The sequence below is a fragment of the Hyphomicrobium sulfonivorans genome, assembly GCF_013306565.1.
Taxonomy (GTDB): Bacteria; Pseudomonadota; Alphaproteobacteria; order Rhizobiales; family Hyphomicrobiaceae; genus Hyphomicrobium_A; species Hyphomicrobium_A sulfonivorans.
On sequence record NZ_PZPO01000002.1, the window covers coordinates 68934 to 125477 of the forward strand.

56 protein-coding genes (2 of these 56 running past the window's edge) are annotated in these 56544 nt (G+C 60.8%); 23 read left to right on the plus strand and 33 right to left on the minus strand.

The window, feature by feature from the left end; translation table 11 throughout:
* The 3 genes from ileS to C6Y62_RS05475 all read right to left on the minus strand — a co-directional run.
* Positions 1-1991, minus strand: the 5' portion of a protein-coding gene (ileS, locus tag C6Y62_RS05465; RefSeq protein ID WP_173953126.1) for an isoleucine--tRNA ligase. It extends 1099 nt beyond the left edge of the window; the window shows 1991 of its 3090 coding nt (coding positions 1-1991); its start codon is at positions 1989-1991; the stop codon falls past the left edge of the window.
* Between the two features lie 110 nt (positions 1992-2101).
* Positions 2102-3034: a bifunctional riboflavin kinase/FAD synthetase gene (locus tag C6Y62_RS05470; RefSeq protein ID WP_173953127.1), complete on the minus strand. Its 933-nt coding sequence runs from the start codon at positions 3032-3034 to the stop codon at positions 2102-2104.
* A 70-nt stretch (positions 3035-3104) separates the two neighbouring features.
* Complete coding sequence (locus C6Y62_RS05475; RefSeq protein WP_068459440.1) at positions 3105-3539, minus strand: MaoC family dehydratase; 435 nt, start codon at positions 3537-3539, stop codon at positions 3105-3107.
* A gap of 272 nt (positions 3540-3811) precedes the next feature.
* Here C6Y62_RS05475 and C6Y62_RS05480 point away from each other — a divergent pair, with 272 nt between their 5' ends.
* Positions 3812-4558, plus strand: a complete 747-nt coding sequence (locus C6Y62_RS05480; protein WP_068459442.1) for a DUF1013 domain-containing protein — start codon at positions 3812-3814, stop codon at positions 4556-4558.
* Between the two features lie 396 nt (positions 4559-4954).
* Here the strand turns inward: C6Y62_RS05480 and C6Y62_RS05485 are convergent, their stop codons facing one another.
* Positions 4955-5233, minus strand: a complete 279-nt coding sequence (locus tag C6Y62_RS05485; RefSeq protein WP_173953128.1) for a hypothetical protein — start codon at positions 5231-5233, stop codon at positions 4955-4957.
* A gap of 16 nt (positions 5234-5249) precedes the next feature.
* Here C6Y62_RS05485 and C6Y62_RS05490 point away from each other — a divergent pair, with 16 nt between their 5' ends.
* Together C6Y62_RS05490 and C6Y62_RS16605 are read left to right on the plus strand one after the other, a co-directional pair.
* Complete coding sequence (locus C6Y62_RS05490; protein ID WP_173953129.1) at positions 5250-6878, plus strand: acyl-CoA synthetase; 1629 nt, start codon at positions 5250-5252, stop codon at positions 6876-6878.
* Between the two features lie 240 nt (positions 6879-7118).
* Positions 7119-7250 carry a hypothetical protein gene (locus C6Y62_RS16605; protein ID WP_276509961.1) on the plus strand — a complete coding sequence of 44 codons (132 nt, stop codon included), beginning with the start codon at positions 7119-7121 and terminating at the stop codon, positions 7248-7250.
* A 26-nt stretch (positions 7251-7276) separates the two neighbouring features.
* On the opposite strand, the gene C6Y62_RS05495 is transcribed toward C6Y62_RS16605, so the two are convergent.
* The gene (locus C6Y62_RS05495; RefSeq protein ID WP_338074326.1) at positions 7277-7462 is read right to left on the minus strand and encodes a YdcH family protein; all 186 of its coding nucleotides are present in this window, start codon (positions 7460-7462) and stop codon (positions 7277-7279) included.
* Positions 7463-7720: 258 nt separating this feature from the next.
* Between C6Y62_RS05495 and C6Y62_RS05500 the strand changes: the two genes are divergently transcribed.
* Complete coding sequence (locus tag C6Y62_RS05500) at positions 7721-7927, plus strand: YdcH family protein (RefSeq protein WP_068461912.1); 207 nt, start codon at positions 7721-7723, stop codon at positions 7925-7927.
* Between the two features lie 47 nt (positions 7928-7974).
* Here the strand turns inward: C6Y62_RS05500 and C6Y62_RS05505 are convergent, their stop codons facing one another.
* A complete protein-coding gene (locus C6Y62_RS05505; protein ID WP_173953131.1) occupies positions 7975-9378 on the minus strand; it encodes an MFS transporter in 1404 nt (467 codons plus the stop codon).
* A 186-nt stretch (positions 9379-9564) separates the two neighbouring features.
* Here C6Y62_RS05505 and purE point away from each other — a divergent pair, with 186 nt between their 5' ends.
* The 3 genes from purE to rpsU all read left to right on the plus strand — a co-directional run bounded on the left by purE (position 9565) and on the right by rpsU (position 11550).
* A complete protein-coding gene (gene purE, locus C6Y62_RS05510) occupies positions 9565-10059 on the plus strand; it encodes a 5-(carboxyamino)imidazole ribonucleotide mutase (RefSeq protein WP_173953132.1) in 495 nt (164 codons plus the stop codon).
* Between the two features lie 11 nt (positions 10060-10070).
* Entirely contained in the window at positions 10071-11171 is a 1101-nt protein-coding gene (locus C6Y62_RS05515) for a 5-(carboxyamino)imidazole ribonucleotide synthase (protein ID WP_173953133.1), read from the plus strand.
* Positions 11172-11307: 136 nt separating this feature from the next.
* Positions 11308-11550, plus strand: a complete 243-nt coding sequence (rpsU, locus tag C6Y62_RS05520; protein ID WP_068461905.1) for a 30S ribosomal protein S21 — start codon at positions 11308-11310, stop codon at positions 11548-11550.
* Positions 11551-11603: 53 nt separating this feature from the next.
* Here the strand turns inward: rpsU and C6Y62_RS05525 are convergent, their stop codons facing one another.
* The 3 genes from C6Y62_RS05525 to C6Y62_RS05535 form a co-directional block, all read right to left on the minus strand.
* Entirely contained in the window at positions 11604-12470 is an 867-nt protein-coding gene (locus C6Y62_RS05525; RefSeq protein ID WP_173953134.1) for an alpha/beta hydrolase, read from the minus strand.
* Positions 12471-12742: 272 nt separating this feature from the next.
* Complete coding sequence (gene ald, locus C6Y62_RS05530) at positions 12743-13861, minus strand: alanine dehydrogenase (protein ID WP_068461901.1); 1119 nt, start codon at positions 13859-13861, stop codon at positions 12743-12745.
* 111 nt (positions 13862-13972) lie between these two features.
* Positions 13973-14770 carry an SLATT domain-containing protein gene (locus C6Y62_RS05535; RefSeq protein WP_173953135.1) on the minus strand — a complete coding sequence of 266 codons (798 nt, stop codon included), beginning with the start codon at positions 14768-14770 and terminating at the stop codon, positions 13973-13975.
* A 327-nt stretch (positions 14771-15097) separates the two neighbouring features.
* Here C6Y62_RS05535 and C6Y62_RS05540 point away from each other — a divergent pair, with 327 nt between their 5' ends.
* The gene (locus tag C6Y62_RS05540; RefSeq protein ID WP_173953136.1) at positions 15098-15838 is read left to right on the plus strand and encodes an HAD family hydrolase; all 741 of its coding nucleotides are present in this window, start codon (positions 15098-15100) and stop codon (positions 15836-15838) included.
* Between the two features lie 64 nt (positions 15839-15902).
* Here C6Y62_RS05540 and C6Y62_RS05545 read toward each other — a convergent pair whose 3' ends face one another.
* The 11 genes from C6Y62_RS05545 to C6Y62_RS05595 form a co-directional block, all read right to left on the minus strand.
* Positions 15903-16241 (minus strand): hypothetical protein, encoded by a 339-nt coding sequence (locus C6Y62_RS05545; RefSeq protein WP_173953137.1) that lies wholly within the window; start codon positions 16239-16241, stop codon positions 15903-15905.
* Positions 16242-16447: 206 nt separating this feature from the next.
* The gene (locus C6Y62_RS05550; RefSeq protein ID WP_173953138.1) at positions 16448-16981 is read right to left on the minus strand and encodes a bactofilin family protein; all 534 of its coding nucleotides are present in this window, start codon (positions 16979-16981) and stop codon (positions 16448-16450) included.
* Positions 16982-17187: 206 nt separating this feature from the next.
* A complete protein-coding gene (locus C6Y62_RS05555; protein WP_173953139.1) occupies positions 17188-18078 on the minus strand; it encodes a S1 family peptidase in 891 nt (296 codons plus the stop codon).
* Positions 18079-18294: 216 nt separating this feature from the next.
* The gene (locus C6Y62_RS05560) at positions 18295-19698 is read right to left on the minus strand and encodes an NAD(P)(+) transhydrogenase (Re/Si-specific) subunit beta (protein ID WP_068461890.1); all 1404 of its coding nucleotides are present in this window, start codon (positions 19696-19698) and stop codon (positions 18295-18297) included.
* Positions 19699-19771: 73 nt separating this feature from the next.
* Entirely contained in the window at positions 19772-20212 is a 441-nt protein-coding gene (locus C6Y62_RS05565) for a proton-translocating transhydrogenase family protein (protein WP_173953140.1), read from the minus strand.
* On the minus strand, positions 20209-21345 hold the full coding sequence (locus C6Y62_RS05570; RefSeq protein WP_173953141.1) for a Re/Si-specific NAD(P)(+) transhydrogenase subunit alpha: 1137 nt from the start codon (positions 21343-21345) through the stop codon (positions 20209-20211). The genes C6Y62_RS05565 and C6Y62_RS05570 overlap by 4 nt, the downstream gene beginning before the upstream one ends.
* A gap of 84 nt (positions 21346-21429) precedes the next feature.
* Positions 21430-21573, minus strand: a complete 144-nt coding sequence (locus tag C6Y62_RS05575) for an aa3-type cytochrome c oxidase subunit IV (protein ID WP_083509657.1) — start codon at positions 21571-21573, stop codon at positions 21430-21432.
* A gap of 364 nt (positions 21574-21937) precedes the next feature.
* The gene (locus C6Y62_RS05580) at positions 21938-22306 is read right to left on the minus strand and encodes a c-type cytochrome (RefSeq protein ID WP_173953142.1); all 369 of its coding nucleotides are present in this window, start codon (positions 22304-22306) and stop codon (positions 21938-21940) included.
* A gap of 96 nt (positions 22307-22402) precedes the next feature.
* The gene (locus C6Y62_RS05585; RefSeq protein WP_246274398.1) at positions 22403-23812 is read right to left on the minus strand and encodes an ABC1 kinase family protein; all 1410 of its coding nucleotides are present in this window, start codon (positions 23810-23812) and stop codon (positions 22403-22405) included.
* A 75-nt stretch (positions 23813-23887) separates the two neighbouring features.
* A complete protein-coding gene (locus tag C6Y62_RS05590) occupies positions 23888-25747 on the minus strand; it encodes a potassium transporter Kup (RefSeq protein WP_173953144.1) in 1860 nt (619 codons plus the stop codon).
* A gap of 331 nt (positions 25748-26078) precedes the next feature.
* On the minus strand, positions 26079-27929 hold the full coding sequence (locus tag C6Y62_RS05595; RefSeq protein WP_420844148.1) for a M3 family oligoendopeptidase: 1851 nt from the start codon (positions 27927-27929) through the stop codon (positions 26079-26081).
* A gap of 277 nt (positions 27930-28206) precedes the next feature.
* Between C6Y62_RS05595 and C6Y62_RS05600 the strand changes: the two genes are divergently transcribed.
* Positions 28207-29721, plus strand: coding sequence for a sigma-54-dependent transcriptional regulator (locus C6Y62_RS05600; RefSeq protein ID WP_173953145.1), 1515 nt, complete (start codon positions 28207-28209; stop codon positions 29719-29721).
* A gap of 113 nt (positions 29722-29834) precedes the next feature.
* Here C6Y62_RS05600 and C6Y62_RS05605 read toward each other — a convergent pair whose 3' ends face one another.
* The 3 genes from C6Y62_RS05605 to C6Y62_RS05615 form a co-directional block, all read right to left on the minus strand.
* A complete protein-coding gene (locus tag C6Y62_RS05605; protein WP_246274399.1) occupies positions 29835-30350 on the minus strand; it encodes an HPP family protein in 516 nt (171 codons plus the stop codon).
* Positions 30351-30406: 56 nt separating this feature from the next.
* Entirely contained in the window at positions 30407-31612 is a 1206-nt protein-coding gene (locus C6Y62_RS05610; protein ID WP_068461873.1) for an NAD-dependent formate dehydrogenase, read from the minus strand.
* Between the two features lie 250 nt (positions 31613-31862).
* On the minus strand, positions 31863-32786 hold the full coding sequence (locus C6Y62_RS05615) for a LysR family transcriptional regulator (protein ID WP_173953147.1): 924 nt from the start codon (positions 32784-32786) through the stop codon (positions 31863-31865).
* 386 nt (positions 32787-33172) lie between these two features.
* Here C6Y62_RS05615 and C6Y62_RS05620 point away from each other — a divergent pair, with 386 nt between their 5' ends.
* Positions 33173-34867: a peptidoglycan L,D-endopeptidase MepK gene (locus tag C6Y62_RS05620; protein WP_173953148.1), complete on the plus strand. Its 1695-nt coding sequence runs from the start codon at positions 33173-33175 to the stop codon at positions 34865-34867.
* Here the strand turns inward: C6Y62_RS05620 and C6Y62_RS05625 are convergent.
* On the minus strand, positions 34848-35831 hold the full coding sequence (locus C6Y62_RS05625) for a hydrogen peroxide-inducible genes activator (protein WP_173953149.1): 984 nt from the start codon (positions 35829-35831) through the stop codon (positions 34848-34850). The genes C6Y62_RS05620 and C6Y62_RS05625 overlap by 20 nt on opposite strands.
* A gap of 411 nt (positions 35832-36242) precedes the next feature.
* Here C6Y62_RS05625 and C6Y62_RS05630 point away from each other — a divergent pair, with 411 nt between their 5' ends.
* Together C6Y62_RS05630 and C6Y62_RS05635 are read left to right on the plus strand one after the other, a co-directional pair.
* Positions 36243-36728 carry a hypothetical protein gene (locus C6Y62_RS05630; RefSeq protein WP_173953150.1) on the plus strand — a complete coding sequence of 162 codons (486 nt, stop codon included), beginning with the start codon at positions 36243-36245 and terminating at the stop codon, positions 36726-36728.
* A 141-nt stretch (positions 36729-36869) separates the two neighbouring features.
* A complete protein-coding gene (locus tag C6Y62_RS05635) occupies positions 36870-37562 on the plus strand; it encodes a ParB-like protein (RefSeq protein ID WP_173953151.1) in 693 nt (230 codons plus the stop codon).
* Between the two features lie 85 nt (positions 37563-37647).
* Here the strand turns inward: C6Y62_RS05635 and C6Y62_RS05640 are convergent, their stop codons facing one another.
* Positions 37648-38292: a Crp/Fnr family transcriptional regulator gene (locus C6Y62_RS05640; protein ID WP_068461862.1), complete on the minus strand. Its 645-nt coding sequence runs from the start codon at positions 38290-38292 to the stop codon at positions 37648-37650.
* 145 nt (positions 38293-38437) lie between these two features.
* The gene (locus tag C6Y62_RS05645; RefSeq protein ID WP_068461860.1) at positions 38438-38842 is read right to left on the minus strand and encodes a hypothetical protein; all 405 of its coding nucleotides are present in this window, start codon (positions 38840-38842) and stop codon (positions 38438-38440) included.
* A 724-nt stretch (positions 38843-39566) separates the two neighbouring features.
* Between C6Y62_RS05645 and ccoN the strand changes: the two genes are divergently transcribed.
* The 9 genes from ccoN to C6Y62_RS05690 all read left to right on the plus strand — a co-directional run bounded on the left by ccoN (position 39567) and on the right by C6Y62_RS05690 (position 46277).
* A complete protein-coding gene (gene ccoN, locus C6Y62_RS05650) occupies positions 39567-41054 on the plus strand; it encodes a cytochrome-c oxidase, cbb3-type subunit I (protein WP_173953152.1) in 1488 nt (495 codons plus the stop codon).
* A gap of 7 nt (positions 41055-41061) precedes the next feature.
* Positions 41062-41787: a cytochrome-c oxidase, cbb3-type subunit II gene (ccoO, locus tag C6Y62_RS05655; RefSeq protein WP_068461856.1), complete on the plus strand. Its 726-nt coding sequence runs from the start codon at positions 41062-41064 to the stop codon at positions 41785-41787.
* A gap of 8 nt (positions 41788-41795) precedes the next feature.
* Positions 41796-41969 carry a cbb3-type cytochrome oxidase subunit 3 gene (locus C6Y62_RS05660; protein ID WP_173953153.1) on the plus strand — a complete coding sequence of 58 codons (174 nt, stop codon included), beginning with the start codon at positions 41796-41798 and terminating at the stop codon, positions 41967-41969.
* Complete coding sequence (gene ccoP, locus C6Y62_RS05665; protein ID WP_173953154.1) at positions 41959-42834, plus strand: cytochrome-c oxidase, cbb3-type subunit III; 876 nt, start codon at positions 41959-41961, stop codon at positions 42832-42834. Before C6Y62_RS05660 ends, ccoP begins: the two co-directional genes overlap by 11 nt.
* A gap of 185 nt (positions 42835-43019) precedes the next feature.
* Positions 43020-44309, plus strand: coding sequence for a 4Fe-4S dicluster domain-containing protein (locus C6Y62_RS05670; RefSeq protein ID WP_173953155.1), 1290 nt, complete (start codon positions 43020-43022; stop codon positions 44307-44309).
* Complete coding sequence (locus C6Y62_RS05675) at positions 44306-44836, plus strand: FixH family protein (RefSeq protein ID WP_068461849.1); 531 nt, start codon at positions 44306-44308, stop codon at positions 44834-44836. Before C6Y62_RS05670 ends, C6Y62_RS05675 begins: the two co-directional genes overlap by 4 nt.
* Positions 44833-45003 (plus strand): cbb3-type cytochrome oxidase assembly protein CcoS, encoded by a 171-nt coding sequence (gene ccoS, locus C6Y62_RS05680; protein ID WP_068461848.1) that lies wholly within the window; start codon positions 44833-44835, stop codon positions 45001-45003. The genes C6Y62_RS05675 and ccoS overlap by 4 nt, the downstream gene beginning before the upstream one ends.
* Positions 44990-45370 (plus strand): hypothetical protein, encoded by a 381-nt coding sequence (locus C6Y62_RS05685; protein WP_173953156.1) that lies wholly within the window; start codon positions 44990-44992, stop codon positions 45368-45370. The genes ccoS and C6Y62_RS05685 overlap by 14 nt, the downstream gene beginning before the upstream one ends.
* A 202-nt stretch (positions 45371-45572) precedes the next feature.
* Positions 45573-46277, plus strand: coding sequence for a superoxide dismutase (locus C6Y62_RS05690; protein WP_173953157.1), 705 nt, complete (start codon positions 45573-45575; stop codon positions 46275-46277).
* Between the two features lie 83 nt (positions 46278-46360).
* Here C6Y62_RS05690 and C6Y62_RS05695 read toward each other — a convergent pair whose 3' ends face one another.
* The 7 genes from C6Y62_RS05695 to C6Y62_RS05725 all read right to left on the minus strand — a co-directional run bounded on the left by C6Y62_RS05695 (position 46361) and on the right by C6Y62_RS05725 (position 55301).
* Positions 46361-46561 (minus strand): hypothetical protein, encoded by a 201-nt coding sequence (locus tag C6Y62_RS05695; protein WP_173953158.1) that lies wholly within the window; start codon positions 46559-46561, stop codon positions 46361-46363.
* Between the two features lie 689 nt (positions 46562-47250).
* Positions 47251-47505 (minus strand): hypothetical protein, encoded by a 255-nt coding sequence (locus C6Y62_RS05700; RefSeq protein WP_173953159.1) that lies wholly within the window; start codon positions 47503-47505, stop codon positions 47251-47253.
* Positions 47506-47642: 137 nt separating this feature from the next.
* Positions 47643-51017 carry an error-prone DNA polymerase gene (locus C6Y62_RS05705; RefSeq protein ID WP_173953160.1) on the minus strand — a complete coding sequence of 1125 codons (3375 nt, stop codon included), beginning with the start codon at positions 51015-51017 and terminating at the stop codon, positions 47643-47645.
* On the minus strand, positions 51014-52561 hold the full coding sequence (locus C6Y62_RS05710) for a Y-family DNA polymerase (RefSeq protein ID WP_173953161.1): 1548 nt from the start codon (positions 52559-52561) through the stop codon (positions 51014-51016). The genes C6Y62_RS05705 and C6Y62_RS05710 overlap by 4 nt, the downstream gene beginning before the upstream one ends.
* Positions 52485-52982 (minus strand): hypothetical protein, encoded by a 498-nt coding sequence (locus C6Y62_RS05715; protein ID WP_246274403.1) that lies wholly within the window; start codon positions 52980-52982, stop codon positions 52485-52487. The genes C6Y62_RS05710 and C6Y62_RS05715 overlap by 77 nt, the downstream gene beginning before the upstream one ends.
* Positions 52983-53290: 308 nt before the next feature.
* Positions 53291-54643 carry a sensor histidine kinase gene (locus tag C6Y62_RS05720; RefSeq protein ID WP_173953162.1) on the minus strand — a complete coding sequence of 451 codons (1353 nt, stop codon included), beginning with the start codon at positions 54641-54643 and terminating at the stop codon, positions 53291-53293.
* A gap of 4 nt (positions 54644-54647) precedes the next feature.
* Positions 54648-55301, minus strand: a complete 654-nt coding sequence (locus tag C6Y62_RS05725; RefSeq protein WP_476729752.1) for a response regulator transcription factor — start codon at positions 55299-55301, stop codon at positions 54648-54650.
* Positions 55302-55459: 158 nt separating this feature from the next.
* Here C6Y62_RS05725 and C6Y62_RS05730 point away from each other — a divergent pair, with 158 nt between their 5' ends.
* Together C6Y62_RS05730 and C6Y62_RS05735 are read left to right on the plus strand one after the other, a co-directional pair.
* Entirely contained in the window at positions 55460-56521 is a 1062-nt protein-coding gene (locus C6Y62_RS05730; protein WP_173953164.1) for an efflux RND transporter periplasmic adaptor subunit, read from the plus strand.
* 1 nt (position 56522) lies between these two features.
* On the plus strand, positions 56523-56544 hold the 5' portion of the coding sequence (locus C6Y62_RS05735; protein ID WP_173953165.1) for an efflux RND transporter permease subunit. The gene runs 3098 nt beyond the window's last position; the window shows 22 of its 3120 coding nt (coding positions 1-22); the start codon lies at positions 56523-56525; its stop codon lies beyond the right edge, outside the window.

Genomic DNA, 56544 nt, shown 5'->3' on the forward strand with positions numbered 1-56544 from the left:
GACTGGAACCAGCCGCGATGCTGGTCGGAGCCCTCAAGATACATCACGCGGTCGAACGGACCGTCTTCCGCGATCAGCTCGGGCGTGGCGCCCAGCGGCTCGCGCTTGATGCCCGCCAGCGTCGGGAAGTGCTTGGGGTCTTCCAGCGTGAACGCGTGCGTCGATCCGGAATCGAACCATACATCGAGGATGTCACGCACCTGTTCCCACTCGGCCGGGTTTTCGACCAGTCCGTTGAGGAAGCGCTCTTTCGCGCCTTCGTCGAACCACACGTCGGCGCCCTTTTCAGCGAACGCGGCGGTGACGCGGCCGATGAGTTCCTTCGCCTTCGGGAACTTGGCTGACGGGATGACTTCGCCGGTTTCAGTGTTGCGGAACACGGTGATCGGTACGCCCCATGCGCGCTGGCGCGAGACCACCCAGTCCGGGCGGCCTTCGACCATGCTGCGGATGCGGTTCTCGCCCGTCTGCGGCACCCATTCGGTGTCGTCGATGGCTTTCACCGCAAGCTGGCGCAGGGTCTGGTTAGCCGCCTTGGGCACGCCCTTCACCGGCTTGTCCATGGCGATGAACCACTGCGGCGTGTTGCGGAAGATCACCGGCTTCTTCGAGCGCCACGAGTGCGGATACTGATGCTTGATGCGGCTGCGCGCGATGATGTTGCCTGCCTCGGCCAGCGCGGAAATGACGGCATCGTTCGCGTCGCCGCGGTCGCCCTTTTCGGTGAGCACGCGGCGGCCTTCGAAGCCGGGGGCTTCGGCTGTCAGCACACCGCCGGCATCGACGGTGAACGGGATCGTGGTGTCGATGCCGCGCTCGTGCAGCGCCTTCTGGTTGGCAACCCAGATGATGTAGTCGTCGGCGCCGTGGCCGGGCGCGGTGTGCACGAAGCCGGTACCCGCGTCGTCGGTGACGTGGTCGCCGTTGAGCAGCGGCACGGTGAAATCGTAGCCGAGCGCGTGCAGCGGGTGCTGCGCTACGAGGGTCGCCAGAACGTCAGCGTCAACGCCCGCGCGGCGCTCGAACGCTTCGACCTTCGAAGCCTTCATCACATCGGCTGCAAGCTTGTCGGCAAGGACGAGCTTGTCGCCCACCTTGGCCCAGTTGCCTTCCGGTGCGGCGGTGATTTCATAAAGACCGTAGTCGATTTTCGACGAGAACGAGATCGCGCGGTTGCCGGGGATCGTCCACGGCGTCGTTGTCCAGATGACCACCGACGCTCCGGCCAGTTCGCCTGCATCGCCCGCCACAGGAAACTTCACCCAGATCGCATCCGAGGTGTGCTCGTGGTACTCGACCTCGGCTTCAGCCAGCGCGGTCTTCTCAACCACGGACCACATCACCGGCTTGGAGCCGCGATACAGCGTACCGTTCATGGCGAACTTCATCAGCTCGCCAGCGATGATCGCCTCGGCCGCGTAGTCCATCGTTTTGTAAGGATGGTCCCAGTCGCCGATGACGCCGAGGCGCTTGAACTCCTCGCGCTGCACGTCGATCCACTTGGCGGCGAACTCGCGGCACTCGGCGCGGAACTCGTTGATCGGCACAGCGTCCTTGTTGCGGCCCTTGGCGCGATAGGCTTCCTCGATCTTCCATTCGATCGGCAGGCCGTGGCAGTCCCAGCCGGGCACGTAGTTGGAATCGAAGCCCGCCATGCTCTGCGATTTGACGACGAGATCCTTGAGGATCTTGTTCAGCGCGTGGCCGATGTGGATGTTGCCGTTGGCGTATGGAGGGCCGTCGTGCAGCAGGAACTTTGGCCGGTTGCGGCCCTGTTCGCGCAGGCGGTCATAGAGGCCAAGCTCGGTCCAGCGTTCGAGCAGGCGCGGCTCCAGCGCGGGCAGTCCGGCGCGCATCGGGAATTCGGTCTGCGGCAGGAACAGCGTCTTGCCCCAGTCGCGGCCACCGTCGCCGCCTTCTGTCGCGTCGATTGCCGCTGCCCCCGTCGCATCCGCCTTGGGGTTGCCCTTGCTGCCGTTGTCCGTTGCCATGCTCTTGATCTTTCCAGTTTCGAGCCGGGGTTCTAGCAACATGCGGCCGCCATATCTAGGCGGTGGTCCGGCTCACCAACATGGGTTCACGCTGTACGCGTTTGCTTTGCTCAGGCTGAGCCGGTTGCGAGGATGGCCTGAACGCGGGCGATGTCTTCCTGCATCTGCGCCACCAGCTCTTCGCTTGAATCGAATTTCCGGTCGGGGCGTATGAAGTCCACGAACTCCACTTCTATGGTGTGGCCATAGAGATCGCCGTCGAAGTGCAGCAGGAAAACCTCAAGCACCGGCTTGCCGTTATCATAGGTGGGGCGGGTCCCCAGATAAGCCGCGCCGTCGTGCTGCGCGCCCTCGAAGTGGACGCGTACGGCGTAGATGCCATGGCCAAGGGTGTTGCCCTTCGCCAGCGGGATGTTTGCGGTGGGGAAGCCCAATCCGGTGCCACGCTTGGCGCCGCCAACCACCTGACCGATGACGCTCCAGTTGCGCCCCAGTCGGCGGGCCGCGCCCTTCACGTCGCCTTGAGTGATGCGCAGGCGGATGTTGCTGGAGGAGAAAACCTCACCATGTTCGGCCACGGGCGAGATGACCGTGACGCCGAAGCCATAACGTTCGCCTGCCGCGCGCAGGGTTTCCGGGGTGCCGATGCGCCTGCAACCGAAGAAGAAGTTGTGGCCGACAATGACGTGGCGCACGCCGAGGCCGTCGACCAGCACCTGTTTGACGAAATCGTCGGCTGAAAGGTCGGCCATCGCCTGATCGAAGGCCAGCACGACGGTGAGGTCGAGGCCGATCCGATTGAACAGCGCGATCTTGGCGGGCAGCGTCGTCAGCCGGAAGATCGGCTCTTTCGGCTCGAAGAATTCGCGCGGGTAAGGCTCGAAGATCAGCGCCCCGGCCGGAGCGCCGATTTCCTGTGCGATTTCAACCGCCTTGTGGAGCAGGGCCTGATGGCCCCGGTGCACGCCGTCGAAATTGCCGATGGTCAGCACGGCACCGCGCGCGTTCGCGGGTACATCCTTATAGCCTTGAACGACCAGCATCGTGTCTCCCCGGCCCGGTGCCGAATGTCGGCTGCTGCTGCGGCGCCTTAGTGCAAAGCGCCGGTTCAGGTCAGGCCGGACGCGAAGGTACCATCAGCACCGCTTCGCCCGTGACGACCGGTTTGCCATTGATGGTGCACACGCAGTCGAACCGGGCGCGCTTCTTTTCCGGCACCAGTTCCGCCACCTTGACCGTGGTGACCACCTCGTCGCCGATTTTCACCGGCGCTTTGAAAGCCAGTGTCTGAGATATGTAAATGGCGCCGGGGCCGGGCAACTTCATGCCAAAGACCGCAGAAATATAGGCGGCGGAAAGCATGCCGTGGGCGATGCGCTCCTTGAAGATGGTGCCAGCGGCATAGTCGGCATCGACGTGCACAGGGTTATGATCGCCCGAAACATCCGCAAAAACCGAAATCACATCGGCGGTTACGGTGTTGGAGGTGGATGCTTCCAGTCCGATGCTAAGGTCTTCAAAGTAAACGCTGTTCGGCGTATCGGCCATAGTGCTGTGGCTCCCGTCAATCTTTCCCGTCCGTGATTGGTCGCGACACTATCCGCGCCGCACCCCAGGGGCAACCGGGCCGGGTGGACGCAGGGGCGACGCAGCGACGGGGGAGAAGCCAGGGCGTTAACGGGCGTAGGGGTATGGTGGAATTCTCAACTGATTGGCTTGTTGCCGCCGAGCCTCTGCCAAGTTATAAGGCGCCATTCCCCAGTTGACTCTAGAATGCACTTGGCCCTGCTGACCGACGCAGGGAGCCGGAGGTTCCCCCTATGAGCGACCGTAAGCCCCTTATGCCAAAGGCGACAGCCGTATGGCTCGTCGAAAACACCTCCCTGACGTTCGATCAGATCGCGGCTTTCTGCGGTTTGCACGTGCTTGAGGTGAAGGGCATAGCCGACGGTGACGTCGCGCAGGGCATCAAGGGGCTGGACCCGGTCAGCTCCAGTCAGCTCACCCGCGAAGAAATTGAAGCTGGCGAGGAAAACCCCGGCCGCAAGCTCCGTCTTGCCGAGCCGAAGGTGACGATCCCCGAGACGCCGACCCGCCGCGGGCCGCGCTACACGCCGGTGTCACGCCGTCACGACCGCCCCAACGCTGTGCTGTGGCTACTGCGGAACCATCCGGAACTGAAAGACAGCCAGATCATGCGCCTCGTCGGCACCACCAAGCCGACCATTCTGCAGATCCGCGAACGCACGCACTGGAACTCGGCCAACCTGACGCCTCAGGACCCGGTGACCTTGGGCCTGTGCTCTCAGACGGACCTGGATGCCGAGGTAAAGAAGGGCGCCCGCCGCGTGGAGAAAGACCGCGCGGATATGCCGGATCTGGAGCATGCCGGCACGTTGCTTCCGACCGAGGAGACAACCTCCGCTTCGGAAGACCGCAAGGTCGAGATCATGCAGCCGCGCCATAAGGAAGAGCGCGAGGAGTCCGAGCTGGAAGAGCAGGCCCGCGTATTCGCGAAGCTGAAAGAGCTTTCCGGCGGCGACCGTCCCGAAGAAGACGAGGACTGAGCGCTGCTCTAGTGCACCGGCGGCCGGCTCCCCGCAGGGGTGTCGCCGGTGTGCGAATGAGTTTCGTCATTCCGGTGCAGGCCGCATCTGCAATCTGGGCAAGTCGATCCCTGCGATGAGCTGCTGCCAGGGCGCCTCTAGCTGGCGACCGCGCGCCACCGCTTCAACCGATCAAGCGTAAATGTTGGCTGGATGCCTGCCTTCGTCGGCAAGGCGGATAAGGGCGTGATCCCCCTTCGGCGCCAACGAGACGCAGGGCGGGAAGGCCGCGGGCGCTTCAGGTGCATCGCGTACAAGCGCAACTTTTTTGCGCACCTGGCCGGCGCATTGTCAGGCACCGTGCCTCAGCGTCGGGCATGGATCGACATGCCGACTAAAGTCGCGAGGCCCGTGGCTTTACTCAACGGCCCACGGCACCCAGATCAGCAACATCATTAGTATCCAGAGCGCGATCGATTGCTGGGTAGACTGGCTCATGTTCATCACCCTTCTGTGGAACATGCGACCAGTTGACATTAAACGTTTGCTGGTCTGTGCAGAAGTGTGGCCATGCGGTTTTCCCGACGGTTGATCGGCCACAGGTTCCGACTGATCGCGCGAAACCGCATTGCCCGCGCGCAGCGCTTTCGCTAGCGTTTTTGCAAATGCGCGGATATTCCGCTTGCACATCTTCACCAAGCGCCGGTCTCACATGCCATCCAAACCCTACGACGACAATCTTGGTAAGAACCCAGCCAACTATCAGCCGCTAACGCCTCTGCAGTTTCTGCAGCGGGCGGCGCTTGCCTATCCCAATCACGTCGCGATCATCCACGGCGATCAACGCTTCACCTATGGCGAGTTTTATGACCGCTGTCGGCGGCTGGCGTCGGCGCTTGCAGCGCACGGCATCGGGCCGGGTGATACCGTATCGGTAATGCTGGCGAATACGCCGGCGATGCTCGAAGCGCACTACGGTGTGCCGATGGTCGGTGCGGTGCTGCACACGATCAACACGCGTCTGGATGCGCCGATCGTGGCATTTCAGTTCGATCACGCTGAAACCAAGCTGCTGATCACCGATCGCGAGTTCGCGCCGCTTTCCAAGGCTGCGCTTGAGTTGGCGAGCGCGAAGCCGATTGTGATCGATTATGACGATCCGGAATTTCCGCAAACGGGCGAGCGATTGTCCGCAGTCGAATATGAAGAATTTATCGCGGCGGGCGATCCGCAGTTCGCATGGCAGATGCCAGATGACGAGTGGAACGCCATTTCGCTGAACTACACTTCCGGCACCACCGGCAATCCGAAAGGCGTCGTCTATCACCACCGTGGTGCGGCGCTGATGTGCTACGCCAACAATCTTGAAGCCGGCATGGGCGCGCACGCGGTGTATCTGTGGACACTGCCGATGTTCCACTGCAACGGCTGGTGCTTCCCGTGGTCCGTGACAGCGGTTGCAGGCACGCATGTTTGCCTGCGCTGGGTGCGCGCCAAGGCGATGTATGACGCGATCATCGAGCACCGTGTGACGAACCTTTCCGGCGCGCCGATCGTGATGGCAACGCTGCTCAACGCACCCGACGATGAGAAGCGCCCGATTGAGCACCGCGTGTCGGTGAACCATGCCGCAGCTCCGCCGCCGCAAGCTGTGATGGATGCGATGACTGAAGCCGGCTTCCACCTTACGCACCTTTACGGACTGACCGAGTCCTACGGTCCGGCGGTGGTGAACAAGTGGAACGTTGAATGGGATGCGCTCGACAGCGCTGGTCAGGCGTTCAAGCGAACGCGTCAGGGTGTACGCTATCTCGCGCTGGAAGGTCTGACCGTGATGGACCCTGAGACGATGCAGACGGTTCCGGCGGACGGCGTGACGCTGGGCGAAGTCATGTTCCGCGGCAACATCGTAATGAAGGGCTACCTGAAAAATCCGGTCGCAACGGCGGAAGCATTTGCTGGCGGCTGGTTCCACTCCGGCGATCTCGGCGTGCTGCATCCCGATGGCTATATCCAGCTCAAGGATCGCTCGAAGGATGTCATCATTTCGGGCGGTGAGAACATCTCATCCATCGAGGTTGAGGATGTGATCTACAAGCATCCATCTGTTGCCTATTGCGCGGTGGTGGCCAAACCGGATGACCGCTGGGGCGAGACGCCGTGCGCGTTCGTGGAATTGCGCCCGGGCATGGACGCCTCGGTCGAGGAGCTGATCGGCTGGTGCCGGGAGCGGCTGGCGCACTACAAGTGCCCGCGCTACGTCGTGTTCGCGGAGGTGCCGCGCACATCGACCGGCAAGATCCAGAAGTTCAAGCTGCGCGAGATGGCGAAGAGCGCATGACGCGTGTGCTGCGTTGCTCCGGGAACACTATTTTTCGACGGCGTCGGACGCAGATGTTCGCCCGCGTTCCGTCGCAAAGTCGGCAGCGTTCGCGACGCCAAAATTCAGCGGTCACGAAGCGTATAACCGAAAGCGTGAGTGGGCTGTCGTGTGGGGCGCTCTGCGGCTTGACCCGAAGCGCGCCCCGTTGCTGAACGGAGCATGCTCCGCGCTTGGGAGAGGCGGAGACATACTCCGAAGATGCGCGGCCGGATCAAGTCTGAGAACTGCGGCTGGCCTGCGAGCCATCGCGGCTATTCAGCCGAATGGCTGGTGCTCAGCAAAGCCGTGATCCCGATGATCCAGCCGGTGTCGATCCTGGCCGGAGATTGAGGGCCGAAGGCTCCTGGTTGGCAGCTTTAATGTCGTGTGCTGCCGTTCATGCTTAGTCGTGTGATTTGGTCTTTGAGTTTCAGCTTCCGTACTTTCAGTCGCTGAATTTCTTGCTCATTCGCACCGGGGCGGGAGAGCTCCTCTTCAATCTTACGCTTAAGAAGCTTGTGCTTCTCGGATAGCTCTGCGAGGTGAGCTGAAAGCGCCATCATGGTCCTCCATGTATATTGAAGACAACAGTAGCGTGACAGAAGCTCGGCGACTTGTCCAATGGCGTTATTGTGTCGGATCGCCTAATTTTTGATGCAAATCTGCTCCGCGAGCGGGCGCTGCAATACGGCGCCTTTGCAATGTTTTATGTGCAGAATGTGCGCTGGCCTGTAACGGCAATCACTTGCGAGTTATAAGCAACAGATGGATAGTCCGGCCGCATATGCGCTGGTTGTTTAAAAGGACGTCGCCGGCCGGACATGACGCGCAACAACGATAGAGAGCTTCGGGACGAACTGGCAAAGTTGCGGGCTGAGCACCGCGACCTTGATGACCAGATCATACTGCTTGAGGATTCCGGCACTGCGGACCAGCTTCTGGTGAAGCGCCTCAAGAAAAAGAAGTTGGTGATCAAGGATCGCATGACCTCGATCGAAGATCAGCTGCTGCCCGACATCATTGCCTGACAGACGACAACGCGGATCGCGCGCGAAGAACCGCGCACTGATGGGCGTCAGGCTGCCCGGATGCCGCCAGATGCATTCGAATTGCTGCCATCCACTGCTGTTCCGGTTGCTTCGATAGCAATGTCGCGCAGGGCCTTTGCGGCGGCTGCGGTTGTCGCTTCGGCATCGGCTTCGTCGCCGCGCGACGCAGAGATCATGCCGCCTTCCAGCGGCTGTCCCAACGTTTCCTTGAAGGTCAGCACCGCGGTGAAGGCAACGGCGGCAGCGAACATCACCATGAACGCTGGCGCCATCGGATTGTCGGTGTAAGCGACGAGCAGCGTGGCGATGAAAGGCGTGAGGCCGCCGACGATGCCGATCGACAGATTGTAACCGAGCGCCACCGCCGTGCAGCGCACCTGGGCCGGTGTCGATTCTACGATCAGCGCCGGGAACGACGACGTGAACAGGCCGACGAAGAGCGCTGCACCGAGCTGGCCAGCAAAGACGAGTACAGGGTCGGGCTGATGCATGAGCGTGAACAGCGGCCACGCGGTGAGAAAGCCCATGCCGATCGAGAACAGCAGCACCGGCTTGCGGCCCACTTTGTCGGTGAGCCATGCGCCGAGCAGCATGCACGGTAGCAGCGCAGTCATGCTGATGGTGTTGATGAGCAGCGCCTGCGCGGGGGTGAAGCCGTTATCCAGCTCCATCACGCTGACGAGATAGACGAACAGCAGATAGAACGGCACCGCGTTGAAAGCGGCGAGGGCGGCGATGCGGCCCACGAGGCGCCAGTGATTGCGCAGCGTGTCGACAATCGCCGGGCTCTTGCCGCTGCGCTCCGGAACTGTCTCCTCGATGTTGCGGCGGATCAGGTTACCGACCAGGCCGACGCCTAGACCCATGATGAAGGGAATGCGCCAGCCCCATTCCGCCAGTGCATCGGCGGACATCACCGCGGCCAGCAGTGCGCCGGTGGCAGAGCCGAGCAGCAGGCCGACGATGGCGCCGCACGCTGCAAGGCCGCCCATGAAACCGCGCCGGCCCTCGGGCGCGCGCTCAACCAGAAACACCATCGAGCTGGGATGCTCGCCGCCGAGCGACAGCCCCTGCACCATACGCAGCATTGTGAGCAGGATGGGCGCGGCAATGCCGAGGACCGCGTATCCGGGCAGCAGGCCGATGAGAAAGGTCGGCACGGCCATGGCAGTGATCGCGACGATGAGCGCGGCACGGCGGCCGTAGTGATCGCTGACGTGGCCGATGGCGATGCCGCCGAGCGGGCGCATCAGGTAGCCAACGGCAAAGACGCCAAAGGTGGCGAGAAGCTGGGCGACCTGGCTTTCATGGGGGAAGAACTGGCGCCCGATCTCAACGGCGAAAAAGCCGTAGATGGCAAAATCATACCATTCCAGCACGTTGCCGATCATGCCGGCGCCAATGGCCCGGCGGGTGCGCGCTGGTTGCATCCGGATGTGCCCCTCAAGGATCTTTAGCGGTGTGCTTGGATGGCTGGCCGTCCCCTGGCCAGCGCGTGCGGTGAGGCGTTAAGCATGACAGTGGCGGGCTAAGAAACGGCCAAACGACAAGCAACACTTGTAAATATCGGGCTGTTCCTGTACCTCCGCGCTTTCTGTGGCCGAACGCAGCACGAGATGAGCACCGAAAAAGCCGTTGTAGGCATCATCATGGGAAGCCAGTCCGACTGGCCGACAATGAAGAAGGCCGCGCAGATCCTGGCCGACTTGCAGGTTCTATTCGAAGCGCGCATCGTTTCCGCCCACCGCACCCCTGAACGGCTGTATGACTATGCCAAATCCGCCAAGGATCGGGGCTTGAAGGTCATTATTGCCGGTGCTGGCGGCGCAGCGCATCTGCCGGGCATGACCGCTTCGATGACACAGTTGCCGGTTCTGGGCGTGCCCATCGCAACGACGGCGCTGGGCGGCGAAGACAGCCTGCTTTCGATCGTGCAGATGCCTGCGGGCGTTCCGGTCGGCACCCTCGCCATCGGCGAGATGGGCGCCACCAACGCCGGCCTGCTGGCGGCACAGATTCTCGCCATTACCGACGCGGCGCTGCTTAAGCGTCTCGAAGCGCACCGGGCGGCCCGCTCTGCGGCTGTCGCCGAAAGCCCCCAGGATACGTGAGACCGCATAGGATGCAGCCTCTTCCCCCCGGCTCGACGATTGGCATTCTCGGTGCCGGTCAGCTCGGCCGTATGCTTGCCGTGGCAGCTTCGCGGCTCGGCCTCAAGGCTCACATTTATAGCGACGTTCCGGGCCCCGCTTCGGATGTCGCGGCATCGACAACGATCGGCGCATACGATGATCTGGCGAAGATCACGGCGTTTGCGGCTGAGACCGATGTCGTCACCTATGAATTTGAAAACGTTCCTGTTTCTGCCGCCGCTGCGGTGGAAAAGGTGCGTCCAGTACGTCCGGGGCTGAAGCCTCTGGAGGTAGCGCAGGACCGCTTCAAGGAAAAAAGCTTCATCGCTTCTCTGGGCCTGCCGCTGCCCCGCTTTGCGCTGGTCGAAGGGCCGGGCGATTTCGCCGCCGCGCTTGAAACCGTGGGCGCGCCATCGATCCTGAAGTCGCGTCGTCTGGGCTATGATGGCAAGGGCCAGGCCCGGCTGGCTTCTGCCGATCAGATCGGCGAGGCGTTCGAAGCTATCGGCCGTGCGCCTGCAACTTTAGAGGCGATGGTCAACTTCCAGTTCGAGGTTTCGGTGCTGCTGGTGCGTGGCATCAACGGCGAAACGCTGGTTTACGACATCCCGCAGAACCACCACGAAGGTGGCATCCTGCGCACCTCCACGGTGCCGAGCCGCCTGCCTGCCGCCCATCGTGAGCGGGCGATCGAAATTGCTTCGACGCTGGCTGAGGCGCTGGGCTATGTCGGTCTGATCGGCGTCGAGATGTTCTACGTCGGCGATGCGCTTGAGCCGCTGCTGCTGAACGAGTTTGCCCCGCGTGTCCATAATTCAGGCCACTGGACGATGGACGCATGCGCCGTTGGCCAGTTTGAGAACCACATTCGGGCGGTTGCGGGTTGGCCGCTGGGTGCGACGGAACGCCATTCGGATTGTCAGATGACCAATCTGATCGGCGATGATGTTGCCGCGTGGCCGCAGTTGGCCGGTGAGGCCAATGCCTGCCTGCATCTTTATGGCAAGAACAAAGCTCTGCCCGGCCGCAAAATGGGGCACGTCAACAGGCTATTCCCCCGCTCGGTGGATGTTGAAACCCGTTCACTCTAATCACGCATGGACAATCCGGCGCTCCCTGTGGTAGGGGAAGCGCCATCATCAACGGCAATCGGGGCGTGGTGTTTTAGATACCGCACCGTATGCCGCTTTTTTCATTGGTCACCACAAGGCACAAGGAAGTAGCCGCTTGCAGGTTCTCGTCCGCGACAACAACGTCGATCAGGCTCTCAAGGCGCTCAAGAAGAAGATGCAGCGCGAGGGCATTTTCCGTGAGATGAAGCTCCGTAACTATTTTGAGAAGCCCTCCGAGCGTAAGGCTCGTGAGCAGGCTGAAGCTGTGCGCCGCGCCCGTAAGCTGGCTCGCAAGCGCGCTCAGCGTGAAGGCCTTCTGCCAGGCAAGGCTGCACCCGCTGCCGGTGCCCGCCGCTAAAAGTCGGTTTCCGACGGCATTCCTTGTGATTTAGTGCGCCCTGAGCGATGTGCTCACGGGCGCATTTGTCGTTGGAGAGGCGCGTCATCGTAGGCATCGAGCGCCTTGGCGCGCTTGTCGTACAGCGCCTCGATCCAGCGGAACATCGCCTCGTGCGAACCGTGCAGGTGGTGGTCCGAGTGGCCCGCGCGTGGGAAGGTGATGATATCCTTCGGCGCGTTGGCGGCCTCATACACGGCCTTGCCCATCTCAACCGGAATGACGCGATCTTCTTCGCCATGCAGGATAAGCAGCGGAGCAGTCACCTTCGGCAGATGCTGTAGCGTCTCGTAGCGGTCGAAAATGAACGGCCGCACCGGCAGCCACGGATAGGACAGTTCTGCCACGTCGACGATCGACGTATAGGGCGCATCCAGCACAATGCCGCCAACGTCATGCGCAGCGGCCAGCTGCACGGCGACGCCCGAGCCGATGGATTCGCCATAGACGATGATGTCTTCCGGAGCGACGCCGTCATCGCGCAGCGCCTGATAGGCCAGCGCCGCATCGGCAACATTGTCAGCTTCGCTGGGCTGACCTTCCGATCCGCCGAAGCCGCGATAGCTGAGCATCAGCACGCCGTAGCCCTGGGCCAGAAAGCGCCGCATCCGCTCGGAGCGATTGGTGAGGTTGCCGGCGTTGCCATGGAAATACAGCAGCGTTGGCTTGCCGGGGCTGGCCGGAGCGTACCAGCTGACGAGCTGGGTGCCATCCGCTGCGGTCAACATACGCTCGCTGGCGCCGGCCAGGTTGAACGCTGCCGGTGAGACGCGCCCGGCATCCGGGAAGTACATCAGCTTGCGCTGCAAAACGAAGGCTGCAACCGCTACCACTGCGTAGACGGCAAAAAGGGCCAGCGCGATCTTGATGATGAGCTGCATGCCTCTCCAACGCGCTTTTGGCAGCACCGATGGTTGAGCGGACGGGCGGTGCCAAGCAGAGGTCAGATTAGCCTGATCCGGCGCCGCCTGCGAAGCCGAACCGCTGCGGCCAATTACAAAATCGAATACGTCGTGGCCGAAAACCCGCAAAAAATTTTACGGGCCAATGCAACTCGGCGACAGGACAACAGATGTCGGATGGCTCTTTGTTCAAGCCATCCGAATTGCAGCGTAGGGCCGCAGCCCTGGCCAGATCGTCTGGCCGTACGTCCTTACTGGCCGAGTGCCCGGAGCGGATCGAAGTAGGGCTCGCCCAACGATTCAGCGACCGCAGGATGGGTGATCTTGCCGTCATAGACGTTGAGGCCAGCCCGCAGATGCGGATCATCCAGCAGCGCCTCGGTGGTGCCTTTGTTGGCCAGCGCCAGCACGAACGGCAACGTGGCGTTGTTGAGGGCAAAGGCAGAAGTACGCGCGACAGCGCCTGGCATGTTGGCGACGCAGTAATGCACGACACCATGTTCGACGTAGCTGGGTGCTGCGTGCGTGGTCGGCCGCGAAGTCTCGGCAAAGCCACCTTGGTCGATCGCAATGTCGACGATGACCGAGCCGCGCTTCATGGCTTTGACCATGTCGGTGCTGATCAGCTTGGGGGCCGAGCGACCGGGTATCAGCACCGCGCCGATGACGAGATCTGCCTCAAGCACGTAATCCTCAATTGCCTGGCGGGTTGAGAATATCGTGTTGAGGCCAGCGCCGAACTGCTGATCGAGCCCATACAGCCGCTCAAGATTGACATCGAGGCAGGTGACGGAGGCTTCAAGGCCGATGGCCATGCGCACCGCGTTGACGCCGGAAACGCCGCCGCCGATTACGACGACGTTGGCAGGGGCCACGCCAGCGGAACCGCCAAGCAGCATGCCGCGTCCGCCCTGTTCCATCTCAAGGCAGTGGGCGCCGGCCTGGATCGACATGCGGCCCGCAACTTCACTCATGGGGGATAGCAACGGAAGGCCGCCGCGCGCGCCGGTCACCGTTTCGTAGGCGATGGCAGCAACGCCCGAGCGCATCAGGCCGTGCGCTTGATCCGGGTCAGGCGCGAGATGGAGATAGGTGAAAAGCGTCTGGCCGGGGCGAAGCATGGCGCGCTCCGCGGCCAGAGGCTCTTTCACCTTCACGATGAGATCGCTGCTGGCGAACACTTCGTCGGCGGACGGCAACACGGTTGCGCCAGCTTTCACATAGTCTTCGTCTGTCACGCCAATGCGGGCGGCCGCGTTCTTCTCGACGAAAACCTGATGACCGTGGGCAACCAGTTCCCGCACGCTGGCAGGTACAAGTCCGACCCGGTTTTCGAAAACTTTAATTTCTTTGGGCACGCCGATGCGCATGTTGGCGCCTTTCTCCGCTTGAAGTCGCGGCAAGGGTATTGCGGATTACCGCCTTGGCAACCGCGATCTTGGTCTGGGCCCCATATCAGGGTGCGGCTTTTGCGGTTCGGCTTAATTTGCAGGTCGGAATGGAGATGCGCGCTGCGCGCCGGTGAAGTCGGGCAAGGCGCCGCTCTTGGTCGCTGACGCAGCGTTCTGCCCTGGTGGAACCAGAAGCAGCAGCATCGCACTCAACAGCAGCGGCCCGATCCAGATTGCCCAGTAGAGGCCAAAGATCTGCACAGCTTCGCGGCGTCGCAACGCGGCCAGCTTCTTTTTCTGTTCCAGCCTCTCCTGCTTTAGCTTTTCCGGTTCCAGGTTTTGCTGGTCCAGTCTGCTTAAAGCCTGCTGAGAGCGGGCGATTTCATAGTCGATCTCGTCGTGGTTCTCGCCGCACTCATGCAGCGCCCGTTCGTATTCTTCGAGGATCGGCTGCAATTCGCGATCCGCAACTCCGTTCATCAGCGTGAGCCGTTGCAGCGCGCTGTTGACCTTGCGGCCGCACTCGTCGAAGCGGCGCGCCTTGGCGGGATAATCTTTCGCCTGCTCGATGAGACCGATGACCATGGAGAGCGAGCCGGTGACAAAGCCGGTGAAGTCCAGCACGTTGCGCGTATGCACGCTGATGCTGTCCTGAAAGATGGTGGTGTAGATCGGCAGCAGAAATCCGAACACGCCCGCCAGCGCAAATGCCAGCGTGCTTGCATCCTGCTTGCGCTCGAATCGTTTTGCGGCGTTGAAGCGCGCGCGCTTAACGACGTTCCAGTTGTTCAGGTATCTGTCGCGCGTAGAGACGTTCTTGCGCACCGTTTCAGCCGCAAGCCGGATTTGTGTCGCGCCAGATGCCGTGGGAATTCGACTCGTCTGCATGCGGGCACATTACTGCGCATCCATCGAACGCTCATCAGGGGAGATGCCATTCCGATGGCCGATGTGCCGGATGGTGTTGAAAACCGGAAGGCGCATCAGGCGGCTGTGCCGCAGGGTCGCATCCGCTAGGAAACCCGCCGCGAAAATCGCGAATGTTACGACCGCTTACTGAACGTTATCGGCAGCAGCCCTGCGCAAGGGTTCAAAACCTGTGGTTGACCTACGATGTAAGGTACTCGTTGGCGCCGTCCCAATGTGCTCTGCGTGTTGATATTCGCCGCAGCCGTGCGCCCGTAAATTTCGTCTGAATGTCTGGAGTAAATGCGTATGCGGTTACCTCCCGCCCCAACAACGCCGACCGTTGTGTTCGATCTGGACGGCACGCTTGTGCACACCGTTCCGGACATCGCCGCCGCTCTGGATGAAGTTCTCGCGCCCTATGGTTTCGGACCAACAAGTGAGGATGAGGCTGCCTCGATGATGGGAGATGGCCTGAGCGAATTCTTCTGGCGCGCGTTGACCTCCAAGCGTCTCAATCTGCCGGCCGACGAGGCTGATGCCGCGCGTCGTCGCTTCATTGCCTGTTATGCGAAGGCGCCGGCGCGTCGATCACGTGTTTATCCGGGCATCTATGCGCTGCTGCAGGAGTTGCGTCAGCGCCATGTCCGTACAGCGGTTTGCACCAACAAGATCGAGGAAATCGCGCGCACGATCCTGCAGGATATGCGCCTCGTGAATTGCTTTGATGCGGTGGTTGGTGCCGGTGGCGATCGGCCGATGAAGCCTGATCCGCGCCCTGTTCAAGAAGCTGTCACGCGCGCAGGCGGCCACATGGCGCGGGCGCTGCTTGTTGGCGACACGAGTGCCGATCACGGCGCGGCGATTGCAGCGCGCGTTCCGCTGGTGCTGGTTGATTACGGCTACAGCCATCTGCCGATCAGCGCGCTGACCTATGGCATCATTGTCGACAATCCCAAGAGCCTGCACGACGCGGTGATGCGGTTTGTCGGCATGGAGGATTATCGCGGCCCGGACGCCGAAGCGGAGCATCATCCGAGCGTCGTTTGATGCCCGTCGACGGCATCACGCGGGACAAACGGACTAGCGGGTGGATGCTGGAGCTGGGGTGATCTTATTCGCCGGCGGCAAGCTGGCGTTTGCAGATCTCACGCCATTTGCTTTTAGAGATGTGCGTGCCTGCATCCCAGGTGTCGATGCAATGCTGAAGTTTTTCAGCGCGTGTGGGTGCCTTGTAGTCGCTGATGCTCGGCGCCGCGGCGTCGCCGCTTCCCTCGCGATAATTGCGCGTGCCCTTGCGGCCGGCGTCAACCGTGCTGACGACCGTGAGAGCCGTTGCGGGTTGCGCAGACGAAGCTGCGACTGTCCATGCACCGGCAGTTGCGTTCGATGCCGTCAAAGCAAGGAGCGAAAGCGCACCGAGGGCGCATACATATGTGCGAGCAAAGGCCATGGTTAATCCTACAACGGATTGCCGCCGCGTGGTGCAGGATCGGAATTTCTGGTGAAGCTTTGCTGGCGTGTTGGTCCGGATTGGAACGACGCCTTTTGCGTGCGCAATCCGAGTTCTAAAAAGGGGAAGGCGCGCGAAAGGGGACGTTCGCGCGCCTTCGCCAGCCAGGGCCGGGAAAGCCTGACCGGCTGTATGCCGTGATGGGCTCAGGGAGCTTCGGAAGCTGCGGCGCTGCTGGCCGCGCTCTTTCCGGCGCTGCGGGTTGATGTTGGTTTTGGCGTTTCGGTGCGGCTGGCGGTGCTGGCCGTTTCATCCATGTGCCGCAGCGTGCCTATGATGCGCGCGCCTTCATCGGCCGAAAATATCTGATGGATGATCTCGCTCTCAACGATCGCAGTATTTTCCATTCGCACGCGCTTGGCATTTATCTTGCCGGTGCTGCGTCCGCGGATGATGACTTCCTCCGCATCGATGCCGCCTTCAACCGATGCATCCGTGTCGATGATAAGCAGCTTGCAGCGCACGTTTCCGAATACGTTGCCCTTGATGAGAATGTCGCCGTTGCTTTCCAGATCGCCGCGCACGGTCAGGCATTCGTCAACGAGCGCGTGCACGGGTGCTTTGGTGCGATCCGGTGCAGCGTATTCACCGGTTGCAGGATGTGCTGCCGGGGCAGGCGTTTCAATGCTGTCGGCGTTTCCTGGTGCAGAAAAGCTATCAAGTTTCTTGGTGTTGAACATTGCGAATGCCCTTATGGAATGATGCAGGCAATATTCGAGCTACGCAGATGAGCAGTAATAGCAGCAGCAATTAAGTGACCGTTCGCACACTATTGGAAGCAAAGAGTGCTGTTCCGGTGCGCATCGCGCGCAAATGCAAATGAAGTGTTTCCCGCGCGCTACTCGCACGTCAGAGGATATACGTCAGTGTTTTCAGCGGTTTTGCGTTACGGCAATCCGCTCTGTTGCAGCAGTTGAAGCACCGCGCTGCACGGCGCCACGAACGAGTGCCAATCACCCTTCTTCTTCGGATCGACATCATATCGAAAGCGGTTCTGTGGGCCCGCTGCGCCTTTGGCCATGACGCCAACTAGCGATCCATCCTGCGCAAGAACAGGCCCGCCGGAATTGCCCGGCAGCGAGTCCACGCTGGTAGCGATGTAGGCGGATGTCGTGTCGCGAAACTCGGCTTTGCCGACGCCAACAGAAATGCCGTGGCTCCAGCGCTTGATCTGTTGCGACTGCTTAAGCGAGCGCCGCTTGGCGACACCGGGAAAGCCGATCGCATAGACCTCCTGCTCGAACGCGCTGTCACATTGGCCGTTCACGGGCAGAGGTGCGCCGACGCGGCGCTTCGTCGGCATTACAACTCTGATGACGGCGAGATCGTACGCATCGTCGATGCGGACGGCTTTGACGTTGTCGAGACGCTGCGGGCGTGGCGCGAGCGTGATGCCATCCGCTTCAAAGCGTTTGCCGCCGGTGTCTTCGACGAGATAGCGCTTCTGGCCTTTGCAATCCTCAACCGCGTGTCCTGCGGTGATGAAATAGTGTTCGGTGCGTTCGCCCTTCGGAACACGGCGGACCGGGAAGGCAGAGGCGGTGTAACTGCCTTTGGTGCCTTCGCACACGAACGCGTAGACGGAGTTCCATGCGTCGGCCACGGCTGCGGGGCGCTTGTCGGTGAAGAAGCCTTCGCCCGCGTGAGCCGATGACAGGACAAGCATCGGCATGGCGACAGCAAGGATGGTGCTGACGGCAAACTTCGCAGTCCGACGCCGCGTGATGGCGCGGGTGGCTAGTGCCTTGCGGACTGAGTTGGCAGAGGCGGGCGGCATGGGCACTGAGACACTGGGGCGAAGGGTTGTTGCAACGCTGCCTGCGGACCGGGCGGCATGCAAGCGTGGAAATAGCAAAGCCGCTCTGCGGTCAACCCGCAGAACGGCTTTGAGATAACGATCGTACGTGGCCCGGTGATCGTGGGCCCGCGGCAGAGAGAATGCCCGCCACAGGGCGCCGAGATCGTGGGCTCCACATCGGAGCCCGGTTTCCGTTTAGTGGGCCAGCGCCTTGACGATTTCTTCCGTCATCTTCTTTGCGTCGCCCAGCACCATCACGGTGTTGTCGTTGTAGAACAGCGGATTGTCGATGCCGGCATAACCCGAAGCCAGCGAGCGCTTGTTGAACAGGACTGTGCCCGCCTTCCACGCCTGCAGCACCGGCATGCCGTAGATGGGCGAAGTCTTGTCGTTCTCGGCCGCCGGATTGACGACGTCGTTGGCACCGATCACGTAGACGACATCGGCCTGCGGAAACTCCGAGTTGATGTCTTCCAGCTCGAACACCTCGTCATAGGGCACGTTGGCTTCGGCCAGCAGCACGTTCATGTGGCCGGGCATGCGGCCCGCCACCGGATGGATGGCGTACTTGACCTCGACGCCTTCCTTCTTCAGCGCATCGCCCATCTCGCGCAGTGCGTGCTGGGCCTGCGCCACCGCCATGCCGTACCCCGGCACGATGATGACCTTGGAGGCGTTCTTCATCACGTAGGCCGCATCTTCCGCCGAGCCGAGCTTGACGGGCTTCTGCTCGCCGCCGGCTGCCGGGCCGGCCGTCTCGCCACCGAAGCCGCCGAGGATGACGGAGATGAACGAGCGATTCATACCCTTGCACATGATGTACGACAGGATGGCGCCCGACGAGCCGACCAGCGCGCCGGTGATGATGAGTGCGATGTTCGAAAGCGTGAAGCCGATGCCCGCCGCTGCCCAGCCGGAATAGGAGTTGAGCATCGACACCACGACCGGCATGTCAGCGCCGCCGATCGGGATGATGATGAGTACGCCGAACAGCATCGACAGCAGCGTGATGGCCCAGAACAGCGTTGCGTCGCCGCCGGACTGGCAGAACAGATAGATCAGGTACACGATCGCAACGAACAGGCCGAGATTGATGGCGTGGCGTGCGGGCAGGATGATCGGCTTGCCGGACATGCGGCCTGAGAGTTTCGCGAACGCGATGACCGAGCCGGTGAATGTGATGGCGCCGATGGCAACACCCAGCGACATCTCGATGAGGCTGGCGGCGCCGATGGCTCCGCGCGTGCCGATGCCGAAGCTGTCCGGCGCATAGAGTGCTGCGGCAGCGACGAACACGGCGGCAAGACCGACGAGCGAGTGGAACGCGGCGACCAGCTCCGGCATCGCCGTCATGGCGATGCGACGGGCGGTTACGGCGCCGATGCTGCCGCCGACACCCAAACCGCCAAGCAGAAGCAGCCATGTCCACACCGACTGCGGCGCGGCGACGGCAAGCGTCGTGACCATGGCGATGGCCATGCCGGTCATGCCGAAATAGTTGCCCTGACGTGAGGTGGCCGGGCTCGACAATCCACGCAGCGCCAGGATGAACAGCACGCCGGAGACGAGATAAAGCAGAGCGACGAGATTAGGTGTCATTGTGCACTTCCCCCGAGGGCAGGCATTGCGAGTGCGGTCGGGATGGGATTGAGGGCGCGCGTTGCTGGGTTCATCACCGCTTGTCGCCCTTCTTCTTGTACATCGCCAACATGCGCTGCGTGACGAGGAAGCCGCCGAAGATGTTCACGGCGGCCATGATGAGCGCCAGCACGCCAAACGTTTTCGAGGCGACAGTGTCGCCGCCGGTGAGGCCGGAGACAGCGCCGTGCTCAACTGCAACGGCGAGCAGCGCGCCAACCACGATAACTGACGAGATCGCGTTGGTGACGGACATCAGCGGCGTGTGCAGCGCGGGCGTAACGGCCCACACAACGTAGTAGCCGACGAAGATCGCCATCACGAACACCATCAGTTCGTAGACGATGGGGTCGATGGTGCCGCCGATGCCACCCGCCGCGAGCGCGGGCGATGCCAATGCGGTGGTGAGCGTGACAGCGCCGGCCGCCAGAGCGGTGAGACGTCCGAATGTCGATTGCTTGCGACCGTGCATCATGCGGCTCCCTGCAGGCTGGGGTGAACGATCGCGCCGTCGCGGGCGACAAGCGTGCCCTTGATGATCTCGTCGTCCCAGTTGATCGCCAGCTTCTTTTCCTGCTTGTCGAACATGGTCTCGAAGAAGGTGTAGAGGTTCTTGGCGTAGAGGCTGGACGCGTTGATTGCGATCTCGCCCGCAAGATTGAGCGGGCCAAAGATGCGCACGCCGTTGTGGTCGACAATCTCGCCGGGCTTGGTCAGCTCGCAGTTGCCGCCGCGCTCCGCCGCCAGATCGACGATGATCGAGCCGGGCTTCATGCTTTCCACCATGGCGCGCGTGATGAGACGCGGTGCCGGACGCCCAGGAATGAGCGCGGTGGTGATGACGATGTCCTGGCCCTTGATGTGGTTGGCGACCAGTTCCGCCTGCTTGGCCTGATATTCCGCCGACATCGCCTTGGCGTAACCGGCTGCGGTCTGCGCCTGCTTGAACTCGTCGTCCTCGACGGCGATGAACTTGGCGCCGAGCGAGGCGACCTGTTCCTTCGCGGCCGGGCGAACGTCGGTGGCGGACACTTGCGCACCGAGGCGACGCGCAGTAGCGATGGCCTGCAGACCGGCAACGCCCGCGCCCATGATGAAGGCCTTGGCCGCAGGCACAGTGCCAGCCGCCGTCATCATCATCGGCATCGCCTGCTGGAACATCGCGGCGGCGTCGATCACGGCTTTGTAGCCCGCGAGGTTAGCCTGCGAGGACAGCACGTCCATCGACTGCGCACGCGTGATGCGCGGCATGAATTCCATCGAGAACAGTGAGGCCTTGCCGGTAGCCAGCGCCTCCATGCCAGCGCGATCGCCATAGGGATCGAGCATGGCGATGACGAGGGCTTCCGGCTTCAGCGCCGCCACTTCGGCAGCGGATGGCCGGCGCACTTTCAACAGCACGTCGGCATCACGCAGCGCATCGGCAGCGGTGGGTACAATTTCAGCACCCTGGGCTGCCAGCGTCGCATCGGAAAAGCGGGATCGCGCGCCGGCGCCAGCTTCAACCTTCACTTTAGCCCCGAGGGCGACGAGTTTCTTGACCGTCTCCGGTGAAACCGCAACGCGCGGTTCATCCGCAGGCTCGGCGGTAACTGCAATGGTGACCATGCAAGTGTCCGATTCCGTGAGAAAGCGCTGTCGCCGGAACGCGGCGGCTTGCAGGCCGCCGGTCCATGGGGATTTGGCTTCAGCCTAGGTGAGGAAGAGGTACATGCCGACGAGAAGCACAATCAGCGAAACTATCGCGATTTTCGTTAGAAACATGAAGCCCTTGTAGGTGCTCTCCAACTGGGCGTAGTCCATGTTTTCGTTGCCGCCAGAAAGATCGATCGACACTTGCTTGCCCCTCCCTAGGGATTGCTTGATCGTTGAGCTTTCTTCGTTACATCAAGCCAGATGTGCTATCAAGTCGCACGCCGAGTTAGCGTGGTGCTGCATCGGTGCAGGCCGGCACCGTTTTCCGGTCCTGCCCCGTCAGTTGCGGCAGTGCAATAGAACAGCGCAGCCGAACATCTGCAGTGACAGTAACGCAGTGATGACAGCGCGGCAGCCCGGACAAAAGAACATAGGTCTAAGGGCTTAGACTTTGGTCCGGCAGAAAAGCACCTGCATGATGCGCTGCGTGCTCTGTCTGCGGAGTAAGCGTGCTGCGGTCTAAACCTGGCGCACTTTGGCGTGTCTGCGGGCACTTCCCCTGCGATCATTTGCGCAGGGACATGATGTAAGCTGCCAGCGCGTGCATCTCATCCTGAGAGAGGTTGTGGTTCGGCATCATCGGCGGAAACGATGCGAGCCAGCTGACGACGCCGTCGTAGGTTTGCAGCGGCCGATTGGCCACCGCGCTGAAGCCGGGAATGCCCATGGCGCCCTGCTTCTCGCCCTGCCCCGGATTGAGGTGGCACTCGGCACAGAGGGAAATCGCCAGCTCGTGGCCCTTCCGGATCGTGTCGGCGTCTGTCTGGGCATGGGCCGCAGCGGGAAGCACAGCGGCAACGGCGAATACTACACACGCCAGGCGCGTAAAATTGCGCGCGGCGCTTGCCCCGCTGAACCTCGGCCATATCGACATGGTGCATTCCCCCGGATCTCAATCGGCGCAGCATTCTATCGGGTGTGCGCGCGGAATGCGTTGATCAATGTCAGGCGGGTCGGCGTGAGCGCTGGCCTACTCCGGCAGCGGCACACCGGCCAATGCAAACGCTTCGCGCTGGCGGCCGGCGAGCGTGTCGAGATTGAAATCATCGATCATGCCGTTGAACAGCCGATACCAGTTCTGGCGCGCACCCAGGTGCAGGAAGACGCCGCCAAGGCCAATGGCAGCACGATCCATGAAGACGAATTCGCGCGGGATGCGAACCGGTCCTTTCTCCTTCAGGATGCGGTGCACGGTGAAGGCTTCCTGGCGGCCGTATTCGCCGGGCGAGGTGTCCTCAGCGATGGTGCGCTCGCGGTCATCCAGCAACGGGCCGTAGATGAAGCGCGCCCAGATGGTGAGCGCTTCGATCAGCTCGCTTGAGAGGCCCGAAAAGCCCCAGGTCTCATAGGCGCTGACGATGCGGTCGCGGTCGTTGGCAAGCAGGCCGCGGTAAAGGTCGACGACGCCACCGACGAACTGCGGGCGGAATGTGCGAATGCAACCATAGTCGAGCAGGTTGATGCCGCCGGGAGCAGGCAGCGCTGGAGCTGTACTGTCGCCCGATGCCGGTGCTGGTCCTGTTTGATCCGGCGCGGGAAACACCGTGTAATTGCCCAGGTGCGGATCGCCGTGGATGACGCCGTAATGGCTGAACGGAAACCACCAGGCGCGGAACATAGCCTGCGCGATTGCGTTGCGATCCTCCATCGGCGCGATCTTGTAATCGAGCAGCGGTTTGCCATCCAGCCACGTCATAGTCAGCAGCCGCTTGGTCGAAAGCTGCGCGAAGACTTCCGGCACGCGGACGCTTGGATCGTCAGCAAAGATGTGCGCGTAAAGCCGCGTGTGGCTGGCCTCGCGTTCATAGTCGAGTTCTTCACGCAGGCGCGCGGCGATTTCGGCCAGTATGCCGGTGGTTTCAATCGCGGGATTAAAGCGTGCATGGATGGCGAAGATGGCGCGCAGTTGCGTCAGATCAGCTTCGACAGCCGAAGCCATATCCGGATATTGCAGCTTCACCGCCAGAGCACGGCCGTCGTTGTCCGTTGCGCGATGCACCTGTCCAAGCGATGCGGATGCAGCGGCGTTGAGATCGAATGATCGGTAACGCTCAGCCCAGTTCGGCCCCAGCTCCGCCACCATGCGGCGCTTTGCGAACGCTGGCCCCATCGGCGGCGCAGCGGATTGAAGCTGAGAAAGCTGGCGCGCGTATTCGGCGGGCAGCGCCTCGGGGATGGTTGAAAGCAGTTGCGCCACCTTCATCAGCGGGCCTTTGAGCCCACCGAGCGCGGCTGTCAGTTCGGCGGCGCCGCGTGCACCGTCATGCTCGCGGCCGAACAATCGCTCGCCGGCGATGCGTGTTGCAACACCGCCGACGCTGGCGCCGACCTTGAGATAGCGCGACGCGCGCGCTGAAAACCGGTTTTCTTCCTTTGTCATCGCTCCCCGCATATCGGGTTGCGCGGCGCCATCGGCAAGATGCGATCTGCGGCAACAGCGGAGTTCGGCCACAGTCTAAACGGCAACTTGCGTGCCCACTTCAACAACGCGATCTGTCGGGATGCGGAAATACGTGGTGGCGTCCTGCGCGCTGCGCGCCAGCGCTACGAACAGTTTGTCCTGCCACGCCGGCATTTCCGATTTCGGCGTTGTCTTCAGATTGCGCCGCGACAGGAAGAATGATGTCGTTGCGACATCCACGTTGAGATCCTTGCGCCGACACACTTCGAAAATTTTCGGAACGCTCGGCGTTTCCATGAAGCCGTAGCGCGCGACGACACGGATGAAAGTATCGGATACGCGATCGACGGTCAGGCGTTCATAGCGGGGCACGCGCGGCACATCCTCGGTCTTGATAGACAGGATGATGTTGCGCTCGTGCAGAACGCGGTTGTGCTTCAGGTTATGCATCAGCGCGGTGGGTGCCGCTGTCGGATCGGCGGTGAAGAACACGGCTGTTCCCGGCACGCGGTGCGGCGGCTTGGCATCGAGCCTGCGCAGCAGCCACTCCATGTCGGCTTCGTCCTTACGGGTCTGCTTGGCCAGCAGCCGCGAGCCGCGCACCCATGTCCACATGATGGTGGCGATGCATGCCGCCAGCACCAGCGGCAGCCAGCCGCCGTCAAACACCTTCAGCATGTTGGCGGCAAAGAAGAACTGCTCCAGCACCATCAGCGGCAGCAGCAGCGCCAGTGTCTGCCACAGCGGCCATTTCCAATATTGCCACAGCACCAGAATGGCGAGCATCGACGTGATCACCATCGCAGCGGTTACGGCAACGCCATAGGCCGAGGCGAGGTTGGTCGAGGACTGGAACATCACCACCATCAGCAGCACGGCAATCAGCAGCATCCAGTTCACGCGCGGCAAATAGATCTGGCCGGACATAGATTCCGATGTGTGCGTGATGCCGAAGCGCGGCAGCATGCCGAGCTGTATCGCCTGACGTGTCAGCGAGAATGTGCCGGTGATGACGGCCTGTGCCGCAACGACCGTTGCGATAGCCGCCAGCACGACGATGAACGGCAGCGCCCAGTCGGGGTACAGCAGGAAGAATGTGTTGGTCAGCGTTTCGGGATGCGTCAGCACCAGCGCGCCCTGGCCGAAATAGTTCAGCAGCAGGCAGGGCAATACCAGCACGAACCACGCCGCCTGAATAGGCTTGCGGCCGAAGTGTCCGAGATCGGCATAGAGCGTCTCGGCGCCGGTTATGGCGAGGAAAACGAGCCCGAGAACCGTCAGACCCAGAAAGCCGTGGTTGAGCAGGAATTGCACGCCGTACCACGGGTTGAGCGCAAGCAGCACACCCGGATTGGCGACGATATTGATGACACCGCCGAGCGCCAGCGTGAGGAACCAGACGACGGTGATGGGACCAAAGAATGCCGCGACCTTGGAGGTGCCGCGCGATTGCACGGAAAACAACAGTATAAGGATGAGCACAGATAACGGGACGACAAACTTTTCGAACGTCGGCGAGATAAGCGTCAGGCCTTCCATCGCCGACAGCACCGAGATGGCGGGGGTGATGACCGCGTCGCCATAGAAAAACGCGGCGCCGGCAATGCCAAGGCCAACGATAACCGGTGTTGATTTTTTCGCGACGGATTGCCCGAGCGCCATCAGGGCGAACATGCCGCCCTCGCCTTTGTTGTCAGCGCGCAGAAGAATGACGACGTACTTCAGCGTCACAATGAGCAGCAGCGCCCAGGTGATGAGCGACAGCACGCCATAGACAACTTCGTTGCCGGGCAGGCTCGAACCTTTGGCGGCATCGACGGCGACACGGAAGGCGTAAAGCGGGCTGGTTCCGATGTCGCCATAAACGACACCGACTGAACCGACCATCAGCCCCAGAAACTTCTTGTTCGCCATTCCTTCAGGTGAGGCCGGCTCGGCGCCTTTTTGGGCCCCCTGCGAATGTGCCACGTGGCACCCCCGTAGCTGGATTGCAGTGCAGCAATTGGCGCGGGCTTCTAGACCCATCCTGACGCGATGGGAACCCCTTAATTGATATTCTCACCGCGATGCATTGCCTTGACAATGACAGGTGAAACTGAAGCGGAAGCAAAGAAACGGACTGTGGCGCACCGACGAAGAGCCGATGCGCCGCGATTGGTAAGGAATTGGCGAAGGAGCGCCGATCAATTGATCCGGGTGCGGTGTGGGGCTCAGGCCCGCCGCGCCACCCGTCACAAAACGTTGATCAGACGGCCTGCTCCGCAGCTTCCAGTTCGTCGATCATGCCCTCGATGACCTTCAGGCCCTTGTTCCAGAACTCGGGATTGGAGGCGTCGAGCCCGAACGGCGCCAGCAATTCAGAGTGGTGCTTGGAACCGCCCGCCTTGAGCATATCGAAGTACTTGTTGACGAAGTCGGGATGCGCTTCCTCGTAAAGGCCATAGAGCGAGTTCACGAGGCAATCGCCGAACGCGTATGCGTAGACATAGAACGGCGAATGCACGAAGTGCGGGATGTAGGCCCAGAACACTTCGTAGCCAGGCTTCAGTTCGATTGCCGGGCCAAGACTTTTGGACTGCGTCTCGTACCAGATCTGGCCGATCTGATCCGGCGTCAGTTCGCCGTTGCGGCGGGCTTCGTGCAGCTTGCGCTCGAAGGTATAGAACGCGATCTGGCGCACGACCGTGTTGAGCATATCCTCAACCTTGCCGGCAATCATCGCCTTGCGTTCGCGTGCATCCTTCGTTTCCCGCAGCAGCGCCTTGAAGGTCAGCATTTCGCCGAACACCGATGCTGTTTCGGCGAGCGTCAGCGGCGTTGAAGCCAGCAGCGCGCCCTGCGAACGCGCCATCATCTGATGCACGCCGTGGCCCAGTTCGTGCGCAAGCGTCATCACATCGCGCGGCTTGCCCAGATAGTTCAGCAGCACATAGGGATGCACGGACGGAACCGTTGCGGCGGCGAATGCACCGGGCGCCTTGCCGGGGCGTGCCGGGGCGTCGATCCAGTTCTTGTCGAAGAACTCACCCGCAACATCGGCCATCTGCGGTGCGAAGTCGTTATACGCGCCGAGCACGAGACGCTGTGCGTCCTTCCATGCAAACACGCGCTCTGGACGCTCCGGCAGCGGAGCATTGCGATCCCAATGGGACATCCGCTCCATGCCAAGCCACTTGGCTTTCATCGCGTAATAGCGGTGCGACAGACGCGGATATGCAGCACGCACGCTGGAAACCAGCGCGTCGACAACCTCGGCTTCGACCTGGTTGGCGAGATGGCGGCTGTCGGCCACATCCTTGAAGCCGCGCCAGCGATCAGAAATTTCCTTGTCCTTGGAGAGCGTGTTGGTGATCAGCGTGAAGAGGCGAACGTTATCCTTGAACACCTTCGACAGCGCTTCAGCACCGGCCTGACGCTTTTTGCCGTCGGCGTTGGAAAGCAGGTTCAGTGTGCGCTCAAGTGCAAGTGGTTCGCTTTCGCCCTCCACGGGGAAGCGAAGGGCAGCCATCGTTTCGTTGAACAGCCGGTTGAAGGCGCCGCCAGATGTCTGGCTTTTTTCGTGCATCAGCCGCTCCAGCTTTTCATCGAGCTGATAGGGCTTTTCCTTGCGCACGTTGATGATCCACGGGCGATAGTGGGCAAGGCGCTCGTTCTTCAGCGCTGCTTCCAGCGTCGCATCGTCGATCTGGTTCAGTTCCAGCTCGAAGAAGATGATGTTGGTGGAAATTGCGGTCAGCTTTTCAGCGACGTCGCCATAGAATTTCGCGCGTTCCGGATCAGCCTGATTGCCGGCATAGTGCAGGCCCGCAAACGATCCCAGCCGCCCGGTCAATTCGACGAACTGCTCGAACTCCTCGAGCGCGGTAGCCAGCGCGCCGCCATCCTTGGCGATCTCAACCAGCTTGCCGTGATAGGCATCCTTGATGCGCTGGGCCTCCGCGGCGGCAGCGTCGAGGTCGCGCGCAAGCTCCGGCGCGGTTGGCGAAGGATAAAGATCGGCGAGATTCCACTCGGGCATTGCACCCAGTTCGTCGTTCGTGTCGGCGGTAACGGCCTTGGCCACAGCGGTCTCCTGCGCGTTGAATTTAGTCTGAATGTCGATCGCGAGCGTGTTCGCCCGCTATATGTGAGCTGTCGATTAACTGATTTACAGGCCTGTTAAGGCTGTGCAAAGGCACGCTGAACGTGTCGTTTTGAACCCGGCCGAATCAGAAAAGGCTCAACCTGAGCTTCTTCGCAACTCCTTATTTACCCTTGTTGGGCAGTCTTAGCTTCAGTGAGTGAGCCACTGGTGGCCGAGTGTTCGATCCTGACGCAATTCAGGTCAGGCCAGCCAGTTAGGTAGTCCGTTACAGGTTGAGTTCGAGTGCCTCATGGTCAAGAGTTTGCTTATCGTCGATGACGATCCCACCCAACGCCGCATTCTTGAAGAAACGATCAAGCGCCTCGGGTTCGCTACTAAAACTGCCGGCTCGGGCGAGCAAGCCCTGCAGATCCTTGAAGGCCCGGAACGCGGCGACATCAGTCTCGTGCTTCTGGACCTCGTCATGGCCGGCGTGGACGGCATGGCGGTTCTGGAGAAGCTCGGAAGCAATCCGGGCACCCCACCGATCATCGTGCAGACGGCGCATGGTTCCATCGATGCCGCCATCAACGCAATGCGCGCCGGTGCTGTCGATTTCGTCGTGAAGCCGGTGTCGCCGGAGCGACTGGAAGTTTCGATCAAGAGCGCGCTCAAGATCGAGGCCCTGGCCGGCGAGATCACGCGCATCAAGAAGAAGGTTGAAGGCACGCTGACCTTCGCCGATCTGGTGGTGCAGGCTGAAGGTATGGAGCGCGTCGTTGCGCTCGGCAAGCGTGCTGCGGCTTCGAACATCCCGGTGCTTATCGAAGGCGAATCCGGTGTCGGCAAGGAGCTGATCGCCCGCGCCATTCAGGGTGAATCCGAACGTGCCGGAAAACCGTTCGTCGTCGTCAACTGCGGCGCCATTCCGGAGAACCTGATCGAGTCGACGCTGTTCGGCCATGAGAAGGGCGCCTTCACCGGCGCTGTCGACAAGCGGATTGGCAAGTTCCAGGAAGCCGATGGTGGCACGCTGTTCCTCGACGAGGTTGGCGAGCTTCCGCTCGACGCACAGGTGAAACTGCTGCGCGCATTGCAGGAAGGCGAGATCGATCCGGTCGGCGCGAAGAAGTCCGTCAACGTCAACTTCCGGCTCATCTCAGCCACCAATCGCAACATGATCGACATGGTGCGCGAAGGTAAGTTCCGCGAGGATCTCTACTATCGCCTCAACGTGTTCCCGATCTGGGTGCCGCCGCTGCGCGAGCGGCTGGGTGATGTTGCTGAGCTGGCGCGTCACTTCATTGCCCGCTTCGCGGCTGAGGAAGGCAAGCGCATCAGTGGCCTCAGCGAGGATGCACTGCGGCTGATCCGCAGCTATCCATGGCCGGGCAACGTGCGGCAGCTTGAAAACGCCGTGTTCCGTGCGGTGGTTCTGGCCGATGGTCCGGAGCTGACGGTTGCGGAATTCCCGCAGATCGCGGCGCACGTCACGGGCTTTGAAACGGCTGTGCCTGCTGCGCCGGCTCCGGCTCCCAAGCAGCCCGCGTTCAAAGGTCCGGCTGTGCTGGGTGCAGACGATATCATTCCGCAGACGATGGAAATTCGCGGCGGCAATGGTGGTGGTCACGCCAGTGCGCTGGGCATTCCGGTCGTTACCGAGGCTGGCGACATCCGCTCGCTGGATGAGATTGAAGCAGACATGATCCGACTGGCGCTCGGGCGCTATCGCGGACACATGACGGAAGTGGCGAAGCGCCTGAAGATCGGTCGCTCGACGCTCTATCGCAAGATGCAGGAATACGGCCTCGAGCCGCGCGCCTAAACCGCGGAGGCGTGCAGCTCCTGGCTGTGAGACGGCGCCGCGTCACCCGAGGGTGGCGCGGCGTAGTCGTATCTGGAGCAACGAATTATCGTGTGGCGATATTCGTCTGCCGGCTAGCGTTTCGGCAGAACGTTGTAGGCGTGGCCGGTCACAATGCGATGATAAATGTAGCCGATCAGCACGATTGAAACGGCGCCAACGGCGACTGGCATCAGCAGGAACTGCCAGGACGCGGCGGCCAGAACTACAACGATTGGATTGGCGCCTGCGGGTGGGTGCAGCGTGCCGGTAAGAAGCATGCCAGCGATACCGAGGCCAACGCCGACCGCCATGGCTGCCACCGGCGAGGCAATGGACGTGAACGCCAACAGGCCAAGCGTGGCCGTAACCAGATGGCCGCCAACGACATTGCGCGGCTGAGCCAATGGGCTGGCCGGCGCTCCAAACACAAGCGCGCAGCTGGCGCCGAACGGCGCGATGATGAGCGGAAGCGCCGTCAGATCGGCTGCGCCCGCCAGAATGGCGATGGTGATAGTGGCGCCGATGCCGGCCAGAATGGCGTTACGCCAGGGCAATGCCCGCAATGCTTCCAGCCGTGACGGCGCCGCGTATTCTGTTGTTTCGGTCAAACTACCCTCCCTGAAGTGAAAACGGCGCCGGATTTCCATCCGGCGCCGCACAGGTCTTAGTTGACCTTCTTGAACTTGGCAGCTTCTTCCGAGCCGCCCGTCGCGTTGCCGGCGCTGTAGGAGTGAGCACCGACGCCCGCCAGCTTGCCGCCCTGTACGACGAGGTATTCGTCGCGGATCGGCTTGCCAGAGAAGTAGGCTTCCAGAATTTCGCGCGTTCCAGCAGCGTAACGTGCCTGGGCCGAAAGCGAAGTTCCGGAAATGTGCGGGGTCATGCCGTGATGCGGCATGGTGCGCCACGGGTGATCCTGCGGAGCGGGCTGCGGGAACCACACGTCGCCTGCATAACCGGCGAGCTTGCCGCTCTCAAGGGCGCGCACGATCGCATCGCGATCGCAGAGCTTGCCGCGAGCGGTGTTGACGAGATACGTGCCGCGCTTGAAGAACTTCAGCGTCTCGTCATTGATCATGTGCTCGGTTTCAGGGTGAAGCGGGCAGTTGAGCGTGACGATATCGCAAGCCTTGGCCAGGCTCTCGAGGCTGGTGTGGTGCGTAAGGTTCAGCTCCTTCTCAACCGACTCCGGCAGACGGTGACGATCGAGATAGTGCAGGTTGACGTCGAATGGCTTCAGCAGGCGCAGCACGCGCAGACCGATGCGGCCAGCGGCAACCGTACCAACGTGCATGCCTTCGATGTCGTAGGAACGGGCGACGCAATCGGCGATGTTCCAGCCGCCCTTGGTCACCCAGTTGTAGGACGGGATGTAGTTGCGGACCAGCGACAGCATCTGCATCACAACGTGCTCGGCGACGCTGTTCGAGTTGCAGTACGTGACCTCGGCAACGGTGATGCCGCGATCCATGGCAGCCTGCAGGTCGGTGTGATCCGAACCGATGCCGGCGGTGATGATTGCCTTGAGCTTCGGGGCCTTTGCGATGCGCTCAGCCGTCATGTATGCGGGCCAGAACGGCTGCGAAATGACGATTTCGGCGTCGTGCAGTTCCTGGTCGAGCTTCGAGTTGGCGCCGTCCTTGTCGGACGTCACAACCAGCGTGTGGCCGTTCGATTCAAGGTACTTGCGCAGGCCAAGCTCACCGGAAACGCTGCCCAGCAGCTCGCCCGGCGTGAAGTCGATGGCGGAAGGCGTCGGAGCCGTCTGGCCGTCGGGATACTTGGTGATGTTGGGAATGTCGTCGCGAGCGTAGGACTTCGGGTAGCCGTCGACGGGATCATCGTACAGCACCAACACGATCTTCGCCATGGGGGGTATCTCCATCAAGGATTGGCCAAGAGGGAGCGTTTTCGGCAGACGGGGTCTGTCGAGCAGATTGCTCATGCGGGGCGGTGTGCAGGCGGCGAGCAGTTGCCGCTAATGGCCCAGCTTCTAACGCTTCCTCACCGCGATGCTCCGGGCCTTTGCAGCCACTGCTTGCGTCACGGCGAGCGGACTGTGGAAGTGCGAAGCGTACCGATCAAACGAATATGTTGAGACAACTGATCGATGGCATCAATCACGCAGTTGCGAAGTCGATCCGCGTGCGGACATATTCGTTAAGCTCTAATTGGGCCGCACAGTGCAGCAAAGCGCGTGCAAGCGGGGGCAACGGATCACGGTCCGACGTTACAATGCCGATGCTCTGTTCATGGACTGGATCGATGAGATCGATCAGAACCAGATCTTCGCTGCCGGCAAATATATAGCTGAATGTGTGGGGAATTATGCTCGACCAGCCGCCGCTGCAGACATGCGAGCAAACGCTGAGAAATGAGTTTGTCGTGACAGTGGGGGTGAGCTTCAGGCCGATCGATCGGGCAAGGTTGTTCAACACGCGCCGGTTCTGCATCGTTTCATTCAACAGGCAGAGATTTTCCATCGCGGCGTGACGCCAGGTGATCTTCGACGCTTTGCCCCATTTCGCCGTGCGTGGCGTAACGAACACATATTTCTCGCTGTAGAGCGGCACCTTGCGCACATTCATCAGCGGTTCGTTGTCGAGATAGGTGATGCCGGCATCGAGCTCGAACTTGTCGAGACCGCGCTGGATCTCGGCTGAGGTGATGGATTGGATGTCGACGGTCACGTGCGCATGCTTGGCGCAGAATGGTTCGGTAAGTCGTGCAATCTGAGGCATCGCGGCTGGCACCACACCGAGCCGCAGAGTGCCCTTCAGGCCGCTGCGGAAGCCTTCCATATCCTGACGCAGGCTTTGATAGTCGGCGATGATCTGCGCTGCCCATTCGACCACACGCTCGCCCTCTGGGGTGAAGCCCATGAAGCGTGGCTCGCGGATCACGAGCCGCATATCCAGCTCGCGTTCAAGCGCCTTGAGGCCGGCTGAAAGCGTTGACTGCGTGACGCTGCAGACCTCCGCAGCCCTGCCGAAGTGCTTCTCGCGCCCGAGCGCGACGAGATACGTCATCTGGCGAATGAACATGCTAGCCCCTTCTCCGTGAACCGCTATATCGCTATGGATATAACGCATCGCGCGCCAACGGCAAATGAGGCGACGATGATGGGTTCGTTCGAACGCAGTTGCAGGCTTAAGTGCCTTTGTCGAAATGCGTTCTAATTTAAATTGGATCTAACAACGCATTATTTATGTTTACCAGTTCTTGATTCAAACATCCAGCAAAGTCGGCGTTTTCACCATTTTGGAATCAAATTGAACTGCGTTGAAAATGAATAGTCCCAGCAGTGGGTTAACTCGTTTCCATGTTGTCACGCTGCTGCCACGTTTCAGCCGTGCTAGGCCCCAATTACGTAATTAGAGAAGCACTCACTTGAAATTAAGGGTTTTCGATTAACCCTTAGGGATCGTGAATGCTGGTCGCATGGCGGGATGGCGAGGGCGCAAGGCGCCTCAATTCGAGCATCCTTTGGCCGGTTGGAACACGAGGTGGCACTTTGGTATCGCGTAGGAACGCTATCCTCGGCGGATTCACCGCCGCTGTACTGCTGGGCCTGAGCGCAGGTCCGCCCGACGTCGTCGCAGCCTTTGGCTCGACGCGAACGATTTCGCTGTATCACATCCACACCAAGGAAAATATCTCCGTCACCTACAAGCGTAATGGCAAGTGGGATGAAGCCGCGCTCAAGCAGCTCAACTGGTTCCTGCGCGACTGGCGCGTCGACAAGGCGACGGAAATCGATCGTAACACCATCGATATCCTGTGGGAGATGCATACCGAGCTCGGCAGCCGCAAGCCGATCCACATCATCAGCGCCTATCGCTCACCCCATACCAACGAGATGCTGCGCAAAACCCGCGGCGGGCAGGCGAAGAAAAGCCGCCACATGACGGGACAGGCGATCGACGCGACATTCCCCGATGTTTCGCTGAAGAGGATGCGCTACTCAGCCATCATTCGCGAGCGCGGTGGCGTTGGCTATTATCCGACATCAGGCATTCCGTTCGTGCATGTCGATACCGGTCCGGTGCGCGCATGGCCGCGGCTGGCCCGCAACGAACTGGCACTGCTGTTCCCGAACGGACATTCAAAGCACCGGCCATCATCCGGTGGCGAGCTGACGCCTGGCGATGTTCGCAAGGCGCGCCAGAACAAGGATCTCGTCCAGCAGATCGCGGCATTCCATGAGCAGCGCAAGAATCCGCAGCCGGTCACTATTGTAGCGGAAGCGCAGACCTTACCGCCGATCGAGCTTGCGCCGGCGCCCGCACCTGCGGAAGCCTCGCGTCCATCGCTGAGCATTCCTCCAGCGCCGATCGCGCGTCAGCAGCTGGCGTCCATCGGGATGCCGGCTCTGGTGCCTCCTGCACCGACGCTTGCAAAGCGTCCCATCGCAGCGGTTCCGCCACCGTCGGATGTCGATCGCGGACGCCTGAACCATCTGGTGACGCTCGCTTCGCTTGGCCCCTCGGAAGTGATGATCCGCACGAACGAAGCGTCAGCGGCTGATCGGCGACAGCTTGAGGCGCTGGTGCGCAGAGCTGCATTTGTTGCGCCCGATGCGCCAATGTCGGCAGCCATGGTAGAGCCGCCGGCGAAGTCGATGCAAACGGCGGCGTTGAGCCTGCCGCATGGCGATAACCACAATCACAGTTCCGGGCACGGGCACGTACAGCCGGGGCCGATTAAGCTGGAGCCGGGGCTGCCGCTAAGGCCGGGCACCGCGCATGATGCCGGGGCCAACGAAAATGGCCGCTGGGCTTCAGCGCCCGAGTTCGATGACGACCACCCTGAAGAGCTTTCCTATCGTCCGTTTCCGGTCGCGCCGTTCCTGACGCAATCGGCCTCCGCCGATGACGAGGTGTTCCTCAAGCTCGTGCACCCGGATCTGCATCGGACACTTGATCTGCTCGATGACAAGCCGATCGTTCTGCCCATGCGTCTGCGTCCCGGCGATCAGATCGGCGAGGTGTTGTGGGCGCAGCAGTTTAAGGGCAGTGCGGTGGATTTCTCCGCCCATGAACAACAGGCGCCCGGTACGCAGGCGGGTGCGCAAGTGGCAGGGGCGGGCATGACATCCCGCTCGGTCAGGACTTCTGCGCGTTAGTGCTGACCGAGCTTTCCAGTGCCGCGCTGTCCTGTGCGGTCTCGGTTTGAACCGGCGGCGTGCAAGCCTTCGACCATGCAAGCTTGATAAGGCGGCCCAGTTCGCGGAAGTCGTCGGCGCGGGGCGAGGTTGCGCGCCATGCGAGACCAACCGTGCGCAACGGCTGCGGCTCCACAAAACGGGTGATGCCGATGTCCCGTCCGCGCGCTTCCACGTTCAGGCACATCTCCGGCAGCAGGGTGATGCCGTAACCGGCGGCCACCATCTCGACGATGGTTGAAAGGCTGGAAACGCCGAACGTGTTGACGGCAGATGATTGCTGCAGGCTGCAATAAGTGAGCGCCTGCTCCCGCAAGCAATGTCCTTCCTCAAGCAGCAGCAGGCGTTCGTGCTCGATCAGATCCTTCGTCGCGCGCACGCGGCTTGCGAGCTTCTTGGATTTCGGCAGCGCCAGCAGGAAGTGGTCATCAAACAGAGGCATCGTCTCGATGTCCGCCTGTGTGATCGGCAGGGCTAGCAGCACGACATCCAGCTTGCCCTCGGTCAGCTCCTGCATCAGCAGCAACGTCTGCGTTTCGCGGACATGCAATTCAAGCGTGGGGTAGCCTTCCCGCAGCAGAGGCAGTAACGGCGGCAGCATGTAGGGTGCGATCGACGGAATGACGCCGAGCCGCAGCGAGCCTGCAAGCACTTTGTTGGCGTGCAGGGCGAAGTCGATCATCTCGTTGACGTCACACAGGATGCGGGCGGCTCTGGCGGCGATTTCGCGGCCCTTGTCGGAAAGCAGCACGCCGGAGCGCGTCCGTTCGACCAGTACAAGGCCGAGCTGCTGCTCCAGCTCGGTGATTTGCATCGACAGGGCTGGCTGCGTGATTGAGCACGCTTCCGCGGCGCGCCCGAAGTGTTGTTCGCGAGCGAGCGCGTCAAAGTAGCGTAGCTGTTTCAGTGTAACGTGTGGTCGCATAAGAAATACTGATCCAAACCAGCATAACATCCGATTGGATCTTATGGTGCCACCTGCCTACACCATCTGCAACGACGATGTGGCCGCTGGTATTCACGGCTTCGTCATTCTGATCGGCAGGGTAAGGGAAACCACGCCCTCTAGCCGTGGGCGCCTCGGCCGAGCGCCGAATTTGGCCGGGGCGCTCTTTATCTTCCCGTCATCTCCCGCCGCTTCGGTTTTCTCATCGTCTCGGAGCCCGGCGTTCGGAAGAACGCGCGTCGCAGTCATGCGCGCTCCTGATCGCCAGCGGGACAGCGTCAACCCAAGATGCTTCAGCGCATAGTTTCGCGCGCGCTGAACCAGCAGGGCCCATCCGCGGCGCCTATCGCTTGATTGATGCCTCTGCATCTGCCGTCACGATATTGCCATTTGATTGTCGCGCTTCCGACGAACGATCAAGGCATCGTATCCGAACTTGTGATGATAGCTGCATCGGGGGAAGAGATGCTGCCGGATATGATCGCAAGCATCATCCTGGTGGGGATGATGCTCGTTCCAATTCTCAATATCTTTGTTGGGGTAATCGTAGGCGCCGGCATTGCCGGGGTCTCCGGAGCCGCACTCGGACTGCTTGTTGCGCTGCTGATCATGGCTGCGGAACACATTGCGGTGTCGGGTGTGTACACCACTGCGTTTTTGGTCCGTCCGCTTAAGCGGGCCAACGCAATTCTAATCGCTCAGCCGCAGCCGTTTTCGGTTAGGCGCAATGCGGTTGTGCTGCGAAATGCGTCGCGCAATCGTGCTGTGCCGAGGTTTGCGCGCAGGTTGAGAAATGAGCAGGCTCCAGCCCACGCTCTTTCAGGAATGGTCGGTGTAAGGCCGTCCGCGAAATCACCGTTGTCGATCTCGTACTGAGCTCGAACTCGGTTTGAATCATGAACAGGGCGGAGGCAGCGCTTTGATGTCGCTTCTTCCGCCCTGTTTGCATTTTCAACCAAGCGTTAACCCCGTTCCCAAGAAACTGGCGCCATCTCGGATCGCATTCTTGGGGAACGGATGCAGCCAGTTCTATCTGGAAAACGCGCTGCACTGCGCGACCTGCCGCCATCGATTATTTTCAGTGACATTGATACGCAGCCCATACATCGGGTGGCCGTCGATGCGCTACGTCCCACACAAATGGCGGTCGGGATGCGGGCGGTTGAAGCCAAGCGTGAAAAGCTGGCGCGCCTGACCAGGCGGCCTCGGAAGCTGACGCACTATTTGCAGCGCCGAGCCATTCCCGCCGTGTTGGGCCCCGGCGAAGAGCTTTACATCATCGATCACCACCACCTCAGTCTGGCGCTGTTCCAGAGCGGCGTGCCCGATACATTCGTGCGTGTGGTTGCGGATTTTTCAAACCGTCGGCGGCTGGCGTTTCTGCGCGCGATGCAGGCGCACGGCTGGTTGCGGTCGTGTGACGGCGAAGGGCGCACGATATCGCCTGTGCTGCTACCCGCTACGGTGGGGCACTTGCAGGCAGATCATTATCGCGATCTTGCGTGGTCGGTGAGAGAGGCGGGCGGTTTCAGGAAGTCGCCGATCCCGTTCAGCGAATTCGTTTGGGCGGATTTCTTCCGCGAGCACATACCAGCTGAGCTGGTGCAGCAGGATTTCCTCTCAGCGCACAGAAGCGCCATGCGCATCGCACGGTCGCGCTCGGCTTCTCATTTGCCAGGCTGCAAGCGCGGCAAGTCCTTAAGCGACTAACGCAAACGGCGACCGTTCTGAGAACGGCCGCCGTCATTTGCTCTGCGTGTGTCAGTTGCAATGTCGCTTGGGAAGCGATTGCGGCTCAGCCGCCGGCTTGCTCGTCGCAAAACCGCTGAAGAAGGCCAGGATCGGTAATCACGATCTTGTCCCGGCGCGTGGTCTGGATGGCGCCGCTCTGCTTGAGAGCCTTGATGGCGCGGCATACGGTTTCGATAGCGAGGCCGAGGTAGCTGGCCATATCTGCCTGGGGCAGCGCCACGCGTTCGTGCGGGACCTTGTCGGTAATGCTCGGCAGCGACAGCACCAGCTTGGCTACGGAAGCCGTGGCGGAGGTGCGCATGCGCGTGCGGCTCTCTTCCTGCAGCTTCTCCAGCTTGCGGGTCAGAGCCCAGCCAATGCGTCTTTGCAACTGAGGTGAATTCTCGATGGCGCTGCGGCCAATGCTGGCGAGTGTCGATCGCGTCAAGGCTTCTGCCTTGCAGCCGTAGTGCGGTCCCGAAACCATGCCCAGCACGGCGCCCGGACCGGCAACCTCGATCACTTCTCTCTGCCCGGCAGCGTTGAGGCGCGTGACGACAACCGCGCCGGAAATGACCTGGAAGATGACGTCGTTGATCTGGTCGGCATCAAAGATCGTCTGGCCTTTAGAATAGATCACGCTGGTGATCTTGTCGGCGTAGCTATCCAGTCGGGGTGTGTCGGAAGGCACTGAAGCGGGCGCGCTCATTGCTTCTCGGACGGGTGGGCTTGCTAGTTCCTGCGCTATGGGAGTTACACGCGCAGTGTTATCGGATCGCGACATATTTCGTCTCGCCACAAATCGTTCTGTCGGCGTTGGACAGAACGACGTCATTGAATGGAACGTAGGTCGGTCAGGCGAGGTCGGGCGGTGGCGCGCGCGGCTGTGCGATCACTTCAAAGCGATGCGTCGCGCCAGTGCGATGTGAAGCCGCGTTGCGTACGTAGCGCGTCGCTACAGGCGGAATGACGTTCGCAATCGTAGATAGCGCTGTCGGCGTCGACAGCAGTACGAATGCGTCACACAGCGTGCGTTGCGTCGAATGGAGAGATGCAAGCGATGCGCGTGGTGGTGTGTTGTTGTCGTTATCACTGCGCGTGCAGATCGAAGGCAGTGATCCGTCCGGTAGCGCGTAAGCCGTAAAATCCGGACCTGTAGGGCGCGAAGGGCGATGCGCAAGCGGCACGGCCAACAGCACCAGCCCGTAGAGGGCGGCGAGCAGAAATCTGGCGCTGTATGAACGTTGAGGATTCCACATGGTGCAGCATCGTATGCAGGACCATTTGAAAGCGTCAATTTATCCCTCGGAAAACAACCAGTAAGTCGCAGTTGCCGTAAGGCAGAATGTCGCTATCCGGTTGACCATGATCACACCCATGCATGTTCTTTGTTCGAGTTAAAAGGTGTGCTGTGATCCAGCGTCGACTGAAGTCAATTTGGGTGCGACGTAAGTGTTCGTTGACCCCCGGGGGGTGCCATAGGCCACTAGGGCCCATGCTGAGAGAGAGTGACGCATTGGTCCTCGTGGAAGCAGGCGCCGTATGTAGGCGCTTCCTGTTTCCACTCGATCCGAGGCCTGATCTCTCTCGCGACATAACGTCGGTACGGCTTGCCTGGGGAAGCAACCTTCGTGCAGATGTCCGTCGCTTCAGGAACGAACCTGGGCGCGGAAATCCGTCGGGAAGCAAACCCGGTTACGGCCCAAATAAAATAACGGAAGCCGGTGCATGTGATGCGCCGTCGGATTGGTTTGTTGCCGGCGCTGCGCGGTTGCTAACCATAACTCGCTTCCAGCAGAGGAAACGCTAACGCGCGGTAGCAGACGACACGCTTGATGTGGTGCGAAAGCGCGCTGCGCCAAGTGTGGGCCGAGCGTAGCCAGACAGAAATGAGAACGAGCCGTCATGTGCGCCAGAGGTGCTGGACGGCTTATCGGCGGGATCAGGTGCGTCAGCACGCTCTAATGGAATTTTGTTATCGCGATGGCCATAGCAGCAGCAACAACACCATTATCGGACGTTCACGACAGAACCACTTCGGTTCCCGAATATAACGAAAGCGTCATACGCGCGTTCACCGTGGCGACGGTCCTCTGGGCCGTCTTCGGTCTTTCGGCCGGTGTGTGGGTCGCGCTGCTTCTGGCGTTTCCCCAGCTCAACGTCGGCGAGTTCTTCACCTTCGGCCGCCTGCGTCCGGTACACACCTCGGGTGTGATCCTGGGCTTCGGTGGCAACGCGCTGCTGGCGACATCGCTATATGTCGTGCAACGCACCTGCCAGGCTCGACTGTGGGGTGGGCGTAATCTCGCCAGCCTGCTGTTCTGGAGCTACCAGATCGTGATGGTGGCCGCCGTCATCAGCTATCCGCTGGGCCTGACGCAGTCACAGGAATATGCGGAGCCGGAGTGGTTCCTCGACATTCTGATCACGCTGGTCTGGTTGCTGTATCTCGCCATCTTCGTCGGCACGCTGGTCAATCGTCGCGAACCGCATATCTATGTCGCGAACTGGTTCTTCCTGGCCTTCATCATTACCGTTGCCGTGCTGCACATCGTCAACAACATGGCGATGCCGATCTCGTGGACGTCAACGAAGAGCTATTCGTTTTACTCCGGCGTTCAGAGCGCCATGATCCAGTGGTGGTACGGGCACAACATGGTGGGCTTCTGGCTCACCGCCGGCTTCATCGGCATGATGTACTACTTCGTGCCGAAGCAGGCCGAGCGCCCGATCTACTCCTACCGTCTGTCGATCGTGCACTTCTGGGCGCTGGTGTTCCTGTATATCTGGGTCGGTCCGCACCATCTTCACTTCACGGCGCTGCCGGACTGGACGCAGACGCTCGGCGCTGCATTCTCGATCATGCTTTGGATCCCCTCATGGGGCGGCATGATCAACGGCATCATGACCCTTTCGGGCGCCTGGCATAAGCTGCGCACCGATCCGATCATCCGCTTCCTCGTCGTGGCTGTTGCCTTCTATGGCATGTCGACCTTCGAAGGTCCGCTGATGGCGCTGAAGCCTGTGAACGCGCTTTCGCATTACACGGACTGGACCGTTGGCCACGTGCATTCCGGTGCATTGGGATGGTGCGCGCTGATGGCGTTCGGATCGCTGTATCACCTCGCTGGCAAGCTTTGGAACCGTCCGCTGTGGTCAATGAAGCTGGTTGAGGTTCACTTCTGGCTCGCAGCTATCGGCATCGTTCTCTACATCACCGCGATGTGGGTCTCGGGTATTACCCAGGGCCTGATGTGGAAGGCTTATGACGACTACGGCTTCCTTATGTACTCGTTCACCGACAGCGTCGCGATGCTGCATCCCTACTATGTCGTCCGGGCACTTGGCGGAATCTTCTTCCTCGCCGGCGCCATCCTGTTCGCGATCAACATCTTCATGACGATCTACGGGGCGCATGAGCAAAAGTCCGCTGACAAGCGACTTTCTGCTCGCCCGGCCCCTGCGGAGTAAGCCGATTATGAATCACGCACTCATTGAAAAATCGGTCGCTCTGCTGTTCATGCTGACGTTCATCGTCATCTCGATCGGCGGCCTCGTACAGATCGTGCCGCTGTTCAAGATCGCAACAACCGTTCCGCCGGTTGAAGGCATGCGTCCCTACACGCCGCTTGAGCAGCTGGGGCGCAACATCTACACGCGCGAAGGCTGCTACACCTGCCACAGCCAGATGATCCGTCCGTTCCGCGATGAAGTGGAGCGTTACGGCCATTATTCGATCCCGGCTGAGAGCATGTACGACCACCCGTTCCTCTGGGGATCGAAGCGCACCGGTCCGGATCTGGCGCGCGTCGGCGGCAAGTATTCGAATGCCTGGCAGCTGGCGCATCTCGTCAATCCGCAGAGCGTGGTGCCGGTGTCGATTATGCCGTCATACGCGTTCCTGAAGGACAAGCCGCTGCAGTACGATGATATCGATCTGCATCTCAATGCGCTGCGCTCGGTCGGTGTGCCCTACAGCGACGAGATGCTCGAAAAGGCGCGGGCCGACATCGAGGCGCAGGCGACGGGCCAGGGCGACACCGACGATTTGCTGAAGCGCTATCCCAAGGCGCGGTTGGGCGACTTCGACGCCAATCCATCTGAGATTACCGAGATGGATGCATTGATTGCGTATCTGCAGATCCTCGGTGCACTCGTCGACTTTTCCGAACCCGGTGCAGCCAACGCAACCCCGGCGAAATGAGACCGCTTATGAGCAACCAATTTTATGCACTGCTTGAGGCATGGTGGCCGGTTTTTGGAATCGTGCCGTTCCTAGCAATCGTACTTTACGTCATGCGTCCGGGCGCCAAGGCCAAGGCCGAATACAAGCACGACGCCGAGATTCCGTTTGAAGACGGGAAGGACGATCGCAATGGCAAGTGAGCGTCGCTACGATCCCGTAACTGGCCAATACACGACCGGCCATCAGTGGGACGGGATTGAAGAACTGAGCACCCCGCTGCCACGCTGGTGGGTGATCTCGCTGGTGGTGTGTTTCATCATCGCTATCATCTACGCGTTCCTGTATCCCGCGTGGCCGACGACGAAGACCTACTACACAGGTCTGCTCGACTGGACGAGCCATAAGGAACTGGCGGAATATCAGACCGAAGCGCGCGCGGGGCAGGCGCATTGGCGCGAGCAAATCGCAGCAAACACTGTGGGCGATATCGCTGCTTCCGATGATCTGCGCACCTTCGCGGTTGCTGGCGGCAAAGCGCTGTTCAATGAAAACTGCGCTGGCTGTCACGGCATCGGTGCCGGTGGGCAGCAGGGTCAGTTCCCGTCGCTGATCGACGACGATTGGCTGTGGGGCGGTACGCTGGATGACATTTACCAGACGGTGACACACGGTATCCGCAACACCGATGAGTCCAGCCGCCAATCCGAAATGCCTTCGTTCAAGGACATGATGAGCGAAGAGGAAATCGCCGCCACTGCGAAGTTCGTGCTGGCGATGTCCGATGCGTCCGTTCCGGTTGAGACACGCAACGCAATGCCCGGCGCCGAGCTGTACTCCAACAACTGTGCCGGCTGCCACGGTGCTGAGGGTGAAGGCATGCGCATGATGGGTGTGCCCGCGCTCGCCGATCAGATCTGGCTGTATGGCGACACTGAAGAAGCCATTCGCAATCAGATTGTGCGTCCCAAGATGGGCAGCATGCCCGCGTGGGGTACTCGATTGGGCGATGATGCAGTGAAGATGCTTGCTGTTTACGTCCATTCGCTCGGCGGCGGAGAGAAGTGATGCATACCCATGCATCCACAGCACTAGGGCATGCCTCTGCGCAAAGACCGCGCACTGGCACGCCCCATGCCGCAACCGGAAGGTTTCGGCAGGTCAAGACCGCGCTTACGGTGTTTTTGCTCGGTCTTTTCTACATTGCGCCGTGGGTGCGCTGGACGCGGGGGGGTGAAAGCTCGCAGGCCGTCATGTTCGACGCCTCGGCGCAACGCTTCTATCTCTTTGGCCTTGAGTTCTGGCCGCATGATCTGCCGCTGCTGCTTGGTCTTTTGATCTTTTCCGCAGCGGCGCTTTTTTTTGTGACATCGCTTTTCGGTCGTGTGTGGTGCGGCTTTGCCTGCCCACAAACAGTCTGGACTGATCTGTTCTTTGCGATCGATCGCCGTGTTGACCGTATGCTCGGCCGCGATCATCCGCTCGGCCAATGGGCGAAGACGGGCGTTCACGTCGTTGTGGCGGTTTTCACTGGCTTCACGTTCGCTGGCTTTTTCACCAACATTGTCGAGCTTGGGCCGCAGTTCATTTCCGGCGAAGCTTCGATCGTAGCTTACGTCACGATCGGTGTGCTCACGTTCACGACGTACACGCTGGCCGCGCACGCACGTGAGAACGTCTGTCTGCACATGTGCCCGTGGCCGCGGTTTCAGGCGGCGCTGCTGGACCCTGAAAGCCTTGTTGTCACCTATCAGAACTGGCGTGGAGAACCGCGCGCGCGTGCACGCGTGCCGCTGCGGCCGGAGATCGCTACACTTGATAGCAGCGCCTATATCATGCCGCGCGTGGCCAACCCGTCAGTGACGGGCAGCAATGCTGCAACCACCTATCGCGGAGACTGCATCGACTGCGGCAAGTGCGTGAGCAGTTGCCCGACGCGGATCGATATTCGCGAAGGTTTGCAGCTCGGCTGCATTGGCTGCGGCCTTTGCATCGACGCGTGCAACACGGTTATGGAGCGCATTGGCCGCCCGCACGGCCTCATCAACATGGCGCCGGAACTTTCGGCTGTCGGAGGATGCGCAGGCAAGTCGGGCCGGATCCGCCTGTTCCGCGCCAAGCCGATGTTCTTCGCGTCGATCATGATGGTGACCGGTTCGGCCATGGCCTGGGCACTGGCAACGCGCAGCGACGTCAGCGCCGCTGTCGAACATCAGCGCCAGCCGCCGTTCGTGAAACTGTCCGATGGCAGCATCCGCAATGATTACACGCTGCGCTTCAGCCGCTTGGGCGTGCATGATTCAAACGTTGAAATACGAGTCGAAGGGCTTGATGGTGCAGCGATCCGTCTGAGCAACAGCGCGCAGGCTTCGTTCACTCAGGGCGCCCGCCGTTCGTTCAGCGATCGGGTGATGGTGACGGTTCCGAAGGCCAGCGTCCCCAAGGTGCGCGTGCCGATTGCCTTCGTTATTACTGACCGCGAAACCCGTGCGCCTGTTGCGCGGCTGGAAACTTACTTCTGGGGACCGGGAGGCGTGCGATGATCAATTACCTTCGGGGGCTGTTCCGCAACGACCGCTGGATACCGGCTTCGTTTGTGCTGTTCTTTATCTTCCTGACGGGTGTTGAGGCGGTGCTCATCACGCTGGCGGTCGGCAGCTTCACCGGGCTTTCTGATCCGGACCCCTACCAGCGTGGGCTCACCTATAATGACACGCTCAAGGAGCGTAAAAAGGATCGTGAACTGGGCTGGCGCATCAGCGTCGATTTCGATCGCAACGGTGATCTCGACGGGGAGGTTACTGTTGTCGCCTACGATCGTGACGGCAAGCCGCTGACCACGGCGACCGTTACCGGTACGATTGGCAGGCCGGCAGGTGGTCACGAGCCAGTGGCTATTCCGTTCGGTCCGCTCATAAGTGGCAAAGCAACAGCGCGAGTTTCGGTGCCGACTCCGGGACGTTGGTTCCTCTACATTCGCATCGAAGACGGTGACACCAAAATCGAGCGTCGCCGGGAAATCTTCATCGAGAACGCTTTGACGCATAATCAGACAGGGAGGGCGTTATGAGCAGTCTGCTGCTTCTCATCCCCATCGCTCTGGCACTGGGTGTGCTTTATCTGATTGCGTTTCTGTGGAGTTTGCGCGCCGGTCAGTACGACGATCTTGAAGGCGCTGCTGCCCGCATCCTATTCGAAGACGAGCCAAAGGAGCGTGACGACCGTGACCGTGACTAGCTATTCGACAGTGTTTCCGAAGGATACGCCGGAGCGTAAGCGTGCGCGGGCAATTCTGGCGGTATTCAACTCGACCATGGCGCTCTTCATCGGTGCGATGACGGTTGGTTGGCCAGTCGGATTGGCAGTGGCCGTCGTGCTGGCTGTGCTGCCGTATACGCCGCTGCTGCTGCGCGTCGTTCCGGAACTGGTCGCGGAAAACAAGCTCTCTTCTGCGCTCGCCGCATTTCTTGCAGGCGCCGTAGTGGGCACCGTGATCTGGGGCTTTTCGGTTGCATTCTATATCGCGCTCGCTTTGGTGCCGGTGATGTTGGCGACCATCCTCTATGCTGCGGTTTCGAATCCGCAGATTTCTAGCGTCGATTAGAAACGTTATATCTGGCGCCGACATATCCGCAGAACTGTCATGAGAAAGGGGAGCATCGCGCTCCTCTTTTTTTATGCCTGAGCCGCCCCACATGGAGCGTGCGCGCCTCCATTTTTCGTGATTGTCGCCGCGCGTGGAACATGCCAGCGCCAGCGCGCGTTTTATTGTGGGCCGGTGCTGCCGGAAGCGAAGGAAGTTTGCGATGAGAAAATTGACCGGAGCGCTTGCGTTCGCGGCAGTGCTTGCAACAACTGCTGTCGGGTTTGCTGCAGAACCGAAAGCGCCATTTGAGCTGCCGCCACTGCCTTACGCAGCGAACGCGCTTGAGCCTGTGATCGATGCCAAGACGATGGAGATCCATCATGGCAAGCACCACCAAGCCTATGTAACGGGGCTCAACAAAGCGATTGCGGCCGACAAAGCTTTAGAGGGCAAATCGCTTGAGGAGTTGCTTGCAAACGCGGGCACGCTGCCTGCTGCGGTGCGTAATAATGCGGGCGGCCACTGGAACCACTCGCAGTTCTGGAAATCGATGAAGGCACCGGGCACCGGCGGTAAACCCGCTGACGCGCTTGCTAAGGCCATCGAGACAAAGTTCGGCAGCATCGATGAGTTCAAGCAGAAGTTTCAGACCGCAGGCACCGGCCGGTTCGGTTCAGGCTGGGTTTGGCTGGTTGTAACGCCGGGTGGTGAGCTGGAAATCACCTCGACGCCTAATCAGGATAATCCGCTGATGGATGTTGCAGAGGTAAAAGGCGCGCCGATCCTGGGCAACGATTTGTGGGAGCACGCCTACTACCTGAAATATCAGAACCGCCGCGCGGACTATCTCGGCGCCTGGTGGGATCTCGTCGATTGGGCTGAAGTTTCCAAGCGCTTTGATGCTGCAAAATCGGCCGCGAATTGATTTCCAATCTTTCGATCATATGAGACTTGAGCGGCGCCTTGACGGCGCCGCTCTGCATTTTTGCTACGGACCCGCAAATGCGGTCAGGCCGCTGCTGCAAGCAGCTTCTTCGCTGTGTCGGCAGCAATGTGGTCGTGCTCAACGGCAAGATTGAACCACTGGGCCTTGATGGTGTCGTCGCTTGCACCCTGATACAGACGGAAATATCGATCCGTGCGCCGTTGCGCGTGTTTTACGATCGACTGCAGGTGCTTGATGTTCGTGATTGAAGACGTCGAGGACATGCGTCACTTCCAACTTGAAGTGTGCGGCTGTCATGTACGTGCGTGCACAGACTGCGAACGGTCAATCCGTTCGCACGCAAATGCGCATTAGCCGCCAAATTTTGAATAAGCTCGTTCGCTCACCCGGAACTGCGATTGCGTTCCGGGGCTACTGCCCGGCTTTGTGACGCCGAGCCTCCGCATATACTTCGTTGGTTGTAAAATGCATGGCAGTGAAAGCTAGAGCTTCGGCGTTGGTAAAACAAGCTCCCCGGCCCTGATGTCGCGGAGTCACGTCATGTGTAGTGCCGTCACTGTTTTCGCCGGACTGACAGGGCGCCAAGGTGATGGCCGGAACAACGAGCCTACTTGATCACGAGATTTGGTACTGTTTGATATTGCACCGTCCGGTTTTGAGGGAGCAGTCAGTTATGTTCTTTACGCATTTGTGCCGTGTGATTGCGGGTGTGGCACTATTTTTGGGCGCTGTCCGGTTTGCATTTGGCGTCGCCACCGCGAGTGGCATTTTAAGCCTAGAGGTATTGGCGCGGTACACGACGAAAACGTCGTCGGGTGCAGCTATCGATTCAGGAGCGCTGGTCATCTTTGCTGCAGTGGTTATCGGAACGCTGGCAGAAATAAGCCTATCGGTGCGGCGCCGACCGTAGCAACGGTGATGTGCAACGACGCGAAATTCGTAGGGGCACTTTCTACCGCTCGACAGGTGTTACCGCACCCATGACATTGGTTTGCACTACGCCCTCGATTGGCGTGATCTTCGTCAGCACGGCTGCATTGGCGTCGCGCCCTGATGGACAATCGAGCTGAGCGACGAGCTTGTCGTCCGCCAGCACCACGACATTGGCGAGCTTGCAGGCATCGAATTCAATCGATCTGATTTTTGTGCTGACATCGCCGGCGTTGGCCGCTCGCAGCAGCTCAATCAGCAGATATACCTTAACCATCTTCTCCGCTCCCGTTGCATGGCGCTGGAGGGATAACGCTGCAGCCTGCGCTGCCGGTTCCGTGCACGGAGTGGTGTGGTCAGGACTCAGTTATGTCGCGCGCAGTACTGCGGTGCAGGCAGGTTGTTGTCTGGCACTCAGTGGAAGTCGCGGGAGGCAGGCAGTATGCGCACGTTGCGTGGATGGTGGGCGCGGGGTTGCTGCGGATGCTTGAACACGTCGGCTCTGGCGAGTTCTATCGTCGACGTGTGCCCGTCAGACAGGCGCAGCAGATCATCGCTGCGGTCGTGGACTCTGACAGCCATCAGATGAGCAACGCCCTCCGGGCTGATCTGCATGCGGCCTTCGACCAGCAGCAGCCGTGCGCCCATAACCTCACGGCGAAATTTTTCGAATTGGCGTGCCCACAGTACGATGTTGACGATGCCGGTCTCGTCCTCAATCGTGATGAAAATCGCATTGCCTTTGCCCGGCCGCTGACGAACCAGCACAACGCCAGCCACGCGCACCCAAGCGCCGTCAGGGCGTTGGTTGGCTTCAAAGCATGTCACAATGCCGTTGCGCGCAAAGCCATCGCGCAGACAGCCGATCGGATGCCCCTTCAGTGACAGGCGCGCTGTCTGGTAGTCGGTTACGACGTGTTCGCTGAGCGACATCTCCGGCAGGTTGGCCGGTGGCTCGTTCGCCAGCTCCCGTTCGCGTGCGGCAACGAATAGCGGCAATTCTTCCGCATCGGGAAAACGTCGTGCGGCCCACAAGGCATCGCGCCGATTGAGGGCGACGGACTGAAAACAATCGGCATCCGCAAGCACGCGAAGCGCCTTTTGTGGCAAGCCGGTGCGCAAGGCAAAGCTGTCTATGTCAGCATAGCCGTTGCCGCGTCGATTGATTAGAATCTGGCTCCAGGCCTTATGCATGCCGTCGAGCTGGCGGAAGCCAAGCCTGAGAGACGTGCGGCCGTTAGAACCAACAGTCAGGGTGTTGTCCCAGACACTTGCATTGACGTCGACGGGATGCACCTCAACGCCATGCTCGCGGGCATCACGCACAATCTGAGCCGGCGCATAAAATCCCATCGGTTGCGCGTTAAGCAGCGCACAGGCAAAGGCCGCCGGATAGCGACACTTGATGAATGACGATACATAAACAAGGCGAGCAAACGAGGCCGCATGGCTTTCTGGAAATCCGTACTCGCCAAAGCCCTTGATCTGCTCGAAGCAGCGTTGCGCAAAGTCGCGCTCGTAGCCGCGCTCGACCATGCGCTCTACCATTTTTGTCTCGAAGGTATGGATGGTGCCGACATTGCGAAATGTCGCCATGGCGCGTCGCAAGCCGTTTGCGTCCGCATCGCTGAATTCGGCGGCCACCATGGCGAGGTGCATTGCCTGCTCCTGGAACAGCGGCACGCCTTTGGTTCGGAACAGGATATGCTTGAGTTCGTCGGGATCATGGGGCGGCGCTGGCGAAGGGAAGGTGATGGACTCAGCCCCCGAGCGACGGCGTAAGTAAGGATGCACCATATCGCCCTGGATCGGCCCCGGCCGCACAATCGCAACCTGAATGACGAGATCGTAGAATTCCTTCGGCTTCAAGCGTGGCAGCATGTTGATTTGGGCCCGGCTCTCGACCTGGAATACGCCGATGGAATCGCCCTTCTGCAGCATTGCGTAAACATCCGCCTGCTCCGGTGGGATGGTGGCGAGATCGTAGTCGACCCTTTCGTGCACCCGCATAAGATCGAGCGCTTTGCGGATGCAGGTGAGCATGCCGAGCGCCAGAACATCGACCTTCATCAGCCCGAGCGTGTCGATGTCGTCCTTGTCCCACTCTATGAAAGTCCGTTTCTCCATTGCCGCGTTGCCGATGGGGACCAGCGCATCGAGGCGGTGGCGCGCGAGCACAAAGCCGCCGACATGCTGCGAAAGGTGCCGAGGAAATCCAAGAATGCGGCATGCGAGAACGATCGCGCGCCGGATGACCGGGTTTTGCGGATCGAGCCCGGCCTGACGCAGATGCGCGTCGCTGATCGAAGAGCCCCAGCTCCCCCATTGTGTGCCAGCGATGCGCCCCGTGATGTCGTCGGAGAGCCCGAGCACCTTGCCGACATCGCGAATGGCGCTGCGCGGACGGTATCGAATGACGGTGGCGACGAGACCCGCTCGCTCCCGGCCATAACGGTCGTAAATGTATTGAATGACTTCCTCGCGCCGCTCGTGCTCAAAGTCGACGTCGATATCCGGCGGTTCGCGCCGCTCGCTTGAAATAAAACGCGCGAATAAAAGATTGCTTCGCGCCGGATCAACCGAGGTGATGCCGAGCACGTAGCAGACAGCGGAATTCGCCGCCGAGCCGCGTCCTTGGCACAGGATGGCGCGACGCCGGGCCTCGGACACGATGTCGTGAATGGTTAGGAAATACGGCGCGTATTGCAGCGTGTCGATGATGGCAAGCTCATCGCGCAATTGCGTTGCGACCTTCTCCGGAATAGCTCCATCGTAGCGGGTGTTGGCTTCACGCCACGTCAGGTGCTCAAGCCAGCCTTGCGGTGTCCATCCGGCCGGCACCGGCTCGTCGGGATATTCGTACTTCAGGTCTCCGAGCGAGAAGCTAACGCGGGACAACAGATCCTGCGTTGCCGCGATCGCTTCGGGAATATCCCGGAAAAGATGCGCCATCGCTGCGGGCGTTTTGAGATGTCGCTCAGCGTTTGCTTCCAGCCGACGACCGGCGGTTTCGATCCGCAGGCCCTCGCGAATGCAGGTCAGCACATCCTGAACGGGGCGTTGTTTCGGTGTGTCGTAGAGCACATCGTTGACCGCTATGAGCGGAACGCTGCTTGAAACAGAAAGCTGGTGCAGGGCGGCGAGACGGCGCCGATCATCGTAGCGAAAGTGCTGAGCAGCCGCGAGCCACACGCGATCGCGCGCTGTCTTTCGCAAAGTTGCAAGAATTACGGTCAGTCGCGTCAGATCAGGCTCGGGTGGGATGACGATGAGCAGCAAGCCCGTCAGGTCGGCGAGAAGATCGTCCAGGCAAAGCTTACACTCGCCTTTGCCAGCCTTAATTTTACCGTAGCTCAGCAGTCGGCACAGACGCTCCCAGCCGTCCCGGTTTTCGGGATAGGCGATAATGTCGGGCGAGCCATCGCAGAACACGAGGCGGGCGCCGACGGCGAGTCGGAAAGTAGCCGCGCGTTGTTTGATGGCCTCGGACATCTGAGCCCATTCGGCCTCTTTCACGCTGGCAATCCACGCGTGCTCGCCCGGCCCCGAGCCGTCGCGGACTTTCTGCGGCGCGGGTAAGCCGTCACGACGCAAATCCTGCAGGGCGCTATAAGCCCTGACGACGCCGGCAACCGAGTTGTGGTCGGCAATACCGATGCCGCTGTGGCCAAGCATCAGCGCGCAACCGACGAGATCTTCAGGATGAGAAGCTCCGCGCAGAAACGAGAAATTGGTGGTGGTGACAAGCTCGGCGTAGTCCGCGGCCGGTCGTGTTTGCAGGTCCGTCATGGGAACAGCCCATGCAGAAACCATTTACGCTGGGATGGGACAGCTGCTGTGGCGTCGGATCGGAAAATCCAGAAGCGCTGTCCGTTGTCGCTCTCGACGCGAAAATAATCCCGTGTGCCGTATCCAGACGGTGTGCGCCACCACTCGTCTGCGATCCGCTCCGGGCCGTTGGTGGTGTCCAGACGATGCACGACGCGCCGCCAGCGCAGCATGACCGGCTCTTCTTTGGTGTCGGTTTCTACTTCGATTGCATGCGGCTGGCGATAAAGCAGAATAGGCCGTGAATGGTTCGATCCCGAAGCGATCCAATCTTTGCATCTGGATTGAGGGAGGGAACCGGCCATGGCTGGAACGACCATTTGCGCGCGCTCTGGGATGTGGGTGTCGCCGGGGCGCAGACGTGTGATGTTTGCGGAGCCGAATACCGTGCTGAGCCGGTCTATGAGCTGCATGGTCTGATCGTCCTGCTCCGCCCGAGCGTCGAGTGTCGTCTGGCTCTCGATGCAGCGTTCCGTACGCAGAACGACGAGACGGATCACATCGAAGCCGAAACCGGGATCAAGCGGATCGACGAGTGCGTTCAGCCGGTCGTGAAAGAGCCGCATGACGACGTCGGCATCGCGTGTTGGCAAACTCGTTTCGATGCAAACGCGGCGAACTGCACCATCAGAACGCAGAAACAGCGCCTCAAAGGTTCGTCCCCCCTTGCCGCGTGCGTGCAACGCATCGCCCGCTTTGGCCACAAGAAGTGCGAGAATGGCTTCGATCACGTCTTGGCTGATGACAGGTTCAGCGCAGCGGTGCTCGGTGCGCACGAGAGGGACTGACTTCATCGGCGATATACGCCGGTCCTCCTCGCCCAGCACGCGCGCGAGTTTGCCAGTGAAGGCCGACGTGAACCGGGCCGTGAACAAAACCGAAGGGCGATTGGCAACATCGGCGATTGTCTTGAGGCCCGCCCGTTTCAAGGCGACAGCATCTTCCGATGCGCATTCGAGCGCAGCGATTGGCAGCGTGCGCACCAGCGCGCTGTCGTTGACGAAGCACGGACTAACGCGGGCAAAGCGCGCGAGCGCGCGGGCCATGTCCGGTGTTGGCGCAACAGCCATCCTGACGCAAGATGCTCCGGCGGCTTGCAGCACCTTTTGCAATCGTTCGGCCAGCCCGGCTTCCCCTGCGAACAGATGCGCGCATCCGGTGATGTCGAGCGCCAGACCGTCGGGTGCATCCAGCGCAACCGAGGGTGTGACGGCATTGGCAAGATCGGCGAGGTGTTTGAGGTAGGCGGCGTGCGCTTCCGGATTGTTGGACAGCGCATGCAGCTGAGGAATGCGCGCGCGCGCATCCGCAAGCGTCGAGCCGGGCAGCAAGCCGCAGCTTTGTGCGTGCGCGTCGACAGCCATCAGCCTTGAGACGCCACCCGCCCTCTCAACGAATACGAGAGGCCGTTTCTCCTGGCTTCCAGTCTCATGCCGCCAGCGATCCGCCGCCAGAAATGGTAGCCATAGACACAGGTAGCGCCTCGGTAAAACACCGTTGGTCATGATCCCACCTCACGCGGCTGCGTTGTCCGACCTGCCCGGCCGGGTGTTTGAGCACCGTCACGTCAAAAACAAGTTGCTGATCCGCATCATGAGGCCCCGTTTCTGTCACTGTGCGCGTCGTCCAGCGCAGCTGGGCCGCATTGGCCATGGGTATGCCGGCGAGTTGGATCAGAACGACCAGAACCCCGGATTTCTCCGCGGCAAGCTTCAGGCGACGGCTGGCTGTCAGATCGACTGGCCGAATGGTTTCGAGAACAACGGCACCGAGCGCCTGGCAGCGCGCACCCTCCAGAGCCGCACGCAAAGCATCGACATGAGTGCGCAGCCGGGCGACGATGAGGCTATCGGGAGCAAACGCGAACCCGGCCAATCCTGAACCACACGGCTCACCCGTTTCCACCGCGGCGGCGGCCTCGCGCACCCAGAGAAAATTCGCCGGGCGCGATAACTGAGAGAGCCTCTGCGAGGCTAGGGCCAAGCCGAAGCTAACCGCAGCGGCGGGATGTCCGGGGTGCGCAACAACCTCGCGCAAGACGACGGCTGGACCAGGATCTATGCATGTTACTCTCGGCGGCATGCGGACACGCTGAAACTGATTGTTCTCTTTTTGTTCTACGTGCCTTTTGTCATTTTGTCCAGCGGCCAAATGCTATTTTCTATGAGGGGCCCCGAGAGTTGGGGAACGACCTGCTCAAGCACGCGTGCCGCAGCAACTTGGCCCTTCTGATCTCAGCCCGCGCGCGGCAACCGTACGTGTGCGAGCAAACCGCCAAGCGATGACCGGCCAAGTTCGACACTGCCGCCATAAAGCTGGGCGAGATCTCGCACGATGGCCAATCCGAGACCGGAGCCGGTAGAGCCACTCTCCCATTGCTCGCCGATTTTGAACACGACGTCCCAGGCTTCCGGCGGCAGTCCCGGCCCGTCGTCTTCCACCACCACCGAAACGAAATCGCCGCCGTCGTCTTCATTCGTGCGAACGACGACGGTGCTTCTTGCATGCTTGCACCCGTTATCGACCAGGTTGCCCAGCATCTCGTTCAGATCCTGCGCTTCGCAGGCCACCATCACATTTGCCGGGATGCGGTTCTCGATATTCAATCCCAGATCAATGTGCAGCCGCCCCAGAGCGCGGACCACCTGATCGGCAGTTTCACCCAGAGAGGACGCCGCGACAGGCTTCGCCCGCCCCACGGCCGCTCGCGCACGCGCGATCTGATAATCGATCTGGCTCTGCATCCTGCGACACTGCTGCCGGATAACGGCTGCGGCATGCGTCGCGCCGCTTTGCTCCAAACGGTGGGCTTCATCGACCAGTATCGCCATCGGTGTTTTCAATCCGTGGGCGATATTTCCCGCCTGCGTACGGGCGCGGAGCATCTGCTCGCCGGATGCCAGCAGCAGGCTGTTCAGGTCGTCGATCAGCGGCTGCACTTCTTCGGGGAATGTGCCGCTGACGCCGGGCGCACCATTGTTGCGCAACCGGGAAAGCGCTTCACGCAATTGGCCGAACGGCGCCATCGCGTACAGCAGCAGCAACACTGCTGCGCCAATCAGCGACAACGCCAATGTGCCAAGCGACCAGACCAGAACCTTGTTGAACTTCCGCAGTTCGTCGTCGAGAAAATGCCGGTCGGTGCCGATGATGATGCGCAGCGGATCGCGGCTGGTGTCCAGCCAGCGCAGGCGCTCGGCCACAAGCAGCTCACCCGTTGGCCCTTTTATGCGATGCGTGTGAACCTGTGCATCGACGCCATCGTCATCCGGCACGTCCAGCTTCGGCCCTTCAAGGGAAGCTGACCGCGCCAGTAGTTGGCCGCCTTTCTGTATCTCCCAGTAGAAGCCCGAAAGGGTCTTCAGATAGCGTGGATCGCTGAGCGGACGCTGCAGCTGAAACTGCCCGTTCTCGTCAAGCTCCATCAAACTCTGCAGCTCATCGAGATGCACGTAGAGTTCTTCGTAAAACTGACTGACCAGAAAGTCCTTCGATACGCGCGACAGCAGAAAGCCCGCAACGACAACGCCGATTGCGATCCAGATCGTTGCAACAATGATGAGACGGGTTTTGAGGCTGCGGATCATCGGATCAGTCCATCCGGTATCCCAGACCGCGTACGGTGGTTATGAAATCGCGGCCGAGTTTGCGGCGCAGGCGGCTGATATACACTTCGATGGTGTTGGACTCAGCCGTCGCGTCGAGCGCATAGAGACGCTCAGTCAATTCGCTCTGCGAGACTATGCGTCCCGGCCGGTGCATGAAGTAAGTCAGCAGGCGGAGTTCTGACGCGGTTAGGTCAACGGGGGCACCCGAAGCCGTCACCTTGCCCGCAGCCGTATCGAGACTGACGCCCTTGTGGTTCAGGGTTACGCTTGCCGCGCCAGATTTACGCCGAATGAGCGCGCGCAACCTGGCAACCACCTCGGGAATGTGAAACGGCTTGGTGATGTAGTCGTCGGCACCAGCGTTCAGCCCCTCCACTTTCTCAGTCCACGTTCCTTGCGCCGTCAGAATGAGAACGGGCATGTCGCATTTCTCAGTCCGCCATTTGCGCAGCACCGCCATGCCCTGCATTTTCGGCAGTCCGAGATCCAGGATGGCGGCGTCGAAATGTTCGCCGAGGCCCATCACCACGCCGTCTTCGCCGTTGGGGGCATGATCCACGACAAATCCATTCGGCCGCAGCCCAGTTACGAGCCGCCCGGCAATGTCGTCGTCGTCCTCAACCAGCAAGATCCGGATGTCAGCCTCCAGCGTAGACGGAACGGATAGAAAGGGGACCTGAAACGAACCTGAAGGCCGCCGCCGGCCGCAAACCGATCCCATGGCGCCCACCTTTTCAGGTGAAATTCAGGTAGCCGTGCCACAGCCCTCATCAGGAGTGGGAGCGATTGCGGCCTATGTCATTAACAAAAATAGTCTTTCCTACAGCAATAGGTGTCTTTCTGGCGCTCGGCTCAGCCTTTGGTGTCCGAGCATCCGAGATCGTCGTTTCGCAGGCGCAGATCGATCGCCTTGAAATCCATCTTGTGGAAGTGCGTTCCGCTGCCGAGGAAGCCATTGCGCTGCTGCCCGGCACCATAATCCCGCCGATGAACAGCCGCGTTGCGGTGCCGGCTCCCTTCGCGGGCACCGTCGTCACCGTCGATGTGCTGCCGGGCGAGACGGTAGCGCCCGGCGACGCGCTGATGACAATCGCCAGCCGCGAACTGGTTGAGACGCTGTCGCAGCTTCGTCAGGCCGAGGCCAACCTTTCAGCCGCCCAGGCCGTCGCGCAGCGATACAAGGGACTGGCCGAGAAACGAATTGCTTCGCCCACGCGCGCCGCTGAAACCGAGGCCCAACGGGCAGGGCTGCAAGCCGTGGTCGAGGAGCACGAGCGCCTCGTTTCGCTGGGTAACATCAAGACCAATGCCGATGGCTCATATTCGCTCATCGCGCAGCGTGCTGGCCGGGTGGTGGAATTGAACGTTGCGCCCGGCGCGAACATTGCCGCAATGGCGCCGGCCATTACGATCGACACCAGCGACGATCTATGGGTCGAGGCACAGCTGCCGGCTTCGCTCATCGGCCGGGTGCACGTCGGCGACACCATCCAGCTTGAGAACGGTGCGAAGGGCAAAGCGCTGTCGGTTAGCCACACGGTTGATCCGCGAACGCGCTCAGCGCTGCTGACGGGTAGCTTGCCGGCGGATTCCGGCTTCGTGCCCGGACAGATGGTGACGTTGAGTATCCATCGCAAAGCGCAGGCCAGTGGTCTGGATGTGCCCGCTTCTGCTGTCGTCTGGCTGCACGGGCAGCCGAGCGTATTCGTGCGCACCGATGCAGGCTTCAATGTGCTTGCCGTAACGCTGAAAGGCAAAACGCTGCACGGTGCGACGATCGAAGGCGATCTGACGCCGGGGCAGAGCGTTGCCGTGTCGGGGCTGGCACAACTTGAAAACATGATCGGCGAGGAATGACATGCTGCGCCGGTTCGTTGAGT

Coding starts and splice junctions, on each gene's coding strand:
- C6Y62_RS05470 (WP_173953127.1), bottom strand. CDS start 3,034: ATGCTGGTCGTTCAAGGCTATAAGGATGTACCCGCGAACGCGCGCGGT.
- C6Y62_RS05475 (WP_068459440.1), bottom strand. CDS start 3,539: ATGGCCGATACGCCGAACAGCGTTTACTTTGAAGACCTTAGCATCGGA.
- C6Y62_RS05480 (WP_068459442.1), top strand. CDS start 3,812: ATGAGCGACCGTAAGCCCCTTATGCCAAAGGCGACAGCCGTATGGCTC.
- C6Y62_RS05490 (WP_173953129.1), top strand. CDS start 5,250: ATGCCATCCAAACCCTACGACGACAATCTTGGTAAGAACCCAGCCAAC.
- C6Y62_RS16605 (WP_276509961.1), top strand. CDS start 7,119: ATGCGCGGCCGGATCAAGTCTGAGAACTGCGGCTGGCCTGCGAGCCAT.
- C6Y62_RS05495 (WP_338074326.1), bottom strand. CDS start 7,462: ATGATGGCGCTTTCAGCTCACCTCGCAGAGCTATCCGAGAAGCACAAG.
- C6Y62_RS05500 (WP_068461912.1), top strand. CDS start 7,721: ATGACGCGCAACAACGATAGAGAGCTTCGGGACGAACTGGCAAAGTTG.
- C6Y62_RS05505 (WP_173953131.1), bottom strand. CDS start 9,378: ATGCAACCAGCGCGCACCCGCCGGGCCATTGGCGCCGGCATGATCGGC.
- purE (WP_173953132.1), top strand. CDS start 9,565: ATGAGCACCGAAAAAGCCGTTGTAGGCATCATCATGGGAAGCCAGTCC.
- C6Y62_RS05515 (WP_173953133.1), top strand. CDS start 10,071: ATGCAGCCTCTTCCCCCCGGCTCGACGATTGGCATTCTCGGTGCCGGT.
- C6Y62_RS05525 (WP_173953134.1), bottom strand. CDS start 12,470: ATGCAGCTCATCATCAAGATCGCGCTGGCCCTTTTTGCCGTCTACGCA.
- ald (WP_068461901.1), bottom strand. CDS start 13,861: ATGCGCATCGGCGTGCCCAAAGAAATTAAAGTTTTCGAAAACCGGGTC.
- C6Y62_RS05535 (WP_173953135.1), bottom strand. CDS start 14,770: ATGCAGACGAGTCGAATTCCCACGGCATCTGGCGCGACACAAATCCGG.
- C6Y62_RS05540 (WP_173953136.1), top strand. CDS start 15,098: ATGCGGTTACCTCCCGCCCCAACAACGCCGACCGTTGTGTTCGATCTG.
- C6Y62_RS05545 (WP_173953137.1), bottom strand. CDS start 16,241: ATGGCCTTTGCTCGCACATATGTATGCGCCCTCGGTGCGCTTTCGCTC.
- C6Y62_RS05550 (WP_173953138.1), bottom strand. CDS start 16,981: ATGTTCAACACCAAGAAACTTGATAGCTTTTCTGCACCAGGAAACGCC.
- C6Y62_RS05555 (WP_173953139.1), bottom strand. CDS start 18,078: ATGCCGCCCGCCTCTGCCAACTCAGTCCGCAAGGCACTAGCCACCCGC.
- C6Y62_RS05560 (WP_068461890.1), bottom strand. CDS start 19,698: ATGACACCTAATCTCGTCGCTCTGCTTTATCTCGTCTCCGGCGTGCTG.
- C6Y62_RS05565 (WP_173953140.1), bottom strand. CDS start 20,212: ATGATGCACGGTCGCAAGCAATCGACATTCGGACGTCTCACCGCTCTG.
- C6Y62_RS05570 (WP_173953141.1), bottom strand. CDS start 21,345: ATGGTCACCATTGCAGTTACCGCCGAGCCTGCGGATGAACCGCGCGTT.
- C6Y62_RS05580 (WP_173953142.1), bottom strand. CDS start 22,306: ATGTCGATATGGCCGAGGTTCAGCGGGGCAAGCGCCGCGCGCAATTTT.
- C6Y62_RS05585 (WP_246274398.1), bottom strand. CDS start 23,812: ATGACAAAGGAAGAAAACCGGTTTTCAGCGCGCGCGTCGCGCTATCTC.
- C6Y62_RS05590 (WP_173953144.1), bottom strand. CDS start 25,747: ATGGCGAACAAGAAGTTTCTGGGGCTGATGGTCGGTTCAGTCGGTGTC.
- C6Y62_RS05600 (WP_173953145.1), top strand. CDS start 28,207: ATGGTCAAGAGTTTGCTTATCGTCGATGACGATCCCACCCAACGCCGC.
- C6Y62_RS05610 (WP_068461873.1), bottom strand. CDS start 31,612: ATGGCGAAGATCGTGTTGGTGCTGTACGATGATCCCGTCGACGGCTAC.
- C6Y62_RS05615 (WP_173953147.1), bottom strand. CDS start 32,786: ATGTTCATTCGCCAGATGACGTATCTCGTCGCGCTCGGGCGCGAGAAG.
- C6Y62_RS05620 (WP_173953148.1), top strand. CDS start 33,173: ATGCTGGTCGCATGGCGGGATGGCGAGGGCGCAAGGCGCCTCAATTCG.
- C6Y62_RS05625 (WP_173953149.1), bottom strand. CDS start 35,831: ATGCGACCACACGTTACACTGAAACAGCTACGCTACTTTGACGCGCTC.
- C6Y62_RS05635 (WP_173953151.1), top strand. CDS start 36,870: ATGCAGCCAGTTCTATCTGGAAAACGCGCTGCACTGCGCGACCTGCCG.
- C6Y62_RS05640 (WP_068461862.1), bottom strand. CDS start 38,292: ATGAGCGCGCCCGCTTCAGTGCCTTCCGACACACCCCGACTGGATAGC.
- C6Y62_RS05645 (WP_068461860.1), bottom strand. CDS start 38,842: ATGTGGAATCCTCAACGTTCATACAGCGCCAGATTTCTGCTCGCCGCC.
- ccoN (WP_173953152.1), top strand. CDS start 39,567: ATGGCCATAGCAGCAGCAACAACACCATTATCGGACGTTCACGACAGA.
- ccoO (WP_068461856.1), top strand. CDS start 41,062: ATGAATCACGCACTCATTGAAAAATCGGTCGCTCTGCTGTTCATGCTG.
- C6Y62_RS05660 (WP_173953153.1), top strand. CDS start 41,796: ATGAGCAACCAATTTTATGCACTGCTTGAGGCATGGTGGCCGGTTTTT.
- ccoP (WP_173953154.1), top strand. CDS start 41,959: ATGGCAAGTGAGCGTCGCTACGATCCCGTAACTGGCCAATACACGACC.
- C6Y62_RS05670 (WP_173953155.1), top strand. CDS start 43,020: ATGTTCGACGCCTCGGCGCAACGCTTCTATCTCTTTGGCCTTGAGTTC.
- C6Y62_RS05675 (WP_068461849.1), top strand. CDS start 44,306: ATGATCAATTACCTTCGGGGGCTGTTCCGCAACGACCGCTGGATACCG.
- ccoS (WP_068461848.1), top strand. CDS start 44,833: ATGAGCAGTCTGCTGCTTCTCATCCCCATCGCTCTGGCACTGGGTGTG.
- C6Y62_RS05690 (WP_173953157.1), top strand. CDS start 45,573: ATGAGAAAATTGACCGGAGCGCTTGCGTTCGCGGCAGTGCTTGCAACA.
- C6Y62_RS05695 (WP_173953158.1), bottom strand. CDS start 46,561: ATGTCCTCGACGTCTTCAATCACGAACATCAAGCACCTGCAGTCGATC.
- C6Y62_RS05700 (WP_173953159.1), bottom strand. CDS start 47,505: ATGGTTAAGGTATATCTGCTGATTGAGCTGCTGCGAGCGGCCAACGCC.
- C6Y62_RS05705 (WP_173953160.1), bottom strand. CDS start 51,017: ATGACGGACCTGCAAACACGACCGGCCGCGGACTACGCCGAGCTTGTC.
- C6Y62_RS05710 (WP_173953161.1), bottom strand. CDS start 52,561: ATGACCAACGGTGTTTTACCGAGGCGCTACCTGTGTCTATGGCTACCA.
- C6Y62_RS05720 (WP_173953162.1), bottom strand. CDS start 54,643: ATGATCCGCAGCCTCAAAACCCGTCTCATCATTGTTGCAACGATCTGG.
- C6Y62_RS05730 (WP_173953164.1), top strand. CDS start 55,460: ATGTCATTAACAAAAATAGTCTTTCCTACAGCAATAGGTGTCTTTCTG.